Origin of the sequence: Ferrimicrobium sp., from assembly GCF_027319265.1 — a bacterium.
Taxonomy (GTDB): Bacteria; Actinomycetota; Acidimicrobiia; order Acidimicrobiales; family Acidimicrobiaceae; genus Ferrimicrobium.
This window is the reverse complement of sequence record NZ_DAHVNP010000065.1, coordinates 1-50,059: the sequence shown is the minus strand read 5'-3', so window position 1 is coordinate 50,059 and position 50,059 is coordinate 1. Positions and strand designations below refer to the sequence as shown.

The window sequence follows — 50,059 nt, the reverse complement described above, 5'->3', positions numbered from 1 at the left end:
AAACGTGCCCATCAGCGCAATCCTGCTCACCTACAAGTTCATCCACGCGACACAATCGTCATCACTGGTCCCTCACGCACTTCACCACAGAGGCGCCATGCCGCTGGCAGTGGGCTCGGACCTTAACTAAGTGGTATTGGGGCTAACCCGGGTTATCTTCGCATACGTGTTGGGTATGGGAGGTTCAAAATCACAAGCGCAGATTATGCGGTCACGTATCTTGCGCGTGCACTCGTGAGGAGCATGGTGGATATCCCAACCGCTGCAGTGGTGGCATTGTCGCTCAGAATGGAGGCTGCCTTAGGGCGTTGCCAAGCGATCGAAGGGTTGCGCCAGATTGGCACGTGAGGGCACAAGTTCTTGCGAGGTGGGGGAGGTTCTTGGGGAATCTGTGTTGAACGAGCGGGTTGCAAGCATGAGAGACGTGGTGCTGAGCTAGGTTGGGTGCGTGCACTCTGTTTCGTGAAGTAGGTAACTGATGGGCCGACAAGCTCCACTATGGCTGATGCGAGGAGCAATAGCGTTTATCGCGACCACGATGCTCTTGGCGGGTTGTGGGTCTGTCAGTTCGCATGCTGCCGGAACTACCCGAAGCAAGGCGGCCGGGACCAATGCGACCCTCCCTCTAGAGATATTGCAGAGCTCGATCACCCCGTCAGGGTCGGTGTATCTCTCCTCTGCGTCGAGTGATGGAGGTAACCCGGTCCTCTTAAGGTACCAACGGGGCAAGTTTTCTCAACTCGCGCGCCTCTCGGGATCGGTCGATCTCATCGATTTTCTCAATCGGCATGACGGAATGGTGGCCTCCGAGTCAAGCGGTAGTGTGTACGCTGCGGTCGATGGTGGAGACCACTTTCGACTCCTCCATAACTTCTCGCGCCAGGGTAGCATCGTGGGGTTGGGTTTGGTGACCTCCACCCATGGTTATGTGGTGCTCGGCACACCGACAGCAACCGTCGTCGATGAGACCACTGACGGTGGACATAGCTGGCATGCGATCGGGACGCTCCCCATCTCTTACCCGGACCGGGTTCTCTTTGACTTCACTAGCGGTGATTCCTATCTCATGGTAGAGAGTGGCGGGGGAGGAGCGCCAGCCTACTTTGTCCGGAAGGAAGGAACATCCACCTTCCAGAGGGAGGTTCGAGGCTTGGCTGCTCCTCAGCCGCCCGCTGGCAGTCTTCAGCCCAGTAGCCTTCAAGTCGTTGGTCAAAGTACGATCGTTGGTTTCCAGGCAAGCCCAGGAGCCAATTTTGACCCGACGCCGCCGCTTCTCGCCACTAAACCCACGCCAAACTTTGTCGAACGACAGCCGGCTTGGTTCGGAACTCAGCGGGTCGAGTTCAATAACTTTCGGAGACTCTCAGATGGCGCGGTCATCGCAGTTTCTGGGCGGGGGATCTACCAATACAGCGATAAGAGTGGGTGGAGACGCTCCTATCCCGCGCTCATGGCAAGCGCGGTCTTCAATGCCCAGGGTCGCCTCGGTACAGTCGGTGTGAACCAACAGGGTCAACACGTCGTGATGGTTGGTGTGACGAAGTGGAGTTCTCCAACCCTCCAGACCTTACTGAGGTCCCCGGATGCTCAAGTGATCGGAATGACGACGAAACGCTCCCTTCTTATCACCTTGCAAAAGTCCGACGGCTCTCTGCAGCTCTTCGCCCTCGACCGAGCGGGTGATGAGCGAAGCATCCCGTTTCCCCTGGCTATCTCTAGGACGGTCTCCTCGGTTGTGGCGGCCGGCAGCGGACTCGCCACGGAGGCGAGTTCCAACGCTGGTCCTGGTCCCGTGTATCTCTCGTCGATCGCCACCAGTGCGCGTGGGATCGACTTGCACCTCGACTCCACGATTCCGCTGGCCATGTACCCACTTTCCGCGCAGAGTCTTTGGATTGGCGCAACGCAGCGGGTGGGGTTCGGCACAGGCGCTGGCTCGCCAGGTAGGAGTGATTATCTTGCCTATAGCGGTAACGGCGGGCGGAGCTGGACAAATATCAGTGTTGGTGCGAACGATATCGATGCGATCGATTACGCCTCGTCTGGGGTTGTTTGGGCTACGCTCAGCCCCTACGCCACGCCTTCGTTTTCGTTTCTTGTTCGGGTGAGCCGTGTGACGGGTTCGGTGGTGCGCGTACCGATCCCCTCCTTTTTCCACCGAGGGTTTACAGCGGTTTTTGTCTCCTCCACGACCGGCTGGCTCCAGGCGACTAGCTGTGACTCCGGCTGTAGTGCATTCGTTGGGACCACCAATGGAGGTGGTCACTGGGGCCTTGTCTCCCCTTAAGATCATGGATCGTCCATCCGCTGGGGTGGGTTGGGTCTTGTGATGTGCGGCTTGAGGAGTCTGTCCGTAGTCGAAGCGGATGAAGGATTGCACCTCGACTCGGTGGGTGGCGGGTCTATGCTCGCATCGTCCTTGGTTGCTCATGTCATCTTCGCAGTGGAGGGATGGCCGCGACGGTACTCGTCGCCTAGGCATTTGACTCGACTATCGCTGGGCCGAGATTTGTCCGTTCATCAGCCCAACGGTTCTGGATTGTGGAGGCACACCACTTGGAGCTCGACCGGTCGAAGATGCACCATGACGCTGCGATGAGATACGGTCAGTTGCGACTTGTTGGACGGCCGGATGGGTGTTCGTTACCGCTACCACTGTTCCTCACCGTCGGTAGACCGGTTAAGAGGGATCTACAACGCAAGCATTGATACTTCGTCGCAGCCCGAAGCACCCCGAAGCTAACCTCGTTTGCATGACACACTCTCCTAGCCATCACAGCCCCATCAACCCTATCACGACTCACAATCTCTTCCCCGAACAGGAGGCATTTTTGGAGACTCTAGAGAACACACCGCCGGAAGCGCTTACCGCCTGTGAGCTCTGGCGAACCCATGAACTCGTAGCTCACTTAACGGCGGGAGCAATTGAGATCTCATTGAATCTCGAGGCTGCACTTGAAGGCCTGCCGATCCCAGTGACCCGATCGTTTGAGGAGCGTGAGGCGCCGTACCGGGAGATCGCAGATCAGCGGTTGCGCAACGAGTTGCTCGCCTCGTTGGAACGCGTCTCTCGGGTCCTTCATGCCATTCTCGTCGAGGATCCTGATGCAGTGGTCCCCTGGAACGGTCGATCAATGGTAGTCGCTACCTTTGTTACCCATCTGCGTAGCGAGTTGGCGCTGCATCGATGGGATCTGCGAGGCGATGATGAGATTGGCTTTACGCTCCTCTCGCAGCCGGAGCTCACCGCACATGCGGTCACGGTACTCGGGACGGTACTCGTTGATCAGACCGTTCAATGGACAAAACCGGCGGGTTCGCTCATCGTTGGAACACTAGATGCGCCTAGCGTTGTGGTCAGCCAGGATTTTAATGGCCGTCAGTTGGTCTTTGGGGACGACGACTCCGATCCGACGATTGTGGCCGACACAGCAGCAAGGTTACTCCTTCTGTGGGGAAGAATGCCCAATGACCCGCGCCGCGTAAGTGCTCCTGGTGGTCCAAGCGTACTAGCCGAGCTCAGAGCGCTTCTCTCTGGATATTGATCGGTGACCGTCACTGTTGTACCCGACGCAGGCTCAGGACGTGTCTGCCCTGCCCGTCTCGGTCGGGATAGGCCAAGGTGCTGCCCATCTATGTCTCGACAGATAGTGGTAGCGTGTCACCGGTGTCAGTCCCGGCGTGGCACTGGCGATTGCTCGGATGTCTGGGAGGGTTGCGGTACCCTGGCAAGAGATCAAAGCGAAGATGGGCTCGCCTCCGACTGCTTGCGATGGGGGACAATCCTGGGAAGAGGTGCCACCATAGCGCAGCGAAGGCAGCGCCGATCCCCTGGATGGATCGCGCGGCAACTAAAAGACCCAGGGCTGGTACAACTCTGGGAAGGGCAGATTCGAGAACAAAGATCGTCATACCCACTCGCGAAATGTCGAATTCCTCGCATTCTCCCGAGAGCAGCACGACACCAGGGACCGCGTTGTAGGAGTCGGCGATCCACTGGTGGTTGAGTGGAGGTATGTACGATAGTCGTGCACGCGCGAACTGGACCGCCATCGTGTCAAGGATGACCATGAAGTACCCAACACAGGTAGCCGCCGACGGTCCAGGGCGAATCCCTGGATGGCGCCGCTTCCCAAGGTCCCATACTCCGGTCGACCTCCGGCCACACCTTCAGCACTACCATCGGAGCCCTCGCGACGCCCCGAAGTACCGTGAGAATAGAGTGGACGGGTGACGACGAACACACCAGCGCTTGGTGACAGTGACATAGGGGTTGTGGCTGCCTTGATCGGAGAACCCGCTCGTGCAGCGGTGCTCATGGCGCTGCTCGATGGGAGAGCCTTGGCCGCGAGCACGCTAGCCGCAGAGGCTGGCGTGAGCGTCTCTACGATATCGGCTCACCTGGCTCGGCTTGTCGGCGGGGGATTGATTAGCGTTGAGGCCTCAGGGCGTCATCGTTACTTCCGTCTCTCTCGTAGCGAGGTCGCACAAGCGCTTGAGGCACTCGCCTGTCTTGCCCCCTATCGCCCGATCCGATCCCTGCGCCAAGACACGCACGCAAGGGCGATTCGTGAGGCTCGAACCTGCTACGACCACCTCGCCGGGCGCCTGGGTGTGGCGCTCTTGGAGGCGCTTGTTCGTGACGGAGTTCTTGTGGCCAGCCAGAGCAAGCGAACCAGGGAGTCGGATCCCATCCTCGGAGCGGGACGATCTTTTGACTACCTCCTCACCGATGGGGGCAGATCACGTCTGCTAGAACTCGGTGTCCAACTCGTTAGTCCCTCGAGGCGTCCATTAACCCGCTACTGTCTGGACTGGAGTGAACAGCGTCCACACCTCGCTGGCGCACTGGGAAGTGCACTGCTCCTACGTCTTCTCGATCTTGGATGGATTACCCGTGGCGATCGCCGAGTCGTGAAGGTGACGCAATCTGGCCGGTCTCATCTCGCTCAAGAGTTTGGTATCGTTATTGACGGTTGAGGTTGTCCATCTCGGGGAGTGACGCAAGAGTTCTGTACTGGCGAGAGTTAGGACACCGGATTGGACGAATGGGATGGAGCCGGATAGGTATGGTGATCGGGAGTCGAGCCTGATCGCATCTATTTTGAGCGGTTGTGTGCTCGCCATACTTCTCATCGTGGGATGATCAAGGATACGTTGCTCGTTTGTCGCTGATCGCTGCTAACGGTCACGACAATCAGGTGCCAACATCTGAAGACTCGAGCATATAATCTCGACGGTGCAAGCACAAACACTTGTTGATAAGTTATATTGCTCTGGGTGTATTCTGGACATAGTGTGTTGATTGAGGCATAGTGGATTTCCATCGTCGGCGATTTCGCTCCGTTTGGCTGGTGCTTGGGTTGCTGCCCTTCTTGCTCGCGGCCTCTGGTGTCGAGCACGCAGAATCTGTTAAGCACGCTGCTCTGCCCAAAGCGACCTCTGGAGTGAAAACAGCAGAAGCGAAGGGTGCTAGCACAAGCACTGGCCAAGGAGCCTCTTTGCTCGATCGTGCTGGAGTCGTCGTGGGAGCAGAGCCGGTTCACATGAACATTACCATCACGGATTCTCTCGGCAACATCGACTCGGTGACGACCATGACTACTGATCCTTTGAACCGGGAGCTTGTGGGTACGACGCATTCAACGGTGAGTGGCCTCAGTGGTGCGAACGCGGTGACGGTGCTGGGACACTTCATCGCCATCGGCAGTCGTTACTGGGATGAGTCTAATCCGCCAGGTGGTGGGTGGCATGAGGGTACTGTCCATCCTGAGGATCCCTTTCCGCTCAGTAAGCTGCTTCCCTATTTGGTCAACGTTCATGGAGTGCCGGGCAAGTTTATCCGTGGTCACGTCACCATAGGGGTGAGTGCTACTTTAGACAGCCAAGGGGTGTAATTGATGGAACAGCAAGCCACCACGACGCTCGTTAGCCCGGCTCAACAGATCATCGATTCGATCGCTTTCAGTCTCTGGATGGATCCAGATCATCGCTCGCGGGAACTTCAACTCACTGAGTATTGTGTTCAAGAGGGTCACCCCTATCAGGTCTATGAGACGATTCTGTATTATGACTGGGGTGTCGGAGTGCACGTCGTTAACCCAACTTAATAATCGCGGGCACGTGGTACCATGGTGCCAAATAACCCCGTTGTTTGAGCAGGGGTTGCAGCTCTATTACGTGCTCGCTATTCGATGGGTCTGAGCTTGGCGAGTAGTTGGGTGTTACATGATTACTTTCCAGGAAAGCGATGCTGAACTCGTACCTAAAAGGCTGAGGGTTGTTCCTCGCTATGCCTTTGGAGAGGGTGGTGGTGTCTGCTAACTTGGTTTGGTAACCGTCACGATCAAGGAGTTCTTGGTCCCACTGCTCCCACTTGATCCAAGGATCGTAATGTTCCAGCTTGCTGATGACCAATTTTGGACAGCTCCACCATTGTAAGAGTAGCTCGATTTATCGGAGTAGTTGGCAGCATGAAGTTCGGACGCATAGCTTGATAGCTCAGATCGGAAACTGCCTGTAAAGGAGTATGTTAACTCGTAATGCTGACCCCCCGAGACGGTAGTGGCGATGCTCCCAACCAACTTGATATGGGGTGGTAATGGGATTCCGGAAGGAAAACCGGAGGGAAGGCTAGAGGTGGCCCCGATCACCTCGCTACCCTTGGATGTCTTGAATGTCACTTTCGATCCGCTTGAGTTGGTACTGACCTTTGCGGTGCCGTTCGGGGTTGATACCGAGACCCCAGAGGAGGAGCCGCAGGCGCCTAGTAGCAGAGACGTAATGCCCAAAAGGCTGAGAGCTGCAACCAGATGCTTAGACCGATGAAATCGGTGTTGCATGTTCCCGTCTCCCGATGGGATACCTCGAATATTGGTAGTCATCCATCCTCCCACCGCAGACTCCTCCTATTGCCTTCTCATGTTTGTCGCAAGCATTCGCACACCATGCGGTGACTTGCAGACGTTCCGACCATGGTTTTCTAGAGGATCAAGCATAGTCGGTTCAGACCTGGTAGCGCCGTCATGTCGCGATGATGCAGGTGTGATATCGATATCTATGATGGAATTCCCGCGACGGATCTCGGAGGTTTGTCTATTCAGCTTCGTTGGCTGCAACAAAGGCCGGCCTAATCTGAAAGAGGAGATACCAGACGACAAGCACCTCCAAGAGGGACCAGATGTTACCCAAGCCGGTCAATACCACGACGATGATAACCATCGCGACCTGGATTAGGGATGCATAAAATAACAACTGCCACCCACGGCGTCGGTGCTCACGTAAACCGGGAACGGCTACTAGGTACCACACGCCATAAACAGCGGTGAGCGCCGCGGCAAGGTAGAGCGAAAAGGTGAAACTCACACCACCAAAGAACCCTACAAACCCAAAGTCGTTTGCCAAGGTTAAGAAGCCCAGGGCGTCGAAGAGGTAAAGGACCCCCACGATTGCGACGATCAACCAAGCCCAGCGGGCCAACCATGCAACAAACTCCTTTGGCAAGTCTGGCAAGTCGGACGAGATGTTGACGAATTCTGACTCGATTGTGTCAGTGAGAGAATGCACGTCACGATTATAGCCAGCGATATGGCCTAGAGGTTATCAGGTTCCCAAAAAAGATGTTGTGGTCTATCGATCTTCACGTTTTTGGGTGAAAAACGACGTCACTGCGCTGGTTAATAGTACCGCAACGTTCTTGGCGGTCGATCGTGGTGGACTTGCTTGAATATTTGATTACCGCCGGATCGACAAATGGGTAGCGGAGGTGCCAAGCACGCCTCCACAGCGCAGTACGGTAGCAAGCCAGTTTCACGACGGGGCCGACGGTGAGAATGGTTCCCTTGATGCTGGTCGGATTCAGTGGGAGTTGGTTGGGCGATCGTTGCCTCTCTGGGTGGCTGGGCGTGTGGAACGAGGGTATCAAGCCCACGAGGAAGGGCTGCCGAGAGGGCACATCTTCGCCGGGCTGAGGTGAAGGAGGTATCCCATCCGAGGATCGGGAACGCACGACTAGGATAATGGTTGTAGATGCAAATAGTTTTCTAGGCCATTGGCAGCGAACTGTCCTTGGCGGAGAACCTGATGATAGCAAACGAAGAGGTGTTGATGACAGATTTTACTGGTGGAGAGTTTGCGATCGGTGAAACATTGCGAGTAGGAAGGCTTGGCTACGGCGCGATGCAGATCACAGGTCCTGGAGTCTGGGGACCCCCTCGGGATCCAGCGGAGGCGAAGCAGGTGCTGCGCCGAGCAGTCGAACTCGGGGTGACGCTGATCGACACGGCAGATTCTTATGGACCCTATGTCAGTGAAGAGCTCATCCATGAGGCGCTATATCCGTACCCAGAGGCGCTGGCCATCGCAACGAAGGCGGGTCTCGTACGTACCGGACCGGGTGTCTGGGTGCCGGTGGGTCGTCCAGCCTACCTTCGACAGGAGGCGGAGATGAGTCTTCGCCGACTTGGTGTTGATCGGTTGGATCTTTTCCAACTCCATCGCGTTGATCCCGATGTCCCCTTGGCAGACCAGGTCGGGCTCTTGGCGGAACTTCAAGCAGAGGGCAAGGTGGATAGGATTGGCCTATCGGAGGTCACGGTAGCCCAGATTGAGGAGGCGCGGACCTACGCCACAATTGATTCGGTTCAAAACCTCTATAACGTGGCCAATCGCCAGTCTGAGGAGGTTCTTCAGTACTGTGAAGCATCGGGTATCGCGTTCATCCCCTGGTTCCCGATTCAGACAGGGGCACTTGCGCAAGGTGACGGTGCACTCGGTGAGGTGGCACGCGAGCTCGGTGTAAGCCCAGCACAGGTCGCATTGGCCTGGCTGCTCGCAAAATCACCGGTGATGCTACCGATACCTGGAACCTCCAGTGTGGCCCACGTCGAGGAGAATATCGCCGCAGCGGAGATCGAGCTCACAGTGGAGCAGTTGGCGCGACTGGATGGCCTAGCCTCGTAGGGGGTGCTTGGCCACTCGCTATCACGTGGCCGTTCGTTGTTCCAGTAGGTGACTTCCGGCCACGACAGCTACTGCGGCTAAGCCACAGGTGGTCGCTGCAAGCAACCATCCCGCACTGTAGCTGAAGTGATCGATACCGAGACCGATGATGGTTGGACCCAGCATTCCGCCGAGTCGACCTCCTAACTGGGTCATACCCGTCGCTCTGGCTGGGGTTGCACGATGTTTGTCGATCACAGCGAAGTTAAAGAGTCCGTTCCATCCCCAGCCGACACCAAGAGCAATGACCGCACCGGGTACGAGGAGCACGGCCAGCCCTAGGTGTTGTCCAAGCGCGAGGCTTGCATAACCAACGGCACCGATGAGCATCATGATGGCGATGACCGAGAAATGGGAGGAGTCGCGACGATCAGCGAGCAAGCCACTGGTGATGCGCACCACTACGGTCGTGGCTCCGGCGAGTGCGGCGATGAAGCCGGCGGCACTTTTGGAGATACCCGCATGGACAGTACCAGAGACCAGAAAGGCAGCCATGCCGGATGCGCTGAAAACCCCAAGTCCGATACCAATGGCAAGCAAGGTGATCGGCAGTTTATCGATCGCTGGCAGTGCTCTTGTGCCATGCCTCGCAACGTTGGATCGTGGCTGCGAGGGCCGTGGCACCAAGATCGCCGTGGTGATGGAGAGAATGGCGGCGAGTCCAAAGGCCCAGCGCCAACCCACGGTAAGCGCAAGTGCCGGAACAGCGAGACCGCCGAGTAAGGAGGCAAAGGGAACCGCTGCTTGCTTGATACCAAAGGTGGCACCCTGCTTGCCGGGTTTACCTCGCCTTGCCAAGAAGAGGTTCGAGGCGGTGGCGGTGGCGGCGCTGACCATCCCGCAGGGGAAAAGGAGGAGGGCGAGTAGCCACCAGGAGGAGGACAAGAGTGCGATCGCAGCGAGGAGGATGCCTCCAATGACAGGGGTGAGCTTCAGGACCCGCACCCCTCCCATACGTTCGGCTACTCGACCAGAGGGTACCGCCCAGAGGGCTGCGCCGAGATAATAACTCGTGACGGCGAGGCCGAGCTCGGCGGTGGTCACCGAAAAAGACTGACGGATCTCGACCGCGAGAGCACCGACGAGGAATGCGGGGATCGACGCCATGCTGGTTGCAAGGACAGAGACCAGGAGATCCCTGTTGAGGAGGCCACCTCCCATGGATGGCGCGTTTGTCGCGCTCACTCGTCGGGGGTGAGCTCATTGCGAGCTCGCGCAAGGTGAGGACCGAGGCGTCCGGCCATCGCGAGAGCGAGCATCCGGTAGTCCGCCAGCAGTGATGCAAAAGGGTGCGCAAACGTCTCTGGTCTATTGTGTTCGATGAAGAAATGGGCAAACCAGGCAGGGACATAACCGGCGATGGGCACGGCGAAGAGTTCGCGTGGCCGCCGCGCCCGCGCGAGGACGACGATCGCTAGTGCCGAACCAAAATAGTGGAGCATTCGCGTCGCCCGACGCGAGTGTGCACGCAGATATGTCAACCAAAATTCGTCAGTCATAGACCTACTTTAGCGGTGTCGCAGGAACATCTCAAAGTGAAAAGGAAGGGTTGTGACGTCGGTGAGCACGAGTTAGGTGCCCTGGTAATAAGGAACTCCCTAGGACTTGGGATGCTCTACAGGGATGACGGCTGGGTCGACGAGGCGCAGAGAATCGCTAACAGTATCGAGCTCTTCGAGCTCACCCTCTCTCCCCTCGACCCCATGGTCGAGAAAGCGTCTCGCTGAGGGTAGAACCCGACGATCGAGGGAGCCGACGCCGTCATTGTAGGCCTTCACGGCCGAGGCGAGCCCCCCACCCATTCTGGCAAGGTGATCTCGGAAGGTGCCTAAGCGTTGGTAGAGATCGCGACCGATCGCAGCGATCTGTGCCGCATTTTCTTCGAGTGCCTCCGATCGCCAGCCAAAAGCAACGGCCTTCAGCAGTGGCAGCAGGGTGGTCGGTGATGCGATGATCACCGATTGCGTAAAAGCCTCCTCAAGTAGGGACGGTTGTGCGGCAAGTGCTTCACTGAGGAAGGCCTCACCCGGGAGGAAGAGGACGACGAAGTCAAGGCTGTTATGTAGTCGCTCCCCGTAGCGACGGGAGGCAAGATCGTGCACCATCACCTGGAGTTGATGGGCATGTGCCGCACGTAACGTGAGACGTTCTTCGTCGGTTTCGGCCTCTGTCATCCGGAGAAACGCATCAAGGGGTGCTTTCGCATCGACCGCGATGGACCGGTTCCCTGGTAGGTGGATGACCACATCGGGACGACTGCGTCCGGTGTCATCGCTGAGGGTTGGTTGTTCTTCGAAGTCACAGTATCGAGTCATGCCGGCGAGTTCGATGACCCGACGAAGTTGCACCTCACCCCATCCTCCGCGCACCGTCGGCTGGCGTAGCGCCTTGACCAAACTGTCGGTCTGCGCCCTGAGCTGTGGGAGATGGATCGTCATGAGATCCTCGAGTGACTTGCCAAGCGCCCCGAACTGTTCCCGCCGATTGTCCTGGAGATCGCGCAGCTCGGTATTGAGACGCTTGAGTTCCTCATCGACCGGCTGAACAAGGTGCTCAAAAGAGGTCTTTGCCGTGGCGGAGAAGGTCTTCTCTGCTCGCGTCGCAAGCTCTTCGGTGTAGCCCTGCATGGTCGTTGAGACCCTCGCTGCCAGCAGGCTGTGGGCGTACTCGATAGATCGGTCAAGCTCTTCTTTCGCGAGGGCCGTGGCGCTGAGTCGTTCTTCGAGCCGTGCGATCGTCTGTTGTGCTTCACCAAGCTCGGTGGAATTCACCGACATCTGCTCGCGTAGATCTCGGCACTCATTCATTAGGGTGGAACTCTCACCCTGCCCTCGGCGACCAATGAGGTAGCCAAGAAGCAATCCGACCACAACCGCCAGGAGCACCGCTAGGTAGACCATACTAACCTCCTTGCTCTGTAGTGTATGGCCGGGTACCGACGCAGCTGTGCCCCAGAGGCTTAAAGGAAGGCATCGAGTTAGATGATGATGCAGAGGAAACAGGCCAAGGGCGGGCCGGTCACGGCTTGCGTGCGGTTCTTTCTTGCCTCCTTGCTCGGCATCGGCTTCATCCTCCTTCCCCATGCACATCCTGCGATGGAATTGATCAACCAACGGGGAGCTTCTGGGACGATGACGGTACAGTTCGACGTCGTACTCAAACCGCGGGATCAACGTCAGCTCTTCGCCGCTGCCTGGCTCCGCTCGCAGCAGCCACCAGGAAGCTACCTTACCCCTGCGCAATTTGGTCAGCGCTATGCTCCGACACCGGCCAAGCAAGACCTTGTCAGTGACTACTTCCAGGACTACGGCTTGGTGACGGGAGCTCCTTGGGCTGGTGGTTTGGTGATGCCCGTCGCGGGTACGGTAGCCGATGCATCAGCTGCCCTCGGGGTCGCCTTTGACCAAGTACATCTTTCGGGGGGTAGGAGTGTCGTTGTCGCCGACGCCTACCCCAAGCTGCCCGAAGCGATCGATGACCTTGTCGATGGGGTCACTGGCCTCTTTGCCAATGGTTACTTCCCGGTGACCCCCAAAGGTGTGCGAGCGAACAGATCGCTCACCTGTTCTGGACTCAGTCAAAAGAACACGCCGAGCGGTGGCTTTTCGCCAGCGGTAGTTGCGAAGTATTATCACCTGTCGCGGGCACGACTACCGCACCCGGTCACCGTCGGGATCGCCGAGTTTGGGAGCGTGACACCCTCGTTGGATCAGAGTATCGCTCGCTTCGCCCGCTGTCTGGGAGAACCAGTACATCTAGCGACCGTTGCAGTCGATGGCGGCTCCGACAACACCAGCTATGCGCACCTTGAGGAGATGGCACTTGACATCGAGACGTTGATCGCCTACGCTCCTGGGGCACATCTGCTGGTCTATACCGCGAGTGCTGGTGATGCTGATGCGTTGTACCTGCGCATGGTGAGTCAGGACCGCGCCAGCATTCTTCTGACCACGTGGGGATCCTGCGAGAGCGATACCCCACCCCAACAGCTCACGATCGAAGAGCTGGCCTTTGCACAGGCCACACTGCAGGGACAGACGGTAGTGGCGGCGAGTGGTGATGATGGGTCATCGGATTGTCTCGCCACGAGGGGTGGAGATGGGCTCTCGGTCGACGATCCTGCCTCGCAGCCGATGGTGACTGCGGTCGGTGGCGAGCAGTTTGCCACCCCACTAGGCCCCGCCGCTCGACCTTGGGTGTGGAATGATCAGACTTACGCTGGCGCGAGCGGTGGGGGGCTCTCTCGGGTCTTTGTCGAGCCGCCCTACCAGCACGGTGTCTACGCTGGTGTAAGAGGAGTCCACCAACTCTGTCATCTCAGGGCGGGTTGCCGGCTTGTTCCCGATGTCGCGATGATAGCGGTTGGTGGAGAGATCGATGTACCGAGAGGCGGATGGACCTTGTTGGGGGGTACGAGCCTGGCGGCATCCGTCTTCGCAGCTGGTCTCGCCGAGGTCGAGGCCCATGCCTCCGCAAGACTCGGACTCATCAACCCTTGGCTCTATCGCCTTTCCAATCATGGTCGGGTCTTCCTCCCGGTGCGCCGGGGAGGTAACGATTTTCGGCATCTCCACCCAGGTCGATTCCTGGCGGGTGGCCGCTTCAGCCTGGCGACGGGGCTTGGAACACCGAATTTTGCTCTGCTCACCCGCGCACTTGCCGACTGGAGGGATGGACGGAGTGGGGATGCAACGGATTGGGTTCGCACGTCAGCGACACTGCATCTCCGTGAAGTCTCGGGCAGGTTCTAAACTGCGGTGGTGGACGCAGGACGAATGACGAAGATCTATGGGGTGGGGCTCGGACCGGGTGACCCTGGATTGGTGACGCTCGCGGCGCTGCAGGCCATCACCAGTGCCCAACTCATTCTCGCTCCTTCGAGCCAGCCCCGAACGATCGGCCGTGCGGAAAGGATCGTCCGTGATCTGTTGCCCGATCGAGAGGTGGTCTCGGTGCCGATGCCGATGACGGGTGGCACCACCGGCATCGCACAGCGGGAGGATGTCACGCGCACATTGATCCGTGATCTGCGCCCAAGGCTCATGAATACGACGGTTGCCTTTGTTACGCTTGGTGATCCACTCATCTACTCGACGTTCTCGCTCTTTGTGGCGTCGCTTCACCATGAGCAGGTGCCAATCGTAGTGGAAGTGATCCCGGGGATCCCCGCCTTTGGCCAGTTGGCGAGTCTGACGACGACCAACCTGGTTGACAACGACGAACGTCTCCATTTGGTGCCAGCGACTGGGGGACTCGATCATGTTGCACGCTTGCTTGAGGACCGGGAGTCTGTGCTTGTCCTCTACAAGCTGTCCGCCAACTTCGCGGCTATCCGGGCCATGATCATCCGAGCTGGCCGGCTGGAGGGAACTATGGTAGGGATGGAGTTGGGAACTGAGCGCGTACAGGTTCTCGCGCTTAGTGAAGCTCCAGACGTCGTGGGGTACTTTGCAACCATTATCGTCCCCGTCCAAAGGAGGCAATGATGAGCCCAACGACCTTGGTGCTTGGCGGTACGCGCTCCGGTAAATCAGCCTTTGCCGAGTCGCTCCTCGATGATAAGCCGGCGGTGCACTACATCGCCACCCTAGCGGCATCTTCAGATGCAGAGTTCAGCGAGCGTGTCGCGATTCATCAACGGCGCCGAGGACCCCGATTCTCCGTGCTTGAGCTCGAGGAACCCCGTGATCTAGTGCGTCTGCTGGCCTTTGATGATCATCCAGTGCTGCTCGATTCTATCGGCACCTGGTTATCGCGTTTGGACGTCTGTGACGCGCAGGAACTCGCGATATTGACGCAGCAACTCGTGGCCACCCTGCGAGTGCGACGCATGCCGCTGGTGATCGTCTCCGAGGAGGTAGGGTTGGCCGTCCATCCCATGACCGCCGCTGGCCGTTGCTTTGTCGATGCGCTAGGGTCGATGAATCAAGCACTTGCGCGCGAGGCAGCACGTGTCTTTCTGGTCGTGGCAGGGATTCCGCTTGCGCTCGATGGGTACCGTGGGCATGAGTAGTTCCCTCGCTGTAGGTCGATTGTGATGGGTCGTGTGCTCCAAGGAGCACGGGGGGCTATCGCCTTCATGACCCTGTTGCCTCTCGGAGGCTCGCTCAACGCAGCCAGTCTTGTGGTGATCCCGCTGACGGGGTTGATCGTCGGTAGTGTGGCCTTTGTGGGGTTCTGGCTTGGCGATCGATCCGGTTCAACGCTGGTCGGCGCGGTGGTGGCGCTCATCGTCGATGCGGCGCTGACGAGAGGGCTACACTACGATGCCGTAGCCGATACCGCCGATGGCCTTGCCGGCTTTGTAACGAGGGAACGGCGCCTCGCCATCATGGATGAGCCGACGGTAGGTGCTTTTGCCGTGGTGGCGCTCATGGTAGTGGTCCTGGTGCGGGTCGCCGCCTGGTCATCGATGACCTTTCCTGCCTTTGTGATCGGGTTTTTTGTGCTCAGTCGTGCGTTGATGGCGCTCGCCATGATGTGGTTTCCACTCGCTAAGGAGAGTTCCATGGCGCAGGTCTTTGCGAGCCAGCGGCGGCGCTCGATCATCTGGGCGCTCATCGCTGAGGCGCTCATCGCCATCGTTGTCATGGCGTTACTCGCCACGACCCTGGTGGTGGTTGCGATCGTGTTCGGTGTGGGGTGCGGGTTTGGTGTTCTTGCCTTTGCCGTTCGGCGCCTTGGGGGGATCACCGGTGATGTGGTCGGTGCGGTGGGTCTGGTCGCTGAATCGGGCATGCTCCTCGCGGCGGCGGTGATACGGGTGCATGGCTAGATCTCGCTACCGACGACCCTCGGCGCTCGTCGTTCTCGGCGCGATGGTGCTCGACGAACTCCTCGGTGACCCTGCGAATCGGTGGCACCCGGTCCGCTGGTTTGGGATCGGTGTCGATAGGCTCGAGGGACACGTCTATGCGGACTCGAGGGCTAGCGGAGCGGCGTTGTGGAGCTTGGCGCTCGTCCCTTCATTGGTGTTACCTCCGCTCCTTTGGTCAGGAGGACGCATCGTCGAGGCGCTTGGGCTGTGGCTGACCCTTGGGGGACGATCGCTGGTCCGTGAGGCTGAGGCGCTTGCGGCGCTGCTCGAGGCGGGGGATCTGTCCGGCGCACGACTACGATTAGGAAACCTTGTTGGTCGCGACACCGCTGGGCTTGGCGTAGAGGAGATCGCTCGGGCAGCGATCGAGTCGCTCGCTGAGAACACCACGGATGCGGTCCTAGGTCCACTGTGGTGGTACGCGGTTGGTGGCCTAAGCGGTGCCCTGGCTTTTCGCAGTAGTAACACACTCGATGCGATGGTGGGTCATCAGAACCGTCGTTACCAGAACTTTGGCTACTTCTCGGCAAAAGTTGATGACCTAGCGGTGACGCCTGCAGCGATTCTTGGTGTCATCGTCAGCTGGCTTGGCGCTCATGGTGAACAACGTCGGCGCATCAGCCGCCTGATCACACTGGCTCCCCAACACCCCTCGCTGAACGCGGGGCTGATTGAGGCGGCCTTCGCCGGCACACTCGGTGTCGATCTGGGAGGGGTGAATCACTATCGAGGCCGAGCGGTCAGCACACCTCGGTTCCTCGGGGGGTCCCCACCTGATGTTCGGGCGCTGCGTGGGGCGAGTCGGCTCTCTCGCCAGGTCGCCTGGATGAGTGCCCTCGTCGCGATCCTGGCCATCATCGCTGGCTCTTGATGGAGCCTGGCTTCTTGCGGACCATCGCTTGCACCATGCTCAGATGACCCATCGCGCGCCGAGGGCCGTTCGCTGAGATCACCTCAGTAGGGCAATTAATTCGTCCTCTTTACAATCCAGATATTGTGGTGGTCTCGAAGTTCTAACATGAGACAACTTCGAGTAATGATCTTCGGTGCAATCGTCCTACTCTTGGGAGGGTTAGTCCTTGCGGCTTGCGGTTCGAGTGCTGCAAGTGTCGGTGCATCGAATCTGCATCCTGGTCCATCTGCATCGGGGAAGTCGGCCACCATTGTGATCAGTAATTTCCAATTTATCCCCGATGAAGTGGTCGTCCACCAAGGTGAGGAGATCATCATCCACAATGAGGATTCGGTTGGGCACACCTTTACTGCCGACAATCGTAGCTTCAATACTGGGGTGATCCCACCGGGGCACACCGTGCATTTCATTATCCATAACAAGCCAGGTACGTATCCATTTCTATGTCTTATTCATCAGTTTATGACCGGAACTCTTGTTGTTGTGAAGTAGGGAGGTGCCTTAGATACGCAGCAATTGTAACGCTATTCGTTCTAGAAATCGTCTCACAAAAGGAGAAAATAGTGACCAAAGAAGCCTTTGATCCACGTCCATTGAATGAACTTATCGAACAATCATCTGATCTGCAGTCGGATTCCATGGCACAGGCTCACCAGGGTCTCGCAGAGACCGTCGAACTCGGACAGGAGTTACGCAGCCGTGGGGAACTCGATCCCTATGAGGCTGAGGCTGTTGCCGAGGAACGCCGAAGTATGTTGCGCACTGGACTCTTCGGTGCAGGGGCTCTTGCGGCGGCAGGCTTTGGGGCGGCGCTCTTTAGCCTTGAGTCGACACCAGCGTTTGCCTCGACCCCGACTGATGTCCAGATTCTCCAGAGCAACGCCTCGATCGAGGTCTTGGCCATCAACACCTACAAGACCGCACTCACGCTCCCCTATATCGGTGGAAGTAGTGCCAACGGCGTGATCAAGGCCTTTGCCGAGACCACTATGGCCCAGCACATGCAGCATCTGAGCGCCTTCAACGCCGCCGTCAAGTCGCTTGGCGGAACCCCGCAAAACAGTGCGGATCCCGCGCTCGTTCCCGTCGTGAAGGCGGCGGTGGCCAAAATCACTGGTCCTGAGGGTGTGGTTGCCTTGGCGCTGGAGCTCGAGCAAGCTGCAGCAGAGACCTATGTGAAGGCGACAGGGGTGATCACCTCGTCGAGTGCGCGCACCTTGACGGCGTCGGTGATGGGTGTTGAGGCACAACATGCCGCGATCCTGCTCGCTGTGCAGGCGTTGCTGAAGGGCAATGCTCCACAGCTGATTGCGTTGCCACCCAACGCGGCTGCACTACCCGCTGCTGCCGGCTCCATCGGCTTCCCCGACGCCTTTTACCCAACCGTTAACGCTCGTCCTCTCATGGAAGGAGCTGTCAAGTGATACACCGCAATCGAGAGAATCAAAGGAACAGAAAGGGAGCCACCATGGAGATCAGTGAGGCTGAACTCAATGCAAAGATCGTTGAACTTGACGAGATTCACCACGACGTGAGCCTGCCAGCGCTCCAGGAGGGTGCCAAGGATTGGGCCGAGGAGGTCGCCCAAGAGCGATCACAGGTCGAGGCTCGTTCTCGTCTCAATCGACGTACCTTTCTCCTCGGAGTGGGTGCTACCGTCGGCGCAGGTGCGCTGCTTGCGGCCTGTGGTTCGAGTTCCTCGGCGACGAAGGTCTCCTCCTCTTCCAGCGCTCCTGAGCTATCTGCCTCCACGCTGACCGATCTTCATGTGGCTGCCTTAGCGGCGAGCCTCGAGAACCTTGGGGTCTATGCCTATACGGCAGGTATCAACGCCGCCAAGGCGGGCAAGTTAGGTGCAGTACCTCCTGCGGTGGTGGTCTTCGCCGAGACGGCGCGCGCCCAGCACAAGGAACATGGAGCTGCATGGAATGCGATTCTGCGTTCCGCTGGCAAGTCGGCGGTGACGGCAACGGATCCGGTACTCACGCCAGTGGTGAACAAGGACTTTGCCTCGGTAACGAATACCGTTGATCTCGCAAAGCTGGCGCTAGAGATTGAGAATATCGCCGGGGAGACCTATCTCTCGGCGATCGGAGTCCTCGCCCAACCCATCGCGATTCGGACCGCAGCGAGCATCGAGCCAGTCGAGATGCAGCACTCAGCGATTCTCAACTTTATCTTGGGCACCTATCCGGTGCCGAACGCCTTCGAGCCCACTACGTTGGCGCGACCGACATCGGACTACACCAAGCTCTGATTGGCGGCACGCGCTTTGCGTAGAGATGGCCGGTGAGGGGCCCAACTCGTAACGAGTTGAGCCCCTCATTCAGGTGCACGCTAGGGTTGGTCTATGCAATCGTCATCACCATTGAGACTCTCCGACCTCGCCCTGCGACCCATTCCCGGCATGACGCTGCCGAGTCAGGTCGCCTTTACCCCTCGCGGAACCGATCTGTATTACCTTGCGCCGCACACCGGTGATCGTCTTGGTCTTTTTCGTTTTGACATCGCCAACAAGAAAGAACACCTCGTCGTTGCCGCCCCAGGTGGGGGGGAGGCTCACGAGGCTGAGACGCTCGAAGAGGAGTTGCGTAAACAACGATTACGACAGACCCTTGGTGGCGTCGGCGGCTTTCAGATCCTTGACGATGAACGTGCGCTGGTCAACATCGGTGGTACGTTCCAGCTTGTTGGCTTACCCGATGGTGCTGCGATCAGCGGATACGACTTCACCGGTCTCCAACATCTCCAACGATGTGGTGACGACTGTTTCGTTGCGACGACGGGAACCGAACTCGTCGTAGTTTTTGGGGACGGCCGGCGGGAGCGTCTCGTGGTGGCAGCGGGGGATGGCATGTCGGTTGGCTTGGCCGAGTACGTGGCTCAGGAGGAGCTTGGCCGGATGAACGGGCTCTGGCTCGATCCGCAGGGGCGCATGCTGGTCTACACGGAGATCGACGAGTCCAAGGTGGCGGAGCACCTGATCGTGCGCACCGATGTCCACCCGAATATGGTGGAGCGCTTCCGTTATCCGATGGTAGGAGCGACCAATGCCTCCGTCGTGCTCTGTCTCTTCGATCTCGAGACGCGTAACAGAACGGTGATCAAGAGTTTTGATGACCAGAGCTATCTAGCCAATGTGGTGTGGCTCGACCGGGATCGAGTGGTGATCGCTTCCATCAATCGAGCCCAGGACCGCCTCACCCGTTGGGTGTACCGGCCAAGCGATGGATCGCTCGCCGAGCTCGACGTCGAGCACGGTGACCCGTGGATCAATCTCCCAGAACGAGAGTTCGCGGCCGGTGGTGATCTTGTGACGACGTCGGAGGCCAAGGAGGGTCAACGCCATCTCATTCGCCTCCAGCCAGATGGTACTCGCACACAGATCGGAGCGGTCGTCATTCGCGAGCTCCTCGGCGTTGAGGGCACCACGGCACTGGTGGTCGCCACCGGAGCTACACCAACCCAAGAGTGGATCTATCGGGTTGACCTCGTGTCGCAGCATTTCGAGCGAGTAGCCGTTGGGTATGGGGCCGCGACAGGAGTCCTAGCACCCGATGGTCGTAGCACCTATGTGAACGCTTCCTCTCGCGACCGCTCTCCGGTCGCGATGCTTGATACCCCTGGCGAGGAGGTATCGATTCGGTCGACTTCGGTACCTTTTGCGCTGGTGGAACCAGAGATGATCGAACTCACATCGGCGACCGGTGAGACCTTGTATGGGGCGGTGTATCTTCCTCCTCCACAGCGGCGTGAGGGAGCACCACTGATCGTGTCCGTGTACGGCGGACCACACGCTCAGCTGGTGGTGGATCACTTTGGCCTGACCATGGATCTTCAGGCACAGTACCTTGCTCAACAGGGTGCGGTGGTGGTCAAACTCGACAATCGTGGAAGCTATGGCCGGGGCCTGGACTTTGAGGCGCACCTGCGCGGTCGCTTTGGCCAGATCGAACTGGAGGATCAACTGCGGGGCGTGGAGTACTGCCAACGCCGTTACCGGCTTGACCCTGAACGGGTAGGAATCTATGGCTGGAGCTATGGAGGCTACATGACTCTGCTCGCGCTGACGCGAGCGCCAGAGGTGTTTGGCGTCGGTGTTGCGGGCGCACCGGTGGTGGATTTTCGCTGGTATGACACCGCCTACACCGAGCGCTATCTTGGGGACCCAATCGAGAATGCGACGGGCTATGAGCGCTCATCGGTCCTTGATGAACTGGAGGGACTCCGCGGAAAACTCATGATTATCCACGGCATGATGGACGAGAATGTCCATTTTGGTCACACCGCCTCACTGCTCGGGCGTGCCAACGAGCTTTCGAAGGATATCGAACTCGTGGTATTGCCGGCGAGCCGGCACGCTCCGGCCGACGTGGCAAGTCTTAGCCGGGTGGCCAAGAGCCGCACCAGGTTCCTGCTCTCGAACCTTGGCCTCGCTGGGGAACTCGCATGAAGGATCGCGTGCCTCCCTGGTGACACCAAGACCTGAGAGGTTCGTGAGAGTCTCCTGCGGGGGCCCCTTGGCACTGTCTGGCCGCGGGTAGGTTGTGATCGTGATGGATCAACACGCATGCACCGGTACGCGGGCCCTTGGTGAGCTGGGTCAGTCCATCTTTGCACGGAGGGGCGTCGTGCACCATCCGTGTGGAGCCGTGCGCGGTGACGCACGGTCGTTGCGCGATGCGCGATCACGTGCGTGCCGATCGTCCTTGAACTGGCGAGCCATGGTCAACTGTGCCCACACGTCGATCAACTGAGGGACGCTCGCTAGGACGAAGGTTGGGGTTGGCGGGGGCTTTCCTCGCCTCCCTCGTCGTAGCTGTAGTCCTCGTACTCGATGCTGGCGTTACGCTGGCGCCCGTGACGGCGGTCTCATTAGATCAACCGCGTCAGGCTACTGTGGTGGGTGCTGTCGCCTCGAGCCCCTCGCACCGGCTGGTCGGCATCGGCGCCTCGGGTGCGTGGTGGTCCGATCCTGCCTATGCGCTGGGACCCCGTGATCGACGGCGCATCGGCCAGCTGCTCTATGGTGCGCATGGCTTGGCGCTCTCGCAGTTTCGCTTCAATATCGGTGGGGGTGGGGTTGGCGTCACCACCTGGTGGAAGGCACCGCCTACCTGGTACCAACCCAATGGGACCTTCAACTTCGGCACCGACAGCCAGGCAGTCTATTTCCTGCGCCAAGCCGCCAACGCAGGGGTTCACGACCTGGTTGGTTTCGTCAATGCCGCACCACCTGCCTTTACCTCCAACCATCAGAGTTGCGGGGGAACCCTCATGGCATCAGCGATACCCGCCTATGCGCTCGAGCTGGCCGAGACCGTCCAAGGGATCCGTTCTCATTTCGGCATCAAACTCTCCTATGTCTCACCCATGAATGAGCCAGTTGGTTCTCAGGCGTCCTGCCACCAAGAGGGGATGGCGGTTCCGATTGATGAGCGTGGCCCACTGGTGGTGGCGCTCGCTGCTGACCTGCGACGTTTCGCTCCGTGGTGTCACGTGATCGCCGACGAGTCCGCTTTTGTCGCGAACGGCTTCCTTGCCAACACGTCGAAGTGGCTCAGTTATCCTGGGGCCTCCAAGGCGGTCGCTGCGCTGACTTTTCATGGGTACGACTACCCTGATGCCACGACCCTTCATGAGGTGTACCTGTTGGCTCACCATCTTCATCACCAGGTTTGGGCGAGTGAGATCTGCTGCCATACTCCCAATGGGTTTGCCTATCAGTACGATCCCACGATGATCTCAGGCATCTGGCTCGCCGACACCATCTATAACGACCTGATGGTGGCGGGAGCTTCAGCCTTTGATTGGTGGTTGGCACTCTCTCCAGATCTCGGGTGCGATCCCGCATCGGACCCGACCTGCTTTGGCGATATCAACGCCCTGGGTCGCAACGATGGTCTGATCTACTTCGACCTCAATGGAGGTGCCATTGGCGATTACCACCTCTATTTGACCAAACGCTACTGGGTGTTGGCGAACTTCTCGCGTTATCTCCGCCCGGGGGCCCAACTGTACCAGGTGGCGACCTCCGATTCTCGTATCAAGGCGTTGGCCGCGCGCGAGGGTGATCTGGAGGTGGTGGTCGCCATCAATCGTTCGCCGGAGGGATCGCCCCCGATCCCCTTCATTCTTGAGTTTCCGAACGGATCCCCACGGATGGTACCCAAATACAGCGTGGAGACCTCCTTCACGGCCAGCCTGCGACCGGTGGCGAACCCTACGGTGACTGGCTCCATCGTCGCGACGCTTAGTCAGCCCTTTAGTGTGACCACTTACGTCTTTCAACGCATGAGCAAGTAATCTTGGAAGGGAGAGGAGGGTATAGTGTCGCTTCGTTATGCGATGGTCCTTGCCGCTGGCAAAGGAACGCGAATGGCATCCGAGAGGCCAAAGCCGCTTATGAAGCTCTGTGGAGTCTCCATGTTGGGACATGTGATGCGAGCGGTGCTTGGTGTTGATGGTCTCGAACGTGTCGTCGTGGTGGTCGGTCACCAGGCCGACCTTGTGGAACGAGAGTTGCGCGGATCCACACCCAGTGCCGCGGAGATCGTCACGGTGCGTCAGCCCGAGCAGCGTGGCACCGGCGATGCCGTGTCAGCGGGCCTCTCGAGATTGCCGGATCTGCTGCCCGGGGTGGGAGGATCGGGTTCTGAGGTAGTGATACTCCCTTCGGACACTCCGCTCGTGCGTTCGGCCACGCTGCGTGAGCTCGCCAAAACCCATGCCCAGGCTGGTAATGCGGTGACGATTCTCACCATGGAGGTGCCTGACCCAGCTGGGTATGGACGTATCGTCCGTACAGCGAAAGGCGCGGTTAGTGGGATTGTGGAGGACCGCGACCTTGTCGGTGACGAGGTCGAAATCCGTGAGGTGAACACGGGGATTTACCTTTTTGACTTAGCCGTGCTGCCGGTTGCCATTCGACGCCTTGCCCCGTCGAACTCACAGCGAGAGTACTACCTTACGGACACGATCGGCCTGCTCGCCCAGGCTGGCTATCAGGTGGGAGTCATGCCGGTGGCTGATGCACATGAGACCCAAGGGGTGAACGACTTACCACAGCTCGTTGAGGCAGAGGAGATCATGCGAGAGCGAATCCTTGCTCGACACCTCAAAGCGGGTGTGATGATGGTACGACCGGAGACCATCACGATCGACGCCGAGGTCAAGATCGGTCGGGGGAGTACGATCTGGCCCAACACGCTGTTGCTTGGCCGCACGAGAATCGGCCACTCGGCGGAGATCGGTCCCGAATCGAGTCTCCTCGACACCGAGGTCGGTGACGGGAGTAGGTTGGTTAGGGTTGATGCCGCTGGGGCGGTCATCGGTGCGTCGGTGCAGGCTGGTCCCTATGTGTCGATCCGGGAGGGGGCCACGGTAGCAGATTACGCGGTGGTAGAGCCCTTCTCTCTTTTGAAGTAACGTCAGCGGAGAGATCAGCTGCGCGGCCGATGGGTCGATATCAGACATCGGTGTGCTCACGTTGGGACGGTTGCGGCGGTGTGCGGTCGATGCGAGTGCGTGAGGAGCACGTCCGGGAACCTCGCCGGGCCAGGCGACCGGCTGGCTGCATCGTGGAGCGAGTACTATGGGTTGGGATTGCGCGATTGTCGGTGCAACTAGGGAAGGAGCTTTACATGGAGTTGGTCCCAAGGAAGCGGCTCGAACTCTTCTCGGGTCGAGCTCATCCTGAGCTGGCTCGCGAAGTTGCTGACCATTTGCAGGTGAAACTAGGCGAGCTGACGTTGCGCGAGTTCTCCGACGGTGAGATCTACTCTCGGTTCGATCAGTCGGTGCGAGGGAAGGACATCTTCTTGCTCCAGACGCATGCGGGCCCGGTGAATGACTCGATCTTTGAGCAGCTCATCATGGTCGACGCGGCCAAGCGTGCCTCGGCAAAACGCATCACAGCGGTCTGTCCCTACTATGGGTACTCACGTCAGGACCGGAAGGCCTCTGGTCGCGAACCGATCACCGCGAAGTTGGTGGCCGACCTCTTCAAGGCTGCGGGTGCGGATCGCATCATCTCCGTCGATCTGCACTCAGGGCAGATCCAGGGATTTTTTGACGGGCCGGTCGATCACCTCACCGCCACCCAGGTGCTGACCGATTACCTGCGGGCCCAGGACGTTGGCGACCTCGTGATCGTCGCACCGGACGCTGGACGGGTTAAGGTTGCCGAACGCTACGCCCAGAAGCTACAGGCAGGTCTTGCGGTTGTGCATAAGAGTCGACCAAAGGGTATGGCAAACGTGGTCAATGCCCTCAACGTCGTTGGTGATGTCGCGGACAAGTGTTGTGTCATTGTTGACGACATGATCGACACCGCGGGGACGGTGACGGCCGCTGCTGATCTGTTGCTCAGCCGGGGTGCGAGTGACGTCTGGGTGATGGCGACCCATCCCATCCTCTCGGGCCCTGCGATTAAAAGGTTGACCGATTCGAGCATCTCTCGGGTGATCGTCACCAACACGCTGCCATTGAGTGGTGATCGTCTGGTCGATAAGATCGAAGTTGTCTCTATCGCGAAGGTGATCGCCGACGCAATTGCCGCCGTTTTTGAGGATGGATCGGTCTCCGAGCTTTTCCATGGAGATAACCTCTCCTGAGAGTTGGCTAGCTGGACCCGCTATGCTCTGTATGTTGTTTCCCAAAAAGTGAGGTTTGCGTGGCAAAGGTTATTGCCTATGAAGGTAGAGAACCAGGAAGTGCGGAGAGTCGTCGTCTACGCGCGGCTGGGAAGGTGCCAGCTGTGGTCTATGGCGGTACCACAAAGACGCGGAATCTTTTTGTGGATGCCCATGATTTCGAGACCGCCCTTGGCCATCGGGTGAATGTCGGTGCCTTGATGGAGCTTGAGGTGGCCGGTAAGGTCACCACGGTGCAGCTACAGGAGCTGCAGCGGCACCCGGTTCGTCGTAGCCTCAGCCATCTGGACTTTCTTGCTATCAATGTTCGCGAGGAGATGGAGGCGACGATCGAGCTTCGCTCGGTGAGTGAAGAGCTTGAGATGGAAGAGCCGAGCCTTCGGGTTCGGGGACATGTCAAGGATATTCCTGACTTTCTCGAGATCTCTTTGGAGATGCTCGATGAGGCTGAGACCTTCACCGCTGGACAGATTCCACTCCCCAAAGGGGTGGTGCTGGTCGGCGACCCTGAGGCTATCGTTGCTCGCCTAGCCGACAAGCTTTAGTCACCCATCCTACGGGAGGTGAGTAAGCAAGTTTTGGTCGTCGGCCTCGGTAATCCGGGCTCTCGTTATCGTGGCACCCGTCACAACATGGGTTTTGCCGTCGCTGATGCGTTGGCCAGTGACCTCGGTATCCTGTTGTCCCGTCGCCACCAGGGGTTAACCGGAACCGCACGCCTTGGGGAGCACACCGTGCATGTGCTGCTTCCCCAGACCTTTATGAATCACTCTGGTCTCGCTGTCGCTGAGTTTGTTCGCTACAGTCCAGTCGAGTACCCAGAGGGCCTGATTGTGATCCACGATGAACTCGACCTCGAACCAGGGGTGGTTCGCATCAAGTTAGGTGGCGGTCTCGCCGGCCATAACGGACTGAAGTCGATCGCCCATCTCATCGCCACACAAAACTTCGTTCGCGTGCGGATTGGCATCGGTCGACCCATCGATCAGTCGGCTGTGGTGGACTTTGTGCTCGCTCGTCCAAAGCCCGAGGAGCGAGTCGAACTCGATCTCGCGGTGCAACGAGGTGTCGACGCGGTGCGCGACGTGATCGAGCTCGGTCCAGAGCGAGCGATGACCCAACACAACCAGCGGGCCCGCTGATGAGAGCTCCAGTGCTCACAAAATTGATGGAGGGTCTCGGAGAGAAGCTCGATCCCGAGTTGCTCGGTGCTGCACCCGCTGCATCGGCGGCGATCATGGGCCAACGTGCATCCGGAGGGAGGATGCTGGTGGTCGTGGCAGGTGAGGCCGAAGCTGAGTCGGTCGCCTACGACCTTGCGACGTTGGGGGATGGCTACCAGAGTTATTGGTTGCCAGCGTGGGACACCGTGCCCTATGAGCGAGTCGCACCATCGATGCGTACGACCGGACGTCGGTTGCGCGCCTTGGTGGCGTTGCAGGAGGAGTCGCAGTGGCCGGTGGTAGTGACGGCATCGGTACGTGCCGCTCTGCAGCGTCTCGCCCCGAGTGCCCTTGGTCTTGCGTACGTGATGCTCCGGGTTGGCACGAAACAGTCCCAGGAGACGCTGATCGACTTTCTCGTCCGTGGTGGCTATCTGCGAGAGTCGCAGGTGTCGAGTCCTGGTGAGTTTGCGGTACGCGGATCGATCGTGGATATTTTCCCGCCAGATCAGGACAACCCGATCCGCGTGGATTTCTTCGATGACGAAATCGATCGTCTCGTCGTCTTTGATCCGACCTCACAGCTCACGATTACCTCCATCGAGCACTGCGAGGTGCTTCCTGCGAAGGAGGTGCTCATCGATGATCCGTTACGTCGGAGACTTGCGGAGTTGGCTGAACGGGCTCCAGTCCTTCAGGACCGAATCAGTGAGTTGCTGGCGGGGACGAGTCCAGACCCGGTGGAGAGTCTTCTCCCGTTGTTGCTCGATCATGAGGCGACGCTCGTTTCAGACCTTCTCGGGGAGGACGATGTCCTGATCATCGCAGGGGGTGCTCTGCTTGAGGCTGAGTCGGTGCGCATCGCTGCCGATGAGGAGTCGATGACGAATGCGTTGGCACCGACGTGGGGGATCGACGCAACGGACTCTACCGCGGGCCTTCTCGCCCCCTTTGCTCATCTCCGGTCAAGTGCTGCACGTCGGGTCGAGTTGGTCGATGGTGGTGTCGAGCCCCGGCCGCTTTCGATCGATCACCGCGATATGGCCGGCTTTGTTGAACGCGTTGGTGCTCTGGTTCGTGGTGGCTGTCGGGTGATGGTGACCGCTGAGTCGCCGGCTCGCCTACGAGCACTCACCGCGACCTTTGCGAGCTTTGATCGTTACCCAGTGGTACTCACAAGGGAGGCCAGCCCTCCCGAGGCGGCGGGCCTCTATCTTGTGGAGGGGGTACGCCTCTATCACTCCTTCGTCATCGAGGCGGCAAAGCTCGCGGTGGTGGCCGATGCGGATCTGGTCCGGCCGCTGGCCAATGCACAGCCGAGGCGCCAACGTCCAAGAACGATCACCTCGACATTGGATGACCTCGTACCAGGCACCTTGGTGGTGCATGAGACCTATGGTGTGGCACGCTACGAGGGAATCGTCTCGCGGTCCCTCGCAGGGGTTGAACGGGATTATCTGTTGCTCGAGTTCGGCGGAAAGGACAAGATCTACCTCCCCTCCGATCAGACCGATCGGATCACCCTCTACGTCGGTGGGGAGAACCCAGCTCTCTCACGACTGGGTTCAAAGGAGTGGAGCCAGCAGGTCAAGAAGGCGCGTAGAGCGGCGAATGAGGTTGCACAGGAGCTTGTAGTCCTCTATCAGAAGCGGCTGATCACCGCTGGCCATGCGAAGGAGCCTGATACCGTCTGGCAGCAGGAGATGGAGTCAAGTTTTGGCTACGAGCTCACCCCTGATCAGGCCGTCGCTATTGAAGAGACCAAGAGTGATCTTGAACAGCCGGTCCCAATGGATCGGATGGTCTGTGGTGATGTGGGATTTGGGAAGACGGAGGTAGCCATTCGGGCGGCCTTTAAAACCATCCAGAGCGGGGCCCAAGTGGCGATCCTTGTCCCGACCACGATCTTGGCCCAACAACACTATGACACCTTCCGTGAACGGTTCGAGCCCTACGGCGTCAAGGTTGGGTTGTTGTCGCGGTTTGTGAGTCCTCGCGAAGTCAAACGCTTGAAGGAAGAGCTGCGTCTTGGCACCCTTGACTGCCTGGTGGCGACCCATGCGCTGGTTTCGAAGGAGATTGATTTTCGACGGCTTGGGCTCCTTGTGATCGACGAGGAACAGCGCTTTGGTGTGGCGCACAAGGAGTTCTGGAAGACACGCCATCCGGATCTCGATGTGCTCACGTTGTCGGCGACTCCGATTCCGCGCACGCTGGAGCTCTCGCTGGTTGGCGTCCGCGATATGTCGCTGTTGCGAACACCACCGCTCGATCGTCAACCGATCCTGACCCACGTTGGCCCCGATGACGATGCGGCGATCTCAGAGGCGATCCGTCGTGAACTGATCAGGGGTGGTCAGGTGTTTTATGTCCATAACCGGGTGCGCGATATCCAGTCGATCGCGCGTAAAGTCGCCGACCTCGTCGGGACGGCGCGGATCCTGGTCGCGCATGGCCAACTCCCCGAACACGAGTTGGAGCGAGTTGTCGATGAGTTCTGGCATCGTAAGGCCGACGTTCTTGTCTGTACGACCATCATCGAGAGCGGGATCGACCTTCCATCGGTCAACACGCTTATCGTGGACCACGCGGAGGATCTCGGGCTCGGACAGCTCCATCAGCTTCGCGGACGGGTCGGTCGTTCGGGGCAACGGGCTTATGCCTACCTGTTCTACCCTCGGACCAAGCCTCTTTCGGTGATCGCTCTGGAGCGTCTCCGAACGATCGTGGAGAACACCGATCTCGGGGCGGGATACCGCATCGCGATGCGTGACCTTGAGCTGCGCGGTGCTGGGTCGTTTCTTGGCGAGCGGCAGTCTGGCCATATGAGCGCGGTGGGCTATGAACTCTACGTGCGTCTGGTCGCGGAGGCGGTGGCACAGATGAAGGGGGATGAGCGCATCGAGGTGCCCGAGATCAATATCGACCTTCCGATCTCGTACTCGATCCCAGTGGAATACGTGGCCGATGAGGCGGTGCGAATGGATCTCTACCGTCGCCTGGCCATCGCTCGAGATGAGGCGGAGGTAACGGACCTCGCCAGCGAGTTGAGTGACCGATTTGGACCTCATCCCGGGCAAGTGGTGAACCTCATCGAAATGACGCGGTTAAAGCTTGCGCTGATCGAGCGGGGGGTACGTGAAGTAGGGTCGCGTCGCTCGGCCAAAACCGGGACCATGGAGGTCTTTCTCAAGCCGATCCAACTCCGTCCCTCTGAGGAGGTTCGTCTGCGTCGACTCGCTTCCCGTCCAACCTATCGAGGGAGTGAACAGGAGCTCGTGATCCCCTTTCGACCACGAGACAACCTGCTCGAGGTCGTTCGTGAAGTCGTTCTGGGTCCATCGAATTCGCCGTCGTAGCGCAGGCATAGTAGGCTAGGGAAGCTGTGAAGCCAAGGAGGAGTATGTCTCGAAGGTTGTTGAAGTTCCTTCCGCTTGTGTTAGGGTTTGTTCTTGCGAGCTGTTCGACCATCGGTTATGCCGCAAAGGTTGGCTCACAGACGATCTCCAATAGCCAGCTGAACACGGAGCTACGCGAGGTCTCGTCAAACTCGGCCTTTGATACGCTGCTCTCAAAGAACAAGTCACCCGTCTTTGGACCAGGCAAGAAGAGCTACACCACGTTGTTTGTCGATAATATTTTGAATCGTCGCATTACGATCGATCGTATCCTCCAAGCCGAGCACCGACTCAATATCACGGCGACTCCACTAGAGGCACAGCTTGCGAAGGCACTCACGATCCAATCGGTCGGCTCTCAGTCCACCTTCGCCGCTTTTCCGAGGGCCTATCAGGCACAGTTAGTCAGTGATACGCGAGCTATCGTCGCCATGGAGGCGTACTTGGCGAAGGTGAATCTGAGCACGGCCGGCGTCCAGGCCTATTATGCGAGTCATCACGGCAACTTTGTCGACGTCTGCTCCTCAGAGATCCTCGAGACCTCACCCCTTGAGGCGGATGCCGTACTCGCCAAGATCAGAGGGGGACTCTCATTCGCGGCGGCCGCCAACCAGTACTCCGAGAACAAGAGTAGCCAAGCGAGCGGCGGTGCCGTCGGTTGTGGAACCATCTCCCAGTACGAGCAAGTTCTCGGGGCCAACTATACCCATGCGATTGAGACCTTGCCGATCGGTAAAGCTTCGCTTCCGGTGCAGATCAGTCAAGGGTGGTCGATCATCGAGGTCACGTCTCGTAGTCTGATTCCTTTCCATGATGCTGAACTGAGTGCCGCCAACGATGAGCTCTCGCACGGCTCAGCGTTACTGAACGACTTTCTCGCTCGCGACTCCAAAGTACAACAGCTCGAGGTCAACCCAGAATACGGTCGTGTCAAGGATGTCGGCGGCGTCCTTCAGGTGGCACCAAGCAAGGGACCAAGTCCCAAAGCGTTGAGTCAATACTTCACGCCAGGGCTCGCACAGTAGCCAGCGGGCTCCCTCGTCTCGGTGCTTACTTTTTCAGTGCTCTCTCGTCTTAGCGCCAGACGTTTGGGTCGGTGCTACCCAACGAGGAGAGTTGCTGCTCGGAGCCCGGTCGGTCCGATGCGGCGGCATCGCCCCTATGCACGCTCGGCGGCAGGCATCGTCGTGATGGCGCGCCAGACCTGTTGGGGGCTCATCGGTAGGTTGATGTGCCGGATGCCGAGGTGGGCCAAAGCGTCGATGACGGCGTTCCAGACGGCAGGCGTCGCCCCGATGGTGCCAGATTCTCCGATCCCCTTTGCACCCAGTGGATTCATGAAGGTCGGCGTTTCTTGGTGAAAGAGATCGAATGAAGGCAGCTCTGCGGCCGAGATGATCGAGTAGTCCGCAAAGTTGGGTGTGAGCGGAGAGCCATCGGCCCCATACTGGAACTCCTCGAGGAGCGCCTGGGCTACTCCTTGGGCGATGCCACCATGGAGCTGTCCCTCCGCGAGCAGCGGGTTCAGGATCTTGCCTGCGTCGTCGACCGCGTTCAAGCTGATCAGGTGCACTCTACCGGTCTCAACATCGACCTCGACGACGGCAAGGTGCGCTCCAAAGGGGTACGTCGCATCCGCTGGAGCGAAGTCCAAGGTGACGTCGAGTGGCTGGTCCAGCTCGCGTGCTCGTCGTGCCAGGGTTGGCCAGTCGAGGGTGGTTGAGGGGCTGCCGTGGACGAAGGCGCCATCGGCATTGAGTCTGATGTCGGCCTCGCTGGCTTCGAGGGTCGCAGCGGCCACCTGCTTGGCACGGATACTGAGTTCGTGGGCAGCGCCAGAGACGGCAGCACCACCTGTTTGGAGCGACCGCGAGCCAAAGGTGCCGACACCGCGGGGAACCAGGTCGGTGTCGCCGGTGATGACCTGTACCTGGTCGAGATCGACTCCTAGTTCATTGGCGACGAGCATTGACCAGGCGGTGGCGTGTCCTTGTCCATGGGGTGAAGTGCCTGAGTAGGCGACGATGACACCATCATCTTGGACCTCGACTCGACCATACTCGCTCGACCCACCGCCGTTGGTGACCTCGACATACACGGCGATTCCGACTCCGAGTTGCAGGGGGGCTGCGCTGGCCCGGCGACGTCGCTGTTCGTCGCGGAGTTGTGCATAACCGCCACGTTCGCAGAGTGTACTAAGGGCCCTAGAGTAGTCACCGACATCGTAGTTGGCGCCGGTTGGCGTGGTCAGGGGGAAGTCCTCCTTTGGGATGAGGTTGCGTAATCGTAGTTCGACGGGATCCATGGCTAGTTCGGCGGCGAGGCGATCCATCATGCGCTCGATGGCTGCAGCGGCCTCTGGCCGCCCAGCTCCGCGATAGGCCGAGATCGGGGTGGTGTTGGTGGCCACCGATACGTAGGAGGTCTCTACGTTGGGAATCAGGTAGGTACCGGGCGCCATGAGGCAGGTGAGGGTGGGGAGCAGTGCCCCGAAGGCAGGATAGGCACCGCTATCTTGGACGATGCGCAGGCGGTAGCCGACAAGCTTACCTTCCTTGGTTGCTCCGAGCTCAAGGTACTGGATTTGGGCCCGTCCATGGACGAGCCCAAGCATTGAGCGAGTGCGGTCCTCGTGCCAAGTGATGGGTCGCCTGAGTTTGTGTGCCGCCGCGGCGATGGCGACGTCCTCTGGGTAAACCGTCACTTTAGCGCCAAAGCCTCCGCCGACATCTTGGGCCCGCACGACGATGCTCGATTCGTCGATATTGAGACACCTCACCAGGGTTCTTCGCAGTCCATGCGCCGATTGGGTCGAGGAGTAGACCACGAGGCGACCATCTGGGGTGGGGACTGCGGCCATCGCTCGCGTCTCGAGCGAACAGGGAGCGAGACGTTGGTTTATCAGACGTTCGGTGACGACCACATCGGCATCTGCGAAGAGGTTTGCGTTGGGACTATCGGGACTCTTGGCAAAGATGTTGGTGCTCCCAGGGAAAAGGGCGACGAGATCCTCCATCGATTGCTCGGGATCGATCACGGCCTGGAGCGGGTCGAAGTCGGCATAGACCAGTTCCGCTCCGTCAAAGGCCGCCTGAGGTGTCTCTGCGAGGACGAGCGCAAAGGGTTCACCCACATAACGGACTCGCTCGGTGGCGAGCACGGGACGGGCGCACTCTGGACGGTCTGGTATGGCTGGTGCGATGGGGGCGGCGTCGAGGTCCCCTCCACAAAGGACGTGGCGCACACCAGGCAAACCAAGGGCATCATCGGTGTTGACATGCGTGAAGGTCGCATGGGCAAAGGGCGAGGTGGCAAAGCAGGCATATAACGGGTGATCGAGGTCGAGGTTGGCTACGTACCGACCCTCTCCACGCAACAGTGCAGGGTCTTCTTTTCTGATGACGCGACTACCGAGAATACTCACTGGAGCGACTTCCTTTCTGGTTGTGGGCACAACGTTTGCGGCGGCACCCGAACGAGGTCGGGGCGCGAGACGGAGATCGGTCTTTGGTGTCGTCTGCGTGAGTGTGCTGACAAGACCGTAACAGCGTAGGAGGTCTTGTGGTGATCGTCAACTCTTCGGCGCCGGAGTCTGATAGAGGGGTGAGCTCGGCAGGATCTGGTAGGGGGTTGACCCCGTTGGGTACATACCAAATTCATTGCGTGCAATCTGTTCGATCCACTGGGGCGAGTTTAACTGGGCCACGCTCTGTTCTAACTTGGTGTTTGTTGCCTGGAGCTGGTGGAGTTCTGCGGTGTCGTGGTGCTTAGTCGCGATGACGTTCAGCAGCTGACTCGTTGGAAGAACGGTCGTGGCGTAGACTACCACACCCAGCAAGAGTGCTGCGAGAATGATGACACGCCGTCGAACCTTCACTTGCCTCTCTTGACCCAATCGATATACCGTGCCCCCTCGCCTAGCATAGCTTCAATTCGGAGGAGCTGGTTGTATTTTGCAACTCTGTCAGATCGCGCAGGCGCGCCGGTTTTGATTTGACCGGCGTTGGTTGCGACGGCAAGGTCCGCGATGAAGGTATCCTCGGTCTCGCCTGACCGGTGCGAGATAACGGTTGAGTAACCATGCGAGCGTGCGAGTTCCATCGTCTCAAGGGTCTCAGTCAGTGTCCCAATCTGGTTGAGCTTGATCAAGATCGAGTCGGCAACCTCCTCCTTGAATCCACGCTCAAGCCGAATGGGGTTCGTCACGAAGATGTCATCGCCGACGATTTGGATGCGACCGCGAAGGCGTTCAGTGAAGATCTTCCAGCCCTCCCAGTCCTCCTCGGCCATTGGATCCTCGATCGAGACGATAGGGAAGGCATCGACGAGCTGCGCGTAGTAATCGACCATCTCGTCTGCGGTAAGCGTTCGATCCTCGCCCTTGAGGAGGTAGTGACCGTCGACGAAGAACTCGGTACTCGCTGGGTCAAGGGCGAGGGAGATGTCGACTCCTGGTCGCAGGCCGGCCTTTTCAATCGCCCCAACGAGCAGTTCAAGTGCCTCCTGGTGCGAGTGGAGATTCGGTGCAAACCCACCCTCGTCTCCGACTGCGGTCGACAAGGATTTTGCCGCCAGCTCAGCCTTCAAGGCTGCGTAGGTCTGAACCCCCCATTGCAGGGCCTCGCGAAAGCTGACCGCACCATGGGGAACCAGCATGAACTCCTGCATATCCAGGTTGTTCGATGCGTGTACACCTCCGTTGATGACGTTCATGAATGGTACGGGAAGGAGCGTAGCATCAACACCTCCCAGGTAGGAGGTGAGGGGAAGTCGCGAGGCGTTCGCTGCCGCCCGGGCTGCTGCTAGGGAAACGGACAGGATGGCGTTTGCACCGAGGCGTGACTTGTCCGGTGTGCCATCAAGGGCAATCATGGCGCGGTCGAGGAGTCGCTGTTGACGAGCATCGTGGCCAATCACTGCTCCGGCAATAGGGCCGTTGACGTTGGCGATGGCTCGATTAACCCCCTTGCCTCCGAAGTCAGGACCTCCATCGCGTAGCTCCACCGCCTCAAACCGACCGGTTGATGCACCCGAGGGCACGATCGCTCGTCCTCGTGCTCCACCGGCGAGTGCGACCTCCGCCTCAACCGTAGGATTTCCGCGTGAGTCCAGTACCATTCGGCCTGCTACCTGGGTGATCTCGGTGTCGTTGCGTGCCATCAACATACCTTTCGTCTCATCGGGTCTCCTCCTAACTTAGCATCCCGGGACGGCGCGAGCATCATCGGCCACGTCGCTGGTCGTTGGCTATGTACGACAGGCTTACGAAGGCAGGAGTCCCTCAAGGGCACGGGCAGCGTGGCGAAGGGTCTCCTCAAGATCGACACCGTTGCCGAGCGCGGTCAGGGCCGCGACGACGAGGTCGTTGGAGCCTGGCCCAGAGACGACGGAGTCGTGCACACTGTTGCGGATGTCGTCTGGTTCGTACCCGAGCCCGGTGACCCTTCGATACGCCTTCTGAAGTCGTAGTGCACCAGGCAAGGCCTCGGGCACCTGGGCGGGTGCCGCACCCTTGCGTTCCTCAGCCTTGATCGTCTCCCAGTTGGCGACGACCTGTTCTGCGGAGTCGACGTCGATGTCACCAAAGACATGGGGGTGACGACGCACCAGCTTTGTGCGAAGGGCGGCTGCAACCGATGCAAGCGTAAAATCACCGGCCTCGTTGCCGATCTCGGTATGCATGAGCACTTGGAGGAGGAGGTCACCGAGCTCCTCCTCCAAGTGAGTAACGAGCAGCGGATCCTCGTCAGTAGAGAGCTCAAGGTCATCGATGGCCTGTACTACCTCGTGCGCCTCCTCAAGGAGGTGTCGTGCCAGTGAGCGGTGGGTCTGTTCGGCGTCCCATGGGCACTCTTGTCGCAGCCGGTGGACGATGCTGATCAGGGAGGTCAGTTCGGCAAAGGGGGCTCCAAGGCCGGTGATCAGGAGACTGGTCAGATGGTCACACGTTTGGAGTGCGGTACTCGTCTCGTCGACAACAAGCACTCGCTCATCGGGTAGTCCGAGATGAAAGAGCATCGTTACCTCTCCGCCGCGTTCGGTGGCCTTGGCGGTGACCTCGGTCGCGATCATCGGATCAAAACATTGCAGGGCGAGGAGTGTGTCGCTCTCGATCGGGAAATCCGTTAACAGATCGATGGCATCGACGATCTTGAGCCCATCGATGGGATCGATGTGGAGGCGCAAGGCGGCGTAGTCAAGGAGCCCCAGTCCATCTCCGATCTCGACGTCGATGCCAGGCTCTTTGAGGAGGAGCTGTACACTTCGTTCGCCGATGGCTGGAGAGCCGGGGACGACGTAGGCAATGCGGGTATTACCGGCGACTGTGCTGAGATCCAGCAGTCGCTCCACGATGCGAGGATAGAGATCATCGAAGTTTTGGCTCTGATCGTAGAGGTCATCACAACTCAGGATCGGTACAGACGGGTCAACTACCGCAGTGAGTGCCTCCGAGAGACCTGGGTGGCGCAGGGTCCTACAGACGATGGTGGTACACCCGTCGAGGGGGGCAACGAGATTCTGCGGTATCGTCGTGGCGATTCCAGCTCCAATAAGGACAATGGTGGATTGCATACCACCAGGCTACTGCCTTGAATGGGCGTAGGGTGACCGAGTTGTGCCCGGCTCGGACCACGAAGGGAGTTCATATTCACAGAGTTGTCAGGGCATCGCTCAGTTCGCACGATGAGACGTGATGGCGTTCAAGAACCGACGCCCCACCAAGGCACTGCGTGGTTCTGCAGGTCGTCTTTGCTGTGCAGGAAACCCAACAGGTGCTCGCGGGCCAGCCGCTCCCCTCGTTCCATCATCAGGCACCATCTAGCAACTCGCCTCTGGCTGCGAGGCTCTCTGAGGAGACGAGTTGTGTGGCGGTGGGGCGCGGTCATTGTGGACATGGGGACTCGCCGACTATGTCCGCGTTGTGGACGGAAACACTTGGACCCAGTGTCGACCTGCGTTGGTTGTAGCCCAGACGATGGGGTGGAGGCGATGGTGGCTGAATTTGGAGACGGTTAAAAAGCCGTGCCTCAGCGAGACAAACGCAAGGGTTGATCCACCGAGAGCAAATTGGGGTGTGACGATCGGGGCAACCGTGACAAAATCGGCACCGCCATCGGTGGTGCGTTCCAGGGCAGCCCCGGTCTCTCGTTGATTGACGACCAGCCGGCAGGCAGTTTGGGCGTTCACGGGTGCAAAGGCATCTCCGCTCGTCCCTGATGGCCACCAAAACCTGGTGAAGTGACCGGTGAACGTCTCGGCACGGAGCTCACTGACGAGCATTCCTGTCGGACAGCTTGCCCAGATTGTCGGGGTACGGAGATGGAGCGTGCAGGCCGTGACGGAGTCAAGGGATGGCCGCACCAGATCCACGATCGGTGCATTTCTCGAACGACTCAATAACAATTGCGCAGAGGCGGTTCGTGGTCCTGTCGGGTCTGCAACGACGATCACGGTGGATCCCTGTGCCGCAAGAGAGGGCTGTTCCAAGAAGGGGTATGGCAGCTTTGGCAGCGGGAGCTGGGTCGTCATCACCCGATGAGAGACGAGCGATCGGCGCTCGAGGGCATAGCGACTACACGCATTGGCACCATCACGATCCTGACAGACGCCCACGAGCGCGACGAGGGAGTGGGTGGTGAAGGCGACATCGAGCACCTGATCATGCGAGGTGTCCACCATCTCCCACCGATCTCCACCATCGGTGGTGAGGTAGAGCTTGGTCTGGATCGACTTCGTCCGGTATTGGGTGAAGAGCGCAGCACCTTCCTGGCCATTTGCAAAGCGATAGCTAGCGACAACGGTGCCGTGTGTTGGGCTGAATCCAAAGCGCTTGAGGATGACCGTCTCCCAGCCCTCGGGGCGCAGGTTGGAGTTCAACATACTCGTGGCAAGAGCCGGACAAGAAGCTCGAAGACAGGCGGCGGTGCCCACCACTACGATACGGGTGCCGGTTTGGGCAATGACGCTTTGGGTGGCTTGGAAGCTCGTCGAGATGCCCGGAGTGACCTCGCCAATGATGGATGTTGGGATCGGTGAGCTGCGTGCTGGAGTGGGGGACTGTGATGTCGTTATGGACCCGCCACACGCCGCAAGCATGAACGTGCTGAGCACGGTGCTGATGACCCATGCCCGCCAGCGCATGGGTCCAAGTTGATGCGACATAAGGGCAGTGTATCCTAGACGAGTTAACGCATCCCTGACCAACACACGCTATCTCATGCTGGCCGATCACGGGAAGCTCCAGTGTAAATAGGCTCATTCTTCCCCAGTTCATGGTCCCCTGGCGCCGGATTGCTCGTGCTGATCCCGGTGACCTCTATCCAATGCGAGGTACCACTGCGGTCCGTTGCAGAGGATGAGGCTGTTGGGTGGAAGAGTGGATGCCGATGCAGCTAGTAATCGTCATGAAATCGGGTCTGAAGTGGTCTGATGTCAGTGCTGACGGGAGTTCTTGTGTGCGTGCACTAGCTCCTCAAGCGGCCTTGGAGACGCATGGAACCGCTGCGGCGCGTTCACCGGTTGCCCTGTTAGGGTTGACAGAGTATACCTACAGGGCGAAGTTGTGATGAAGTTTCACCAGAAAGTACCCCTTCACCAGGGAAGTAGTGTTTCATCAAATGTTTAAGTTTTGGAAAAAATGATCCGACAACTTACCTCTGAGGCCCGCTAGAGCCTCAAAGCATGGGTGGAGGAGGAGTCGGGTGGATGCGTTGTGCCCAGTCTGTCGCGAGAAGGAACTCGTCATCATCGAGCTTGGTGTCGGTGATCACGAGGTGGTGTTAGTGAGCTGTGCCGCTTGCGGCAGCCGATGGTGGCGTCGCGATGGGTTCGCGGCCCAAGTTGGCGAAGTCGTAGAGTTGGCGGCCACGAGCGCTCGTTCGGGCAACCGAAGAAAGAGCGGAAGACCCGCCAAGACTGCCTCGTAGCCTCCTTGTGCGTTCGAACGACGAAGCGGGCCCAGCTCGGGAAGCATGACTGCGGTGCGCGGCTGGGCTCGTCATCGACATCCGTGGTGGATCTCGATCACCGGCCGTAGACAATCACCGTCGGCCATCATTCTCTGCTAGGATCGCCAGTGGTTAGTAGGTCGGCGGGTTGGCTAGACTGCACTGGTTTGGTCCCGCCACACAGCCGTGATGGCGAGTTCCTGCGTTTGGACGGTCGTCGTAGCGAAAGAGGGTGAATCCGGCTGATGAGCGATATTTTCAAGGCCTATGATGTTCGGGGGATCGTGCCAGACGAACTGAATGTCGATTGGGCGCGGGCGATTGGTGCGGCCTTCGCCCAGGTTGTCGCTACCGATCGAGTGATCGTCGGCTACGACATGCGGCTCTCTTCCGATGCGCTGAAGTCTGCGTTGGTCGAAGGTTTGAACGCATCCGGAGTGGATGTGATCGATGTTGGGCTCGCCTCGACCGATCTCCTCTATTTTGCGAGTGGCAGGCTCGATCTTCCTGGGGTGATGATCACCGCTTCGCATAACCCGGGTAACTACAACGGTATCAAGTTTTGTCGGGCTGGCGCGAGCCCTGTGGGTGCAGAGAGTGGTTTGGTCGAGGTGCAAGAGCTTGCCACCAAGTACCTTGCGACCACTGTTCCAGTCCGTGCGGTGCAAGGAACGTGTGAGCGACGATCGATGCTCGATGAGTACGTTGCCCATGTGCGCTCCTTTGTCGATGTCACGAAGCTCCGTGGCCTCAGAGTCGTTGCAGATACCGCAAACGGTATGGGCGGTTTGATCGTTGGGCCAGTTTTTGATGATCTTGGCGTCAGCCTTGAGGTGATGTACGGCGAACTCGATGGCTCATTCCCCAACCATCCGGCCGACCCAATCCAGCCAGAGAATCTTGTCGACCTCAGGGCCAAGGTTCTATCGATGGGAGCTGATGTTGGGTTAGCCTTTGATGGTGATGCTGACCGCGTTTTTCTGGTCGACGACAAGGCCGCCCCGGTCTCGGGATCGACGACGACGGCATTGATCGCACGCAGAATCCTCAGTCGCTTTCCAGGCGAGACGATTCTGTATAACTTGATCTGTTCGAAGGCGGTGCCTGAGGTGATCACACAGGCTGGTGGAACCGCCATTCGGACTCGCGTTGGCCACTCGTTTATTAAGGCGGAGATGGCTCGTACCGGCGCTATTTTTGGGGGCGAACACTCTGGCCATTACTATTTCCGTGACAACTATCGTGCCGATTCGGGCATGATCGCGGCCTTGACGGTCCTCGAGGAGATCGCCATCCAGGGGTCATCCTTGTCGGAGATGCGGGGTTCGTTGGAGCGCTACTCCGACTCTGGTGAGGTCAATACCAAGGTCCAAGACACCGCGGCCGTCCTCGCGTTCGTTGAGAACGCCTATCAGGGGCGTGCGGTAGTCGACCACCTCGATGGGTTAACACTTGATTTTGGTGATTGGTGGTTCAATCTTCGACCCTCCAACACCGAGCCACTCTTGCGTCTTAACCTTGAGGCGCCAACCGATGATGAAGTGTCGCGGCGATCGCATGAGGTTCTTGCCGTTGTGGCAAAGGCAGATTCGGAGGTGATTCGATGACCCTTGCTCCAGACTTTGTGGCGATTTTGGCCTGCCCGGTCGACCATGAGCCGCTGCTCTATATCGAGAGCGAACGTGCGCTCTATAACCCGCGCCTCAAACGCAAATATCGTATTGAGGATGATATCCCTATTCTCCTGATTGAGGAGGCCGAACTCGTCGACGACAAGGAGCACGTTCGGCTCTTAGGGCTTGCGTCTGACAAGTCACCGCAGACTGAAGGAGAAGATTCGTAAGTGTACGTCGATTCACAAGGCATGTGGGAGGCCACGCGGATGCTCCCCGAACAGATGGAGGCGGCACTTTCCCAGGTCGCTTCAGTGTGTGATCTGCCCAATAAAGACCACATCGAACACGTCGTGGTCGTCGGGATGGGAGGGAGCGGGATCGCAGGAGATGTTGCACTCGCAGCCGCTGCTCCGTTCATGGCAATCCCGATCACGATTGTCAAAGGATATGAGCTTCCGAGCTACGTCGGCCCACACTCGCTGGTGATCGCCGTCTCCTTCTCGGGCAATACCGAGGAGACGCTTGAGGTGGTCGCTCATGCGATCGATCATGGGGCAAAGTGCGTTGCTGTGACCTCTGGTGGCGAACTCGCACGGTTAGTGGAGGAGCGGGGATGCTGTGTCGTCGGGGTCGACGGGCGCATTCCCCAGCCACGAGCGGCTTTTGGCGCACTGTCGGTATCGGTACTTGGCATTCTTGATCAGGTAGGACTCTTCAAAGGCGCAACGGGTTGGATCAACCTCGCCATCACGCGACTCAAGGAGCGACGTGATGAACTCGATACCCCTGATTCGATGGCGAGCGCGATCGCCGCCGAATTGAAGGGTACGATCCCGATTATCGTCTCCTCTGGTCCACTCGGCCAGGTCGCGGCGATGCGCTGGAAGGCCCAGATCAACGAGAATGCGAAGGCACCGGCGTTCTCCTCGGTCTATCCTGAGGCCTGCCATAACGAATTGGCGGGATTCGATGCCTACCCAGAGCTGCTGACACGCGATCTCTCCCTGGTGATTCTTCGCCACAACTATGAACACCCCCAGATTGCGCGCCGTTACGAGTTCGCAATGAAGACCATCGGTCCTCGTCTCGCGCACTGTATCGAGATCGAGGGACATGGTGTTGGCGAGTTGGCGAACCTCTTCGATCTGACCTTTGTCGGTGACTATGTCGCCCTCTCTCTCGCCGGTCAGCTCGGTATCGATCCGGGTCCGATCACGATTCTTGACAACGTCAAACGGTTCCTGGCGGGTACAGCGGTTGAATAGCTGATCGCGCGCGAGCGTATCCCGCTGGGCAAGCCCTGGTTCTCACGGCTGCTTGTGGTAGTGACCACACCATCGGGTAGAGTGGATGACACCATACATAGTTGTGCCAAGTATCGTCGCCTCCTGACTATCGGGAGGACCGTGATAACAGGAATAGGACCAAGAGAGAGGTAATCAGTGGAGTACGACATCAGCGATATCAGCGAGGCAGACGCCGGGCGTCAGCGGATCCTTTGGGCCGACGGACAGATGCCGGTCCTTACCTCGATCCGTGATCGGTTCGCAAAGACCAAACCCCTTGCTGGGATTACCATCGCGGCCTGTCTGCACATCACGACGGAGACGGCGAATCTGCTACGAACGCTCCAAGCTGGCGGTGCCGAGGTCGTTGCCGCGGCTTCGAATCCTCTTTCGACCCAAGATGATGTAGCGGCCTCGCTGGTCAAGCACGATGGCATCGCTGTTTTTGCTCGACGTGGCGAGGATACCCCGACGTACTACTCCCACATCGATGCGGTGCTCGATGCGAAGCCACAGGTCACCATGGATGACGGCTGTGACCTGGTGTCACGCGTGCACCGTGAGCGTCCAGAGCAGGTGTCGAGTATTTTTGCAGGCACCGAGGAGACGACGACGGGTGTGATTCGTTTGCGCGCCATGGAACAGGCGGGTTCGCTTGGCTACCCCATCGTTGCGGTCAACGATGCGAATACCAAGCACATGTTTGACAACCGCTATGGTACCGGACAGTCGACCCTTGACGGAGTGATTCGGGCTACCAACATGTTGCTCGCCGGAAAGGTTATGGTGATCGCTGGTTACGGTTACTGCGGCAAGGGTGTGGCCTCGAGGGCGCGTGGCATGGGTGCTCAGGTCGTCGTCACCGAGATCCAGCCGCTGCCGGCGCTCGAAGCGGTGATGGATGGCTTTGCGGTGATGCCAATGGCTGAGGCGGCACGGATCGGCGATATCTTCATTACCCTTACAGGTAACCGTGACGTGCTGCGGCCAGAGCACTTTCGCGTGATGAAGGACGGCGCGGTGTTAGCAAACTCGGGTCATTTCGACGTCGAAATCGACCTCGCTGGTCTGGCCGAGATGACGACTGGTGAGCGCCGCCGCATGGTTCGTCCGATGGTCGAGGAGTTTCTTGTCCGCGGTGACGACGGCGACGATCGGCGAGTCCAGGTGATCGCCGAAGGGCGTTTGGTCAACCTCAGCGCAGCAGAGGGTCACCCAGCATCGGTGATGGACATGAGTTTCGCTAATCAAGCGCTGAGTGTGGAGTGGCTAGTCGCTCACCGAGGCGAGCTAACCGCCCAGGTCTATGATGTCCCGAGTGAGATCGACGCCTCTGTCGCGGAGCTCAAGCTCGCCTCCATGGGAGTCATGCTCGATGAGCTGACCGCGGCCCAGCGGGAGTACCTCGCTTCGTGGACCGACGGCACGAAGTAGGACTGACCGGAGTGTGTGGTGGGGCCACGCACGAGGATCTCGATGATGACGGACGATCACCGGTTGTGACTAGTGAGTTGGGATGTTCTCTTCGCGATACGAAGATCGATGTGGTAAGTGAGCCAGCAGGCAGAAGGAGATAATGAGATGCAGGTTGAGTACCGTTGCAAGGGCTGTGTGGTTAGCGATGATTCCAAGGCTCTGATCGAGGACCGGGTCCATCGCCTCAGTAAGTACCTCGGAGAGGTCGACCGTGCAGAGGTATTCTTTGAACGCTCGCAAAATCCGGCCCAGAGTGACAAGGTACACGCGGAGATCACCCTGCGGCTTGCGAGCACCGTTGCTCGTGCCAAGGGTGCTGCCGAAGATGAACTCGCTGCCTTTGATCGTGCCGAACACAAGTTGGCACATCAGCTCGAGAAGCTGAAGGGTCGTCTTCTGGCGCGCAGTCACCCACACCATAGGACGGACAAGGTTGCGGACCTCTCACAACTCGATGAGGTGCCCCAGATTGTGCGTTCCAAGGCCTTCGAGCTTGAGGTGCTGGATCCCGAGACAGCGGCGGTCCGCATGGAGCTGCTATCGCACTCGTTCTATCTCTTTATCAACTCGTTGACCGAGCGTTCCGCCGTCGTCTATCGTCGCGGAGACGGCTCCGTTGGATTAATAGATCAGGCTGAGGTGGCCGATCCTTCCTGAGAGACCGAGGCTAGACTGCTCTAGTGCTTGGAGCCACCGGGAGTTGATATGGGTATAATCGATCGAGTTTTAAAAACAGGTGAAGGCAAAAAGGTCAAGCGCCTTGCTGACGTCGTTCCTCTGATCAACGAGCTCGAGCCCGAGTTCGAGCAGCTGACCGATGACGAGCTCAGAGGCAAGACGGATGAGTTCCGGGATCGTCTCGATGCAGGTGAGACCCTTGAGGATCTCTTGGTCGAGGCATTTGCCACCGTCCGCGAGGCGGCGAAGCGTGCCATCGGCCAGCGCCATTATGACGTCCAGCTGATGGGTGGAATGGCACTGCATTTTGGATGGATTGCTGAGATGAAGACGGGTGAAGGAAAGACACTGGTCTCGACACTGCCGGTCTATCTCAATGCGTTGACCGGGCGAGGTGTCCACCTTGTAACGGTGAACGAGTACCTCGCCGCCCGTGACTCGGTGTGGATGACCCAGATCTACGATCGGCTCGGCATCAGTGTGGGGCGGGTGACCGCCGACATCAGCGATCCCAAACTCAAGCGTGAAGCCTATGCGCGGGATGTGACCTATGGAACCAACACCGAGCTCGGTTTCGATTACCTGCGCGATAACATGGCCACCACCCTCGACGATATGGTCCAACGCGGCCATGCCTTTGCCATTGTCGATGAGGTTGACTCTATTTTGGTTGATGAAGCGCGTACGCCGTTGATCATCTCGGGTCCATCGGCGCAGTCCCCCGAGCTCTACTACAAGTTTGCGGGGGTGGCACGTACTCTTAAGGCGGGCGTTGACTACGAGGTCGATGAGGAAAAGAAGATCGTCATGACCACCGAGGAGGGGATCGGGAAGGTAGAGAAGGCGCTCGGGATCGAGAATCTCTATGACATCTCTGCCATGACCTACCTCCACCAGCTGAATCAGGCGCTTCGGGCGAAGGATCTCTATAAGCGCGACAAAGACTACATCGTTGACAGAGGTGAGGTCAAGATCGTTGATGAGTTCACCGGCAGGATCCTTGAGGGTCGCCGATGGTCCGATGGGCTCCATCAAGCGGTGGAGGCCAAGGAGCGCGTGCGGATCCAGGAGGAGAACCATACCTGGGCGACGGTGACGCTGCAAAACTACTTCCGTCTCTACGAGAAGCTTGCCGGGATGACGGGTACCGCCGAGACCGAGGCCGCTGAGTTCGCCTCGACCTATCAGTTGACCGTGGTCCCTATTCCCACCAATAAGCCCGTGATCCGTACTGACCACGGTGATCTCATCTTCAAGACCGAAGAGGCGAAGTTCAACGCCGTCGTCGATGATATCGAGGCCCGATTTGAGCGGGGACAGCCTGTACTCGTTGGCACGATCTCAGTGGCCAAGTCTGAACTCCTCTCCAAGCTGCTCAGCGCTCGATCCATTCCTCACGCCGTACTCAACGCCAAGCAGCATGCACTTGAAGCGGAGGTGGTCTCCCAGGCTGGTCGTCTCCACGGGGTGACCGTGGCGACCAATATGGCCGGCCGTGGTGTGGACATCCTCCTCGGCGGGAATCCGGATCGGCTCGCCCTCTCTGAGCTGATGAACAACGGTGTTGACCCCGAGAGTGAGGAGGGTCAACAACACTTTGCTGAGGCGCGGGAGAAGTATACCCAAGTGTGTGCCGAAGAGGCCGAACAGGTTCGACAACTCGGCGGGCTCTACGTGATCGCGTCAGAGCGACACGAGTCACGGCGTATCGACAATCAGCTTCGTGGTCGCGCTGGTCGCCAAGGCGATCCTGGGGAGAGTCGTTTCTATCTTTCGCTTGAGGACGAGCTGATGCGGCTCTTCGCGGGGGGTGGCGTGGTGAACTGGGTCATGAGCAAAGCCTTTCCTGAGGATCAGCCGATCGAAGCCAAGACGGTTTCACGCGCCATCGAACGCGCCCAGGCCGCGGTGGAGGCTAAAAACGCCGATATTCGTAAGGATGTTCTCAAGTACGATAAGGTCCTTGATGAACAGCGCAAGGTTATCTACGAGCGTCGCCGCGAGATCCTCGCTGGCGAGGATCTCAGTGAATTCACGATCGCATCCTTATCGCGGGTGATCGACCGACTGGTGGAGACCTATCTCCCAACGGACTATGAGGATAATTGGAACCTCGATGAACTTCTGGAGCAGGTAGTGCTGTATTGGCCGACCGCCTTCGTCGTCGAAGACCTCCATCAGGCGACGACGAAATCCCAGGTATCCGCCTCGTTGCATGCAGAGGCACTGGAGTACTACCAGGAAAAATCTGCCAGTCTTCCGCTAGGGCCGGATGAGGAACCGGGAGCACCAGCACGCGAGATCGAGCGACAGGTGCTCCTCTCAGTGGTCGATCAACACTGGCGTGAACATCTCATCGATATGGACTATCTCCGCGACGGGATTAATCTCCGTGCGATGGGGCAACAGGACCCCTTGGTTGCATGGCAACAGGAGGGTTATGACATGTTCCAGGAGCTGATGAAGCGGATCGAGGATGACTACATCCGCTACGTGCTCCAGGTTCAAGTTGTGGGTCCCGAGACCCAAGGTGTTGATCTTGCACAGGCATCCTATTACGGGGCCACTGACCCTGGCGACGTCAACCTCTTGGAGTCGTTCCAGGCGGCACAAGGAGCGGTGGCGGTGGCAGAACGGCCGATCGAGGACGTCGAGGTGAACGCGACGCTCGTCAAATCTGAAGAGGAGCGAATCGGCCGCAATGATCCCTGTTACTGTGGCAGTGGGCTCAAATACAAGCACTGTCATGGCAAGTGAGTGACGTCAGCGACCGGTTAGGAGTGCTTGAGGATCGACTTGAAGCCGCCCGCCGGTATCTCAAGATTGACGATGCTGGGGTCCAGCTCCAAGAGCTTGAGGCGGAGATGGCCGCACCTGAGTTCTGGTCCTCTCCTGAGCAGGCGCAGCAGGTTTCGCGCCGCTACACCCAGATGCGAGAGGACGTTGCATTACTCGAGTCCATCGAGCACCGTCTTTCGGATGCGCGGGTGCAGGCCGAGTTCCTTGAACAAGGCGATCTTGAGTTCGCCGACGAACTCGAGGAGAACCTCTCTTGGGTGAGCGAACGCCTCGCAAGCCTGGATATTCGGGCACTCCTCTCGGGAGAGTTCGACGAGGGCGACGCGATTGCAGAGATCCATGCTGGTGCGGGGGGTACCGATTCCCAGGATTGGGCCGAGATGATGTTGCGAATGTATGAGCGGTACGCGGGTGAGGCGGGGTTCAGCTTTGAGCTCGATGAGGTGACGCCCGGTGGTGAAGCGGGTATTCTCTCCGCCACCTTCATCGTCAAGGGTCGGTACGCCTACGGACTACTCCAGGCGGAGCGGGGGGTTCATCGGCTCGTTCGCATGTCGCCCTTTGACTCCCAACACCGACGCCATACGAGTTTTGCCTCCTTTGAGGTGACACCGCTGATGGATGAGTCCTTCGAGGTGGCGATCGACGACAAGGAGTTGCGTATTGACACCTATCGCTCCTCCGGAGCGGGTGGACAGCACGTCAATGTGACCGACTCTGCGGTGCGCATCACCCATCTGCCGACGGGGATCGTGGTCTCCTGTCAGAACGAGCGGTCCCAGTTGCAGAACAAGGCGAGGGCGATGCAGATTCTGATATCGAAGCTTGAGCAACGCCATCGGGAGGAGTTCCGCGCACAGATGAGTGCGATCGGTGGTCCCCAGTCAGAGGTGAGTTGGTCCAACCAGATTCGTTCGTATGTTTTGGCACCCTATCAATTGGTCAAGGATCATCGTTCTGGTTACGAAGATCATAATGTGACGGAGGTTCTCGATGGAAGGATTGGTCCATTTATCCAGGCGTTTCTTGAATGGCGTCGAGCAAATGACAGCGATTGAGACTCAGAGCATTGATTCGGGTGTTAGGATATGTCGAGACGGTCGAGCTGTTCGCGCTCCAGGGCGTGGATCCGGTCGATGCAAAGGAGTTCTTGAGTGATCAAGTTTGAAAATGTCTCCAAGTCGTATTCTAAGGGTAGCCCCGCAGTGCGGGATATCTCCTTTGAGATCGATCGAGGAGAGTTCGTCTTCTTAATCGGGTCATCTGGTTCGGGTAAGACGACCTTGATCCGGTTGATGATCCGCGAAGAGAAGCCAGACGATGGTACTATCTGGGTCGCCGGCAAGAATCTGGTAACGATGCCCAACTGGAAGGTTCCCCACTTTCGCCGTAACGTCGGCGTGATCTTCCAAGATTTCCGTCTGCTTCCTAACAAGACGGTGGCACAGAACGTGGCCTTCGCTCTCCAGGTGATTGGCAAACCCAACCGTTTCATTGCCACCCAGGTGCCCCAGATCCTTCGTCTGGTCGGTCTTGAGGACAAGATGGAGCGCTTTCCACACCAGCTCTCCGGTGGTGAACAGCAACGAGTGGCGATCGCGCGAGCCTTCGTCAACCGGCCATTGATCCTTCTTGCGGACGAGCCCACCGGCAATCTCGACCCCGATACCAGCTGGGGCGTGATGAACCTCCTTGAGCGTATCAACCGCACGGGTACCGCTGTGGTCATGGCGACCCATGACGTCGGCATCGTCGACTCTATGCGGCGGCGTGTGATCGAGATCGACAATGGTCACCTCAGCCGAGATCAGGTCCGTGGCGTCTATGGGTTGGGTGTGTAAGGAACAATGTCAATCAAGTATTTTGCCGCGGAGACCGGCACAAATCTCTGGCGGAACCGGCTGATGTCGCTTGCAGCTATCTTCACTGTGGCGATCTCCCTCTCCCTAGTGGGTTCCGCGTTGCTGATCAAGCAGGGAGTATCCACCGCAACGGCCGAGTGGAAGGGGAATGTGCAGCTGCTGGTCTTCCTCCAGCCGAAGATCTCTCCGACTGAGTTCACTGCGGTCGAGGATCAACTACACCAACTCCCAGCAGTGAAGAGCTTCTCCTATGTCCCTCGGGCAGAGGCGTACGCTGATTTTCGTAGGCTCTTGGCGAATCAACCTGACCTGGTGAACGCGGTACCTGAGTCCGCTGTTCCCACCTTTTTGCGTGTCTCCTTGGTGAATCCAGCGGAGACGAGGGCGGTCGCGGCGATCTTTCAGGGACAACCGGGTGTGGACACCGTCAACGATAACTTCTCAGCGATCAACACCATCACGACGGTCTCGAATGTAGCCCAGACGGTGATCTTGGCCGTCGCGATCATACTGCTGGTGTCCGCTGCGGTATTGATCCTCAACGTCATCAGGGTGGCGATCTTCTCCCGCCGCAGAGAGGTAGCGGTGATGCGCTTGGTGGGAGCGACAAACTCCTTCATACAGATCCCATTCATGCTTGAAGGGCTGGTGCAGGGTTTGATTGGCGCGTTGGTCGCAACCGGGGTAGTGATCCTGGTGAAGTCGCTCATCGGGTATGCCATTTCGCACTTTCGCATGCATCTCCTTGAGGGCTTTGTCCTGACGAGTCACAACCTGATTGAGACGATCGCCGTGATCGTAGTGGCGGGTGTCGTGGTGGGAACGCTCGGTTCCACCATTGCGGTGCGCCGTTTCCTGGCTACCTGATACCGAAACTGGTCGGTCGTCGTGGACGGCCCAGGGGTGTCCGTCCTTCGTGCTCTGACTCGACCAGGGTCGCGTGATCTTGGCCAGGACCACGAGATCTTGGGCCGCCACTTGGTCACAGGTTCCAGAGAAGTGTGCGAGAGGATGGGTACTTTCTAGGGCCTGATCGGCAGCACGGGGACTGCGGGGTTATAGCTCGATGTCGATTCCTGAGCCTCAGGATCCTCTGGATCTCGGTGGTGATGAGGGGGGTTTGTCCTCCGCTTGACTGGTCGGAGGATGATGAAAGGTGCTCAGCCATCGCGCTCACGCAAGTCTGTTCAAGCAAGACCGCCTCAATAAGGCAGCACCGGCGGAATTGGCCATGTGACAGGTAACCGGAAATGGGGCCACCCTTTCAGGGAGCCCCATTGTGTGCGGTCCGATATTGCTATCGGTCTTGTGCCGTGGAGGTGGCGGGAGTCGAACCCGCGTCCCTTGGCGCTTTCATGATTCTTCTCCGAGCGCAGTCGGGTTTTTGATCGATAGTGGTGCCACCCGACGGACTTCACTACCGTTTTCTTGATTGATGTCCTCCAAGAG

General features: G+C 58.8%; 41 protein-coding genes and 1 other RNA gene. 32 read left to right on the top strand and 10 right to left on the bottom strand.

Annotated elements, in window-relative coordinates; genetic code table 11:
• Positions 1 to 478 precede the first annotated feature (478 nt).
• The 5 genes from M7439_RS09665 (at position 479) to M7439_RS09645 (ending at position 6,110) form a co-directional block, all read left to right on the top strand.
• Positions 479 to 2,287, top strand: a complete 1,809-nt coding sequence (locus tag M7439_RS09665; RefSeq protein WP_298343786.1) for a hypothetical protein — start codon at positions 479 to 481, stop codon at positions 2,285 to 2,287.
• Between the two features lie 544 nt (positions 2,288 to 2,831).
• Positions 2,832 to 3,545 carry a maleylpyruvate isomerase N-terminal domain-containing protein gene (locus tag M7439_RS09660; RefSeq protein ID WP_298343783.1) on the top strand — a complete coding sequence of 238 codons (714 nt, stop codon included), beginning with the start codon at positions 2,832 to 2,834 and terminating at the stop codon, positions 3,543 to 3,545.
• 685 nt (positions 3,546 to 4,230) lie between these two features.
• Entirely contained in the window at positions 4,231 to 4,980 is a 750-nt protein-coding gene (locus M7439_RS09655) for a helix-turn-helix transcriptional regulator (RefSeq protein WP_298343776.1), read from the top strand.
• A gap of 521 nt (positions 4,981 to 5,501) precedes the next feature.
• Entirely contained in the window at positions 5,502 to 5,897 is a 396-nt protein-coding gene (locus tag M7439_RS09650; RefSeq protein WP_308464478.1) for a hypothetical protein, read from the top strand.
• 3 nt (positions 5,898 to 5,900) lie between these two features.
• Complete coding sequence (locus tag M7439_RS09645) at positions 5,901 to 6,110, top strand: hypothetical protein (protein WP_298343770.1); 210 nt, start codon at positions 5,901 to 5,903, stop codon at positions 6,108 to 6,110.
• A gap of 985 nt (positions 6,111 to 7,095) precedes the next feature.
• On the opposite strand, the gene M7439_RS09640 is transcribed toward M7439_RS09645, so the two are convergent.
• Positions 7,096 to 7,503, bottom strand: a complete 408-nt coding sequence (locus tag M7439_RS09640; RefSeq protein ID WP_298343767.1) for a hypothetical protein — start codon at positions 7,501 to 7,503, stop codon at positions 7,096 to 7,098.
• Between the two features lie 603 nt (positions 7,504 to 8,106).
• Between M7439_RS09640 and M7439_RS09635 the strand changes: the two genes are divergently transcribed.
• Positions 8,107 to 8,961 carry an aldo/keto reductase gene (locus M7439_RS09635; protein WP_298343764.1) on the top strand — a complete coding sequence of 285 codons (855 nt, stop codon included), beginning with the start codon at positions 8,107 to 8,109 and terminating at the stop codon, positions 8,959 to 8,961.
• A 21-nt stretch (positions 8,962 to 8,982) separates the two neighbouring features.
• Here M7439_RS09635 and M7439_RS09630 read toward each other — a convergent pair whose 3' ends face one another.
• The 3 genes from M7439_RS09630 to rmuC form a co-directional block, all read right to left on the bottom strand.
• Entirely contained in the window at positions 8,983 to 10,161 is a 1,179-nt protein-coding gene (locus M7439_RS09630) for an MFS transporter (RefSeq protein WP_298343761.1), read from the bottom strand.
• 20 nt (positions 10,162 to 10,181) lie between these two features.
• Positions 10,182 to 10,499 carry a DUF962 domain-containing protein gene (locus M7439_RS09625; protein WP_298343759.1) on the bottom strand — a complete coding sequence of 106 codons (318 nt, stop codon included), beginning with the start codon at positions 10,497 to 10,499 and terminating at the stop codon, positions 10,182 to 10,184.
• A gap of 99 nt (positions 10,500 to 10,598) precedes the next feature.
• Entirely contained in the window at positions 10,599 to 11,900 is a 1,302-nt protein-coding gene (gene rmuC / locus M7439_RS09620) for a DNA recombination protein RmuC (protein WP_298343756.1), read from the bottom strand.
• Positions 11,901 to 11,981: 81 nt separating this feature from the next.
• Between rmuC and M7439_RS09615 the strand changes: the two genes are divergently transcribed.
• The 16 genes from M7439_RS09615 (at position 11,982) to M7439_RS09540 (ending at position 30,970) form a co-directional block, all read left to right on the top strand.
• Positions 11,982 to 13,751, top strand: a complete 1,770-nt coding sequence (locus M7439_RS09615; protein ID WP_308464477.1) for a S53 family peptidase — start codon at positions 11,982 to 11,984, stop codon at positions 13,749 to 13,751.
• Between the two features lie 24 nt (positions 13,752 to 13,775).
• Positions 13,776 to 14,486 carry a precorrin-2 C(20)-methyltransferase gene (locus M7439_RS09610; protein WP_298343750.1) on the top strand — a complete coding sequence of 237 codons (711 nt, stop codon included), beginning with the start codon at positions 13,776 to 13,778 and terminating at the stop codon, positions 14,484 to 14,486.
• Positions 14,483 to 15,013 (top strand): bifunctional adenosylcobinamide kinase/adenosylcobinamide-phosphate guanylyltransferase, encoded by a 531-nt coding sequence (locus tag M7439_RS09605; protein WP_308464476.1) that lies wholly within the window; start codon positions 14,483 to 14,485, stop codon positions 15,011 to 15,013. Before M7439_RS09610 ends, M7439_RS09605 begins: the two co-directional genes overlap by 4 nt.
• A gap of 24 nt (positions 15,014 to 15,037) precedes the next feature.
• Entirely contained in the window at positions 15,038 to 15,775 is a 738-nt protein-coding gene (locus M7439_RS09600; protein WP_298343743.1) for an adenosylcobinamide-GDP ribazoletransferase, read from the top strand.
• Positions 15,768 to 16,688, top strand: coding sequence for a CobD/CbiB family cobalamin biosynthesis protein (locus M7439_RS09595; RefSeq protein ID WP_298343740.1), 921 nt, complete (start codon positions 15,768 to 15,770; stop codon positions 16,686 to 16,688). The genes M7439_RS09600 and M7439_RS09595 overlap by 8 nt, the downstream gene beginning before the upstream one ends.
• A 147-nt stretch (positions 16,689 to 16,835) precedes the next feature.
• Positions 16,836 to 17,222, top strand: coding sequence for a cupredoxin domain-containing protein (locus M7439_RS09590; protein WP_298343737.1), 387 nt, complete (start codon positions 16,836 to 16,838; stop codon positions 17,220 to 17,222).
• 71 nt (positions 17,223 to 17,293) lie between these two features.
• Positions 17,294 to 18,154 (top strand): ferritin-like domain-containing protein, encoded by an 861-nt coding sequence (locus M7439_RS09585; RefSeq protein ID WP_298343735.1) that lies wholly within the window; start codon positions 17,294 to 17,296, stop codon positions 18,152 to 18,154.
• Between the two features lie 44 nt (positions 18,155 to 18,198).
• Complete coding sequence (locus M7439_RS09580) at positions 18,199 to 18,987, top strand: ferritin-like domain-containing protein (protein WP_298343733.1); 789 nt, start codon at positions 18,199 to 18,201, stop codon at positions 18,985 to 18,987.
• A gap of 93 nt (positions 18,988 to 19,080) precedes the next feature.
• Entirely contained in the window at positions 19,081 to 21,183 is a 2,103-nt protein-coding gene (locus M7439_RS09575) for a prolyl oligopeptidase family serine peptidase (protein ID WP_298343730.1), read from the top strand.
• Between the two features lie 332 nt (positions 21,184 to 21,515).
• Entirely contained in the window at positions 21,516 to 23,036 is a 1,521-nt protein-coding gene (locus M7439_RS09570) for a glycoside hydrolase (RefSeq protein WP_298343726.1), read from the top strand.
• 24 nt (positions 23,037 to 23,060) lie between these two features.
• Positions 23,061 to 24,158 carry an NTP transferase domain-containing protein gene (locus tag M7439_RS09565; RefSeq protein WP_298343723.1) on the top strand — a complete coding sequence of 366 codons (1,098 nt, stop codon included), beginning with the start codon at positions 23,061 to 23,063 and terminating at the stop codon, positions 24,156 to 24,158.
• 215 nt (positions 24,159 to 24,373) lie between these two features.
• Positions 24,374 to 25,345, top strand: coding sequence for a ribose-phosphate diphosphokinase (locus tag M7439_RS09560; RefSeq protein ID WP_298343720.1), 972 nt, complete (start codon positions 24,374 to 24,376; stop codon positions 25,343 to 25,345).
• A gap of 59 nt (positions 25,346 to 25,404) precedes the next feature.
• The gene (locus M7439_RS09555) at positions 25,405 to 25,929 is read left to right on the top strand and encodes a 50S ribosomal protein L25 (protein WP_298343717.1); all 525 of its coding nucleotides are present in this window, start codon (positions 25,405 to 25,407) and stop codon (positions 25,927 to 25,929) included.
• 18 nt (positions 25,930 to 25,947) lie between these two features.
• Positions 25,948 to 26,526 carry an aminoacyl-tRNA hydrolase gene (pth, locus tag M7439_RS09550; protein ID WP_298343714.1) on the top strand — a complete coding sequence of 193 codons (579 nt, stop codon included), beginning with the start codon at positions 25,948 to 25,950 and terminating at the stop codon, positions 26,524 to 26,526.
• 11 nt (positions 26,527 to 26,537) lie between these two features.
• On the top strand, positions 26,538 to 29,906 hold the full coding sequence (mfd, locus tag M7439_RS09545; protein WP_298343711.1) for a transcription-repair coupling factor: 3,369 nt from the start codon (positions 26,538 to 26,540) through the stop codon (positions 29,904 to 29,906).
• A 44-nt stretch (positions 29,907 to 29,950) separates the two neighbouring features.
• Positions 29,951 to 30,970: a peptidylprolyl isomerase gene (locus tag M7439_RS09540; protein ID WP_308464475.1), complete on the top strand. Its 1,020-nt coding sequence runs from the start codon at positions 29,951 to 29,953 to the stop codon at positions 30,968 to 30,970.
• Positions 30,971 to 31,104: 134 nt separating this feature from the next.
• Here the strand turns inward: M7439_RS09540 and M7439_RS09535 are convergent, their stop codons facing one another.
• The 5 genes from M7439_RS09535 to M7439_RS09515 all read right to left on the bottom strand — a co-directional run bounded on the left by M7439_RS09535 (position 31,105) and on the right by M7439_RS09515 (position 38,108).
• Positions 31,105 to 33,369 (bottom strand): xanthine dehydrogenase family protein molybdopterin-binding subunit, encoded by a 2,265-nt coding sequence (locus tag M7439_RS09535; RefSeq protein ID WP_308464474.1) that lies wholly within the window; start codon positions 33,367 to 33,369, stop codon positions 31,105 to 31,107.
• A gap of 147 nt (positions 33,370 to 33,516) precedes the next feature.
• The gene (locus tag M7439_RS09530; protein ID WP_308464473.1) at positions 33,517 to 33,822 is read right to left on the bottom strand and encodes a septum formation initiator family protein; all 306 of its coding nucleotides are present in this window, start codon (positions 33,820 to 33,822) and stop codon (positions 33,517 to 33,519) included.
• Positions 33,819 to 35,105, bottom strand: coding sequence for a phosphopyruvate hydratase (eno, locus tag M7439_RS09525; RefSeq protein ID WP_298343699.1), 1,287 nt, complete (start codon positions 35,103 to 35,105; stop codon positions 33,819 to 33,821). Before eno ends, M7439_RS09530 begins: the two co-directional genes overlap by 4 nt.
• A gap of 102 nt (positions 35,106 to 35,207) precedes the next feature.
• Positions 35,208 to 36,518 carry a MazG nucleotide pyrophosphohydrolase domain-containing protein gene (locus M7439_RS09520; protein WP_298343696.1) on the bottom strand — a complete coding sequence of 437 codons (1,311 nt, stop codon included), beginning with the start codon at positions 36,516 to 36,518 and terminating at the stop codon, positions 35,208 to 35,210.
• Positions 36,519 to 36,854: 336 nt separating this feature from the next.
• The gene (locus tag M7439_RS09515) at positions 36,855 to 38,108 is read right to left on the bottom strand and encodes a hypothetical protein (protein WP_298343693.1); all 1,254 of its coding nucleotides are present in this window, start codon (positions 38,106 to 38,108) and stop codon (positions 36,855 to 36,857) included.
• A 539-nt stretch (positions 38,109 to 38,647) separates the two neighbouring features.
• On the opposite strand from M7439_RS09515, the gene M7439_RS09510 reads away from it, so the two are divergent.
• From M7439_RS09510 to M7439_RS09465, 10 genes are all read left to right on the top strand, one after another.
• Complete coding sequence (locus tag M7439_RS09510; protein WP_298339279.1) at positions 38,648 to 38,872, top strand: hypothetical protein; 225 nt, start codon at positions 38,648 to 38,650, stop codon at positions 38,870 to 38,872.
• A 266-nt stretch (positions 38,873 to 39,138) separates the two neighbouring features.
• Positions 39,139 to 40,500 (top strand): phosphomannomutase/phosphoglucomutase, encoded by a 1,362-nt coding sequence (manB, locus tag M7439_RS09505; protein ID WP_298349723.1) that lies wholly within the window; start codon positions 39,139 to 39,141, stop codon positions 40,498 to 40,500.
• A complete protein-coding gene (locus M7439_RS09500) occupies positions 40,497 to 40,736 on the top strand; it encodes a Trm112 family protein (protein ID WP_298343687.1) in 240 nt (79 codons plus the stop codon). Before manB ends, M7439_RS09500 begins: the two co-directional genes overlap by 4 nt.
• Positions 40,737 to 40,775: 39 nt before the next feature.
• Positions 40,776 to 41,774: an SIS domain-containing protein gene (locus M7439_RS09495; protein WP_298349726.1), complete on the top strand. Its 999-nt coding sequence runs from the start codon at positions 40,776 to 40,778 to the stop codon at positions 41,772 to 41,774.
• Positions 41,775 to 41,951: 177 nt separating this feature from the next.
• Positions 41,952 to 43,229 (top strand): adenosylhomocysteinase, encoded by a 1,278-nt coding sequence (gene ahcY, locus M7439_RS09490; protein ID WP_298343682.1) that lies wholly within the window; start codon positions 41,952 to 41,954, stop codon positions 43,227 to 43,229.
• A gap of 147 nt (positions 43,230 to 43,376) precedes the next feature.
• Complete coding sequence (gene hpf / locus M7439_RS09485) at positions 43,377 to 43,928, top strand: ribosome hibernation-promoting factor, HPF/YfiA family (protein ID WP_298343680.1); 552 nt, start codon at positions 43,377 to 43,379, stop codon at positions 43,926 to 43,928.
• Positions 43,929 to 43,976: 48 nt separating this feature from the next.
• Positions 43,977 to 46,706 (top strand): preprotein translocase subunit SecA, encoded by a 2,730-nt coding sequence (gene secA, locus M7439_RS09480; RefSeq protein ID WP_298343677.1) that lies wholly within the window; start codon positions 43,977 to 43,979, stop codon positions 46,704 to 46,706.
• Positions 46,703 to 47,806, top strand: a complete 1,104-nt coding sequence (prfB, locus tag M7439_RS09475; protein WP_298343675.1) for a peptide chain release factor 2 — start codon at positions 46,703 to 46,705, stop codon at positions 47,804 to 47,806. The genes secA and prfB overlap by 4 nt, the downstream gene beginning before the upstream one ends.
• Before the next feature lie 96 nt (positions 47,807 to 47,902).
• A complete protein-coding gene (gene ftsE / locus M7439_RS09470) occupies positions 47,903 to 48,589 on the top strand; it encodes a cell division ATP-binding protein FtsE (RefSeq protein WP_298343672.1) in 687 nt (228 codons plus the stop codon).
• 6 nt (positions 48,590 to 48,595) lie between these two features.
• Entirely contained in the window at positions 48,596 to 49,477 is an 882-nt protein-coding gene (locus tag M7439_RS09465; protein ID WP_298343669.1) for an ABC transporter permease, read from the top strand.
• Positions 49,478 to 49,921: 444 nt separating this feature from the next.
• Here M7439_RS09465 and ssrA read toward each other — a convergent pair.
• Positions 49,922 to 50,059, bottom strand: a transfer-messenger RNA (tmRNA) gene (gene ssrA, locus M7439_RS09460); the annotation flags it as partial.

Coding starts and splice junctions, on each gene's coding strand:
- M7439_RS09665 (WP_298343786.1), top strand. CDS start 479: ATGGGCCGACAAGCTCCACTATGGCTGATGCGAGGAGCAATAGCGTTT.
- M7439_RS09645 (WP_298343770.1), top strand. CDS start 5,901: ATGGAACAGCAAGCCACCACGACGCTCGTTAGCCCGGCTCAACAGATC.
- M7439_RS09635 (WP_298343764.1), top strand. CDS start 8,107: ATGACAGATTTTACTGGTGGAGAGTTTGCGATCGGTGAAACATTGCGA.
- M7439_RS09630 (WP_298343761.1), bottom strand. CDS start 10,161: ATGGGAGGTGGCCTCCTCAACAGGGATCTCCTGGTCTCTGTCCTTGCA.
- M7439_RS09625 (WP_298343759.1), bottom strand. CDS start 10,499: ATGACTGACGAATTTTGGTTGACATATCTGCGTGCACACTCGCGTCGG.
- rmuC (WP_298343756.1), bottom strand. CDS start 11,900: ATGGTCTACCTAGCGGTGCTCCTGGCGGTTGTGGTCGGATTGCTTCTT.
- M7439_RS09615 (WP_308464477.1), top strand. CDS start 11,982: ATGATGATGCAGAGGAAACAGGCCAAGGGCGGGCCGGTCACGGCTTGC.
- M7439_RS09610 (WP_298343750.1), top strand. CDS start 13,776: ATGACGAAGATCTATGGGGTGGGGCTCGGACCGGGTGACCCTGGATTG.
- M7439_RS09605 (WP_308464476.1), top strand. CDS start 14,483: ATGATGAGCCCAACGACCTTGGTGCTTGGCGGTACGCGCTCCGGTAAA.
- M7439_RS09600 (WP_298343743.1), top strand. CDS start 15,038: ATGGGTCGTGTGCTCCAAGGAGCACGGGGGGCTATCGCCTTCATGACC.
- M7439_RS09595 (WP_298343740.1), top strand. CDS start 15,768: ATGGCTAGATCTCGCTACCGACGACCCTCGGCGCTCGTCGTTCTCGGC.
- M7439_RS09590 (WP_298343737.1), top strand. CDS start 16,836: ATGAGACAACTTCGAGTAATGATCTTCGGTGCAATCGTCCTACTCTTG.
- M7439_RS09580 (WP_298343733.1), top strand. CDS start 18,199: ATGGAGATCAGTGAGGCTGAACTCAATGCAAAGATCGTTGAACTTGAC.
- M7439_RS09575 (WP_298343730.1), top strand. CDS start 19,081: ATGCAATCGTCATCACCATTGAGACTCTCCGACCTCGCCCTGCGACCC.
- M7439_RS09560 (WP_298343720.1), top strand. CDS start 24,374: ATGGAGTTGGTCCCAAGGAAGCGGCTCGAACTCTTCTCGGGTCGAGCT.
- M7439_RS09540 (WP_308464475.1), top strand. CDS start 29,951: ATGTCTCGAAGGTTGTTGAAGTTCCTTCCGCTTGTGTTAGGGTTTGTT.
- eno (WP_298343699.1), bottom strand. CDS start 35,105: ATGGCACGCAACGACACCGAGATCACCCAGGTAGCAGGCCGAATGGTA.
- M7439_RS09520 (WP_298343696.1), bottom strand. CDS start 36,518: ATGCAATCCACCATTGTCCTTATTGGAGCTGGAATCGCCACGACGATA.
- M7439_RS09515 (WP_298343693.1), bottom strand. CDS start 38,108: ATGTCGCATCAACTTGGACCCATGCGCTGGCGGGCATGGGTCATCAGC.
- manB (WP_298349723.1), top strand. CDS start 39,139: ATGAGCGATATTTTCAAGGCCTATGATGTTCGGGGGATCGTGCCAGAC.
- M7439_RS09500 (WP_298343687.1), top strand. CDS start 40,497: ATGACCCTTGCTCCAGACTTTGTGGCGATTTTGGCCTGCCCGGTCGAC.
- M7439_RS09495 (WP_298349726.1), top strand. CDS start 40,776: ATGCTCCCCGAACAGATGGAGGCGGCACTTTCCCAGGTCGCTTCAGTG.
- hpf (WP_298343680.1), top strand. CDS start 43,377: ATGCAGGTTGAGTACCGTTGCAAGGGCTGTGTGGTTAGCGATGATTCC.
- secA (WP_298343677.1), top strand. CDS start 43,977: ATGGGTATAATCGATCGAGTTTTAAAAACAGGTGAAGGCAAAAAGGTC.
- M7439_RS09465 (WP_298343669.1), top strand. CDS start 48,596: ATGTCAATCAAGTATTTTGCCGCGGAGACCGGCACAAATCTCTGGCGG.